This is a genomic window from Photorhabdus hainanensis (assembly GCF_018448965.1).
Classification (GTDB): Bacteria; Pseudomonadota; Gammaproteobacteria; order Enterobacterales; family Enterobacteriaceae; genus Photorhabdus; species Photorhabdus akhurstii.
In genome coordinates, this window is the sequence record NZ_RCWD01000037.1 from 1 (window position 1) to 55,336 (window position 55,336).

Annotated in this window: 46 protein-coding genes, 8 tRNA genes, 4 other RNA genes and 2 pseudogenes; 44 read left to right on the forward strand and 16 right to left on the reverse strand. The window is 42.7% G+C overall.

Annotation, left to right across the window (positions count from 1 at the left end):
* Positions 1–337 precede the first annotated feature (337 nt).
* The 14 genes and pseudogenes from EAE92_RS18650 to der form a co-directional block, all read left to right on the forward strand.
* Positions 338–545: pseudogene (locus EAE92_RS18650) on the forward strand (IS30 family transposase); the annotation flags it as partial.
* A 645-nt stretch (positions 546–1,190) separates the two neighbouring features.
* Entirely contained in the window at positions 1,191–1,994 is an 804-nt protein-coding gene (locus EAE92_RS18655; protein WP_214069171.1) for an MBL fold metallo-hydrolase, read from the forward strand.
* Positions 1,995–1,998: 4 nt separating this feature from the next.
* A complete protein-coding gene (locus EAE92_RS18660) occupies positions 1,999–2,304 on the forward strand; it encodes a hypothetical protein (protein WP_214069172.1) in 306 nt (101 codons plus the stop codon).
* Positions 2,305–2,880: 576 nt separating this feature from the next.
* Positions 2,881–7,911 carry an alpha-2-macroglobulin family protein gene (locus EAE92_RS18665; protein ID WP_214069173.1) on the forward strand — a complete coding sequence of 1,677 codons (5,031 nt, stop codon included), beginning with the start codon at positions 2,881–2,883 and terminating at the stop codon, positions 7,909–7,911.
* Positions 7,912–7,968: 57 nt separating this feature from the next.
* Positions 7,969–10,290, forward strand: coding sequence for a peptidoglycan glycosyltransferase PbpC (gene pbpC, locus EAE92_RS18670; protein WP_214069174.1), 2,322 nt, complete (start codon positions 7,969–7,971; stop codon positions 10,288–10,290).
* A 222-nt stretch (positions 10,291–10,512) separates the two neighbouring features.
* Entirely contained in the window at positions 10,513–10,938 is a 426-nt protein-coding gene (ndk, locus tag EAE92_RS18675; RefSeq protein WP_036781631.1) for a nucleoside-diphosphate kinase, read from the forward strand.
* A gap of 184 nt (positions 10,939–11,122) precedes the next feature.
* Positions 11,123–12,301 carry a dual-specificity RNA methyltransferase RlmN gene (gene rlmN / locus EAE92_RS18680; RefSeq protein ID WP_036781629.1) on the forward strand — a complete coding sequence of 393 codons (1,179 nt, stop codon included), beginning with the start codon at positions 11,123–11,125 and terminating at the stop codon, positions 12,299–12,301.
* Positions 12,302–12,419: 118 nt separating this feature from the next.
* Complete coding sequence (locus tag EAE92_RS18685; protein ID WP_040151756.1) at positions 12,420–12,833, forward strand: tetratricopeptide repeat protein; 414 nt, start codon at positions 12,420–12,422, stop codon at positions 12,831–12,833.
* Positions 12,834–12,953: 120 nt separating this feature from the next.
* Positions 12,954–13,994, forward strand: coding sequence for a cytoskeleton protein RodZ (rodZ, locus tag EAE92_RS18690; protein ID WP_214069175.1), 1,041 nt, complete (start codon positions 12,954–12,956; stop codon positions 13,992–13,994).
* A 71-nt stretch (positions 13,995–14,065) separates the two neighbouring features.
* Positions 14,066–15,187, forward strand: a complete 1,122-nt coding sequence (gene ispG, locus EAE92_RS18695; protein ID WP_036781623.1) for a flavodoxin-dependent (E)-4-hydroxy-3-methylbut-2-enyl-diphosphate synthase — start codon at positions 14,066–14,068, stop codon at positions 15,185–15,187.
* A gap of 124 nt (positions 15,188–15,311) precedes the next feature.
* Positions 15,312–16,589, forward strand: a complete 1,278-nt coding sequence (gene hisS, locus EAE92_RS18700; protein ID WP_214069176.1) for a histidine--tRNA ligase — start codon at positions 15,312–15,314, stop codon at positions 16,587–16,589.
* 11 nt (positions 16,590–16,600) lie between these two features.
* On the forward strand, positions 16,601–17,221 hold the full coding sequence (locus tag EAE92_RS18705) for a YfgM family protein (RefSeq protein ID WP_214069177.1): 621 nt from the start codon (positions 16,601–16,603) through the stop codon (positions 17,219–17,221).
* A 13-nt stretch (positions 17,222–17,234) separates the two neighbouring features.
* Entirely contained in the window at positions 17,235–18,407 is a 1,173-nt protein-coding gene (gene bamB / locus EAE92_RS18710) for an outer membrane protein assembly factor BamB (RefSeq protein ID WP_214069178.1), read from the forward strand.
* Between the two features lie 154 nt (positions 18,408–18,561).
* Positions 18,562–20,043 (forward strand): ribosome biogenesis GTPase Der, encoded by a 1,482-nt coding sequence (gene der / locus EAE92_RS18715; protein ID WP_214069179.1) that lies wholly within the window; start codon positions 18,562–18,564, stop codon positions 20,041–20,043.
* A gap of 24 nt (positions 20,044–20,067) precedes the next feature.
* Here der and EAE92_RS18720 read toward each other — a convergent pair whose 3' ends face one another.
* From EAE92_RS18720 to hemF, 3 genes are all read right to left on the reverse strand, one after another.
* Positions 20,068–20,385, reverse strand: coding sequence for a protealysin inhibitor emfourin (locus EAE92_RS18720; RefSeq protein ID WP_105399245.1), 318 nt, complete (start codon positions 20,383–20,385; stop codon positions 20,068–20,070).
* A 159-nt stretch (positions 20,386–20,544) separates the two neighbouring features.
* Positions 20,545–21,642, reverse strand: a complete 1,098-nt coding sequence (gene prtS / locus EAE92_RS18725) for a metalloprotease PrtS (RefSeq protein ID WP_214069180.1) — start codon at positions 21,640–21,642, stop codon at positions 20,545–20,547.
* Positions 21,643–21,875: 233 nt separating this feature from the next.
* Positions 21,876–22,784, reverse strand: coding sequence for an oxygen-dependent coproporphyrinogen oxidase (gene hemF / locus EAE92_RS18730; RefSeq protein ID WP_214069181.1), 909 nt, complete (start codon positions 22,782–22,784; stop codon positions 21,876–21,878).
* A 150-nt stretch (positions 22,785–22,934) separates the two neighbouring features.
* On the opposite strand from hemF, the gene EAE92_RS18735 reads away from it, so the two are divergent.
* Positions 22,935–23,366, forward strand: coding sequence for a GNAT family acetyltransferase (locus tag EAE92_RS18735; RefSeq protein WP_036781605.1), 432 nt, complete (start codon positions 22,935–22,937; stop codon positions 23,364–23,366).
* A 46-nt stretch (positions 23,367–23,412) separates the two neighbouring features.
* On the opposite strand, the gene EAE92_RS18740 is transcribed toward EAE92_RS18735, so the two are convergent.
* Positions 23,413–23,829, reverse strand: a complete 417-nt coding sequence (locus EAE92_RS18740; protein WP_036781603.1) for a YgiW/YdeI family stress tolerance OB fold protein — start codon at positions 23,827–23,829, stop codon at positions 23,413–23,415.
* Between the two features lie 174 nt (positions 23,830–24,003).
* Here EAE92_RS18740 and EAE92_RS18745 point away from each other — a divergent pair, with 174 nt between their 5' ends.
* From EAE92_RS18745 to cysM, 6 genes are all read left to right on the forward strand, one after another.
* Entirely contained in the window at positions 24,004–24,612 is a 609-nt protein-coding gene (locus tag EAE92_RS18745; protein ID WP_214069182.1) for an RpoE-regulated lipoprotein, read from the forward strand.
* A gap of 240 nt (positions 24,613–24,852) precedes the next feature.
* Entirely contained in the window at positions 24,853–25,875 is a 1,023-nt protein-coding gene (locus EAE92_RS18750) for a sulfate ABC transporter substrate-binding protein (RefSeq protein ID WP_214069183.1), read from the forward strand.
* Entirely contained in the window at positions 25,875–26,708 is an 834-nt protein-coding gene (cysT, locus tag EAE92_RS18755; RefSeq protein WP_214069184.1) for a sulfate/thiosulfate ABC transporter permease CysT, read from the forward strand. Before EAE92_RS18750 ends, cysT begins: the two co-directional genes overlap by 1 nt.
* Positions 26,708–27,553, forward strand: coding sequence for a sulfate/thiosulfate ABC transporter permease CysW (gene cysW, locus EAE92_RS18760; protein WP_214069185.1), 846 nt, complete (start codon positions 26,708–26,710; stop codon positions 27,551–27,553). Before cysT ends, cysW begins: the two co-directional genes overlap by 1 nt.
* A gap of 14 nt (positions 27,554–27,567) precedes the next feature.
* Positions 27,568–28,656, forward strand: coding sequence for a sulfate/thiosulfate ABC transporter ATP-binding protein CysA (gene cysA / locus EAE92_RS18765; protein ID WP_214069186.1), 1,089 nt, complete (start codon positions 27,568–27,570; stop codon positions 28,654–28,656).
* 138 nt (positions 28,657–28,794) lie between these two features.
* Positions 28,795–29,676: a cysteine synthase CysM gene (cysM, locus tag EAE92_RS18770; RefSeq protein WP_214069187.1), complete on the forward strand. Its 882-nt coding sequence runs from the start codon at positions 28,795–28,797 to the stop codon at positions 29,674–29,676.
* Between the two features lie 293 nt (positions 29,677–29,969).
* On the opposite strand, the gene crr is transcribed toward cysM, so the two are convergent.
* The 5 genes from crr to cysZ form a co-directional block, all read right to left on the reverse strand.
* On the reverse strand, positions 29,970–30,479 hold the full coding sequence (gene crr, locus EAE92_RS18775; RefSeq protein ID WP_214069188.1) for a PTS glucose transporter subunit IIA: 510 nt from the start codon (positions 30,477–30,479) through the stop codon (positions 29,970–29,972).
* 48 nt (positions 30,480–30,527) lie between these two features.
* Entirely contained in the window at positions 30,528–32,255 is a 1,728-nt protein-coding gene (gene ptsI / locus EAE92_RS18780) for a phosphoenolpyruvate-protein phosphotransferase PtsI (RefSeq protein ID WP_214069189.1), read from the reverse strand.
* Between the two features lie 328 nt (positions 32,256–32,583).
* A complete protein-coding gene (gene ptsH, locus EAE92_RS18785; RefSeq protein WP_021323875.1) occupies positions 32,584–32,841 on the reverse strand; it encodes a phosphocarrier protein Hpr in 258 nt (85 codons plus the stop codon).
* Between the two features lie 553 nt (positions 32,842–33,394).
* The gene (cysK, locus tag EAE92_RS18790) at positions 33,395–34,348 is read right to left on the reverse strand and encodes a cysteine synthase A (RefSeq protein ID WP_046397729.1); all 954 of its coding nucleotides are present in this window, start codon (positions 34,346–34,348) and stop codon (positions 33,395–33,397) included.
* Between the two features lie 114 nt (positions 34,349–34,462).
* Positions 34,463–35,233, reverse strand: coding sequence for a sulfate transporter CysZ (gene cysZ / locus EAE92_RS18795; RefSeq protein WP_214069190.1), 771 nt, complete (start codon positions 35,231–35,233; stop codon positions 34,463–34,465).
* 220 nt (positions 35,234–35,453) lie between these two features.
* On the opposite strand from cysZ, the gene zipA reads away from it, so the two are divergent.
* The 4 genes from zipA (at position 35,454) to EAE92_RS18815 (ending at position 40,288) form a co-directional block, all read left to right on the forward strand.
* A complete protein-coding gene (zipA, locus tag EAE92_RS18800; protein WP_214069191.1) occupies positions 35,454–36,365 on the forward strand; it encodes a cell division protein ZipA in 912 nt (303 codons plus the stop codon).
* A gap of 60 nt (positions 36,366–36,425) precedes the next feature.
* Entirely contained in the window at positions 36,426–38,444 is a 2,019-nt protein-coding gene (gene ligA / locus EAE92_RS18805; RefSeq protein WP_214069192.1) for an NAD-dependent DNA ligase LigA, read from the forward strand.
* 360 nt (positions 38,445–38,804) lie between these two features.
* A complete protein-coding gene (locus tag EAE92_RS18810; RefSeq protein WP_214069193.1) occupies positions 38,805–39,989 on the forward strand; it encodes a NupC/NupG family nucleoside CNT transporter in 1,185 nt (394 codons plus the stop codon).
* An 83-nt stretch (positions 39,990–40,072) separates the two neighbouring features.
* Positions 40,073–40,288 (forward strand): DUF3820 family protein, encoded by a 216-nt coding sequence (locus EAE92_RS18815; protein ID WP_214069194.1) that lies wholly within the window; start codon positions 40,073–40,075, stop codon positions 40,286–40,288.
* A 95-nt stretch (positions 40,289–40,383) separates the two neighbouring features.
* On the opposite strand, the gene EAE92_RS18820 is transcribed toward EAE92_RS18815, so the two are convergent.
* From EAE92_RS18820 to gltX, 3 genes are all read right to left on the reverse strand, one after another.
* Positions 40,384–40,459: transfer RNA gene (locus EAE92_RS18820), tRNA-Ala, on the reverse strand.
* 57 nt (positions 40,460–40,516) lie between these two features.
* Positions 40,517–40,592: transfer RNA gene (locus tag EAE92_RS18825), tRNA-Ala, on the reverse strand.
* 240 nt (positions 40,593–40,832) lie between these two features.
* Entirely contained in the window at positions 40,833–42,251 is a 1,419-nt protein-coding gene (gene gltX / locus EAE92_RS18830; protein WP_214069195.1) for a glutamate--tRNA ligase, read from the reverse strand.
* Between the two features lie 270 nt (positions 42,252–42,521).
* Between gltX and EAE92_RS18835 the strand changes: the two genes are divergently transcribed.
* The 10 genes from EAE92_RS18835 (at position 42,522) to EAE92_RS18880 (ending at position 43,939) form a co-directional block, all read left to right on the forward strand.
* Positions 42,522–42,597 (forward strand) — tRNA-Val (locus EAE92_RS18835).
* Between the two features lie 30 nt (positions 42,598–42,627).
* A tRNA-Val gene (locus tag EAE92_RS18840) sits at positions 42,628–42,703 on the forward strand.
* Positions 42,704–42,746: 43 nt separating this feature from the next.
* Positions 42,747–42,822 (forward strand) — tRNA-Val (locus tag EAE92_RS18845).
* Positions 42,823–42,865: 43 nt separating this feature from the next.
* A tRNA-Lys gene (locus EAE92_RS18850) sits at positions 42,866–42,941 on the forward strand.
* A 37-nt stretch (positions 42,942–42,978) separates the two neighbouring features.
* Positions 42,979–43,054: transfer RNA gene (locus EAE92_RS18855), tRNA-Lys, on the forward strand.
* Positions 43,055–43,098: 44 nt separating this feature from the next.
* Positions 43,099–43,231: non-coding RNA, RtT sRNA (locus tag EAE92_RS18860), on the forward strand.
* Positions 43,232–43,275: 44 nt separating this feature from the next.
* Positions 43,276–43,408, forward strand: a non-coding RNA gene (locus tag EAE92_RS18865) — RtT sRNA.
* 44 nt (positions 43,409–43,452) lie between these two features.
* Positions 43,453–43,585, forward strand: a non-coding RNA gene (locus EAE92_RS18870) — RtT sRNA.
* A gap of 44 nt (positions 43,586–43,629) precedes the next feature.
* Positions 43,630–43,762: non-coding RNA, RtT sRNA (locus tag EAE92_RS18875), on the forward strand.
* Positions 43,763–43,799: 37 nt separating this feature from the next.
* A tRNA-Lys gene (locus EAE92_RS18880) sits at positions 43,800–43,939 on the forward strand.
* Positions 43,940–44,014: 75 nt separating this feature from the next.
* Here EAE92_RS18880 and nadS (EAE92_RS24745) read toward each other — a convergent pair.
* The 3 genes and pseudogenes from nadS (EAE92_RS24745) to nadS (EAE92_RS18890) all read right to left on the reverse strand — a co-directional run.
* Positions 44,015–44,137, reverse strand: a pseudogene (nadS, locus tag EAE92_RS24745) (NadS family protein); the annotation flags it as partial.
* Between the two features lie 45 nt (positions 44,138–44,182).
* The gene (locus EAE92_RS18885) at positions 44,183–45,352 is read right to left on the reverse strand and encodes an RNA-guided endonuclease InsQ/TnpB family protein (protein ID WP_214069196.1); all 1,170 of its coding nucleotides are present in this window, start codon (positions 45,350–45,352) and stop codon (positions 44,183–44,185) included.
* 90 nt (positions 45,353–45,442) lie between these two features.
* Complete coding sequence (nadS, locus tag EAE92_RS18890; RefSeq protein ID WP_105395881.1) at positions 45,443–45,670, reverse strand: NadS family protein; 228 nt, start codon at positions 45,668–45,670, stop codon at positions 45,443–45,445.
* A gap of 268 nt (positions 45,671–45,938) precedes the next feature.
* On the opposite strand from nadS (EAE92_RS18890), the gene EAE92_RS18895 reads away from it, so the two are divergent.
* The 5 genes from EAE92_RS18895 (at position 45,939) to pgm (ending at position 50,838) form a co-directional block, all read left to right on the forward strand.
* Positions 45,939–46,241 (forward strand): hypothetical protein, encoded by a 303-nt coding sequence (locus tag EAE92_RS18895; RefSeq protein ID WP_214069197.1) that lies wholly within the window; start codon positions 45,939–45,941, stop codon positions 46,239–46,241.
* Positions 46,238–46,591, forward strand: a complete 354-nt coding sequence (locus EAE92_RS18900; RefSeq protein WP_065390571.1) for a hypothetical protein — start codon at positions 46,238–46,240, stop codon at positions 46,589–46,591. Before EAE92_RS18895 ends, EAE92_RS18900 begins: the two co-directional genes overlap by 4 nt.
* Before the next feature lie 135 nt (positions 46,592–46,726).
* The gene (gene glk / locus EAE92_RS18905; protein ID WP_214069198.1) at positions 46,727–47,692 is read left to right on the forward strand and encodes a glucokinase; all 966 of its coding nucleotides are present in this window, start codon (positions 46,727–46,729) and stop codon (positions 47,690–47,692) included.
* 921 nt (positions 47,693–48,613) lie between these two features.
* Positions 48,614–49,138, forward strand: a complete 525-nt coding sequence (gene seqA, locus EAE92_RS18910; protein ID WP_036782502.1) for a replication initiation negative regulator SeqA — start codon at positions 48,614–48,616, stop codon at positions 49,136–49,138.
* Between the two features lie 59 nt (positions 49,139–49,197).
* Entirely contained in the window at positions 49,198–50,838 is a 1,641-nt protein-coding gene (gene pgm, locus EAE92_RS18915) for a phosphoglucomutase (alpha-D-glucose-1,6-bisphosphate-dependent) (RefSeq protein WP_214069199.1), read from the forward strand.
* 60 nt (positions 50,839–50,898) lie between these two features.
* Here the strand turns inward: pgm and EAE92_RS18920 are convergent, their stop codons facing one another.
* Entirely contained in the window at positions 50,899–51,327 is a 429-nt protein-coding gene (locus EAE92_RS18920) for an EamA family transporter (protein WP_214069203.1), read from the reverse strand.
* Positions 51,328–51,959: 632 nt separating this feature from the next.
* Between EAE92_RS18920 and EAE92_RS18925 the strand changes: the two genes are divergently transcribed.
* The 4 genes from EAE92_RS18925 (at position 51,960) to EAE92_RS18940 (ending at position 55,230) form a co-directional block, all read left to right on the forward strand.
* A complete protein-coding gene (locus EAE92_RS18925) occupies positions 51,960–53,132 on the forward strand; it encodes an MFS transporter (RefSeq protein WP_281422791.1) in 1,173 nt (390 codons plus the stop codon).
* Positions 53,098–53,493 (forward strand): ParB N-terminal domain-containing protein, encoded by a 396-nt coding sequence (locus tag EAE92_RS18930; protein WP_214069200.1) that lies wholly within the window; start codon positions 53,098–53,100, stop codon positions 53,491–53,493. Before EAE92_RS18925 ends, EAE92_RS18930 begins: the two co-directional genes overlap by 35 nt.
* The gene (locus EAE92_RS18935; protein ID WP_214069201.1) at positions 53,486–54,682 is read left to right on the forward strand and encodes a hypothetical protein; all 1,197 of its coding nucleotides are present in this window, start codon (positions 53,486–53,488) and stop codon (positions 54,680–54,682) included. The genes EAE92_RS18930 and EAE92_RS18935 overlap by 8 nt, the downstream gene beginning before the upstream one ends.
* Positions 54,683–54,795: 113 nt before the next feature.
* Entirely contained in the window at positions 54,796–55,230 is a 435-nt protein-coding gene (locus EAE92_RS18940; RefSeq protein ID WP_214069202.1) for a phosphocholine cytidylyltransferase family protein, read from the forward strand.
* Positions 55,231–55,336 lie beyond the last annotated feature (106 nt).

Sequence of the window (55,336 nt, forward strand, 5' to 3'; positions counted from 1 at the left end):
TTATATGACAAAGCAAAAAACAGGCCAATGTGATTATTTTGTAACAGCATTGTATAAAAAATAGATTAATATTAATCATTTAATAACCAGCATTAATAATTTCAAATTAATTTTATGGTTTTATTTTTAAAGTGTGATACAAATCACATTTATAATGATTGATTTCAGCATTGAATTGCTTGAACTGTGACAGTTATTTTTAATTTGTGATAAGTAATGACCTTTTCTGACTTATGTGAGGATTTATCCATGTCAATATTGCTTTTTATCTGCCGCTCGATCTGCCAGAAGATAACTTAACCTAAATCCTTTATTATTATGTGGGATAAATAGCATGATTTATTGGCGTCATTGCTCTCCTTGGGAAGGGGAGATTAATGAAAATATCAATGGGTTAATCAGGAAATACTTTCCAAAGGGAACCGATTTTAATGAAGTCTCTGAGCAGGAAATAGATTTTGTGGTAAGCCGATTAAGTAATCGCCCTTGAAAAATTAGGGGGTGAAACACCCAATGAATTATTTAAAGGAATACGGATATGTTGACTTCCAGAGTAACGATGTTGCGCTTATTATGTGAATCCAAGCTATTTTTTTACATGAAAATAATATGTTTTTGTTATCGTATTAATAAAGATGTTAATAATGGTTGGATATAAACATATATGCTATGTTTATAATGACAAATTATATTGCTATAGAGTGACAATTATAATTATTCTATTTAAATTGTTTTTATATAATATAAGGTAAATTTATATTTGATAAATATATTATTATTTTGCCCTATAATGTAGATGAAATGAGTTCAGTCATATAAGGTTGTAATGATATAACAAATTAAGCATTGTTAACTACATCTGATATTAGTATAGTAAGTTTGATTAAATTGCTTGAATAATCTATCGTTGGGTTTTATTTTTAATAATATATTTGTCTCTGCCTTTAAAAATATGTTGTACAGTAAGGTATAATATTTGTGTGTTAATATTGCAAGATAATAAATATGATAGGGAGATAATCATTTTATGTTGAAAAATTAACGGCTAGCAGAGGAGGGGTAATTTGTGATCTGCTTATAAAAATGTGACGATATAATGGCTTTTCATTATTTTATTGATGTACGTCAATGCTATTGTTACCCGTATCGTTTAATAAAAGCATTACTTCAACAAAACTAATGGATATGCTATGTCATTAAAAATAACTGTGCTCTTGGAAAATAAAACGTCTGATTCATATTTGATAGCTAAGCCTGGTCTGAGTCTTTTACTTGAGGATGGTGAAGAGAAGATAATTTTTGATACCGGCCCAGATGGTAGCTATATTGAGAATGCAAATAGGATGGGAATATCTATTGATGATATATCCAAAATTGTTATCTCTCATGGGCATTCTGACCATATAGGTGGTGTTAACTATTTTCCTCATAATGCTAAATTAATATGTCACCCTGATGCGTTAAGCGAGAAATATTATGGTGTGATGTTCAATAAAAAGAGTGTCTTAAAATTCAAAAAAATATCGGGTAAAATTAATAAAAGAGTTAAGAAGAGAGTTTTATTTCGTTTGACGAAATCGCATATGAAAATAAGTGATAGATTTATTTTTTCAGGAGAAATAGCAAACAATCATCGTAAATCCTACGGATTAATTAGAAAGAGCTGTTGGGCTAATGATTATATATTGGATGATAGTGCGTTAATTTGGAAAAGTGATAATGGACTGGTGATTATCATTGGCTGTGGTCATTCTGGTATTTGTGAAATCATTAACCACGCCAAAATGATTACCGGTGTGGACAAAGTATTCGCAGTAATAGGAGGATTGCATTTAAGGAGAGCGTTGCCGACAGAGTTATTGAAGATCAGAGAATTTTTCATAAAAGAAAATATAAAAGAAGTCTATGGATGTCATTGTACGGGTAGCTGGGGAAGACTTTGGTTGCCAAATGTCAAACAGTTGAAAACAGGGCAGGTATTATTGGTAGAGTAACATAATGAAATTTATTGAGAAAATGGATGTTCATCAGGTTATTACCCCCTGTGCGACAGCGTTGGGGTTAGTATTTTTTTCTGTTTTAAATAATTGGGATTATAATAACGACAGGTTAATATTTTTATTGCTGAATTTATTCGCATTTTTTATTGTATTTTTTCATCATAGAGGGTTTTATTCATATTTTATAGAAAACAATTTGTATAATCGGTGTTTCATGCAAGTTATTATTGCCACTTTTGATAAAAAAGTGGCAACCTATTTACAGATTACAGATTACAGATTACAGATTACAGATTCATGGTAATTTTTGCATCAGAAGTTGAATGTGTTTTATTTATATGGCTTTTTATTTGTTATAAATATCCTATTGAGATAATGATTATTCTTAATAAATGGTTGATAATGTATTAAATGAAATGTTAAATATAAATTTATTAAAGTTATTTATTGCTTGAGATAATTAATTTATTAAACAGTGGTATATTGGAATCGAGTATGTTTAATCCGATATTGATATTTATAACCAGTACGATAATGATAATTTTCTGTTTATTCAACTTTGTTTTAATGGTCTATTTTATATTGTTTTATTTCTTGTGAATTATTGGGCAGGTGGTGCAGTAAGGGGCTATCTTCGGTTGCTAAGGGAAATGACGAAAATCTTTTTTTACTAAATATATGGAGTTCTTAGTGAAAAATTGAATCGATAAATTTAGATTTATTTATCGCCTCTGTGATGTTTAATTCGTTAAAATAACAGGCTATTATATGAACTTAATGTCTGTACGTTGCCTAATATAAATAGGCGGTATATAAAGTTATTCATTAAATCCTAAAATCCTACCATCAATTGGTTGGAGTTAAGACAGGGGTTATGGTTATGAATCAAGGTCAATTCTGGCAACAACCAGGAAAAAACAAACGTTATTTGGCGGTGATTTTGGCGTCTTTGCTGATGCTTTCTGGTTGTGACCAATCTGGTAGCTCTGATAATAATCAAGCGGCTCAATCACAGTCCACAGAAGTTCAAAGCGAGAAAGCGCCTCAGCAATCAAGTATTCCACCAAAATCCGTAAGACAGAAAGATGCGGCATCACTGGCTGAATTAGCAAAACGTTATGCCGGTAAATCAGTGAAGATTCTGGATGCTTCCGAAGTTCAGCTTGATGGCGCTAGTGCAATGGTGGTGACATTTTCTGTTCCTTTAGATCCAAATCAGGATTTTGCTCAGAATGTCCGTTTGGTCGATGTCAAAGAGGGCAAACTTGATGGCGCCTGGGAACTATCAGATAACATGATGGAGCTTCGCTTGCGCCATTTGCCGCCCTCCCGTGAGTTGCAATTGACCGTAGATAAAGGTGTTAAAGGTATCAATGATCGTCAACTCGAAACGGTTTATGAGAAAACGCTGACAACCGCGACGATTTCTCCGTCCGTCGGTTTTGCCAGCAAAGGCTCCTTGTTACCCAGTAAAGTCGCTGAAGGTTTGCCGGTATTAGCCCTGAATGTAAATCGTATTGATGTTAATTTTTTCAGGATCAAAGAGACAGCATTGCCCGCTTTTATTGCACAGTGGCAATATCGCAACAATATGAGTTCTTGGGAATCTGAAGAGATGCTCAAAGGCGCGGAACTGGTTTATACCGGCCGTTTCGATCTGAATCCAACACTGAATACCCGCGAAAAATTACTGTTGCCATTAAGTAATATCAAAGAGTTACAGAAAGATGGCGTTTATCTGGCGGTGATGCAACAAGCAGGTAAATACACTGACACTAATCCAGCAACAATGTTTACCTTAAGTGATATTGGTGTTTCTATGCACAGCTATCTGGGTAGGATGGATGTGTTTACCCAATCTTTGGCGCAAGGTAGCAGCCTGAAAGGGGTGGAAATACGGCTGTTGGATGAGAAAGGGCAATTATTGTCAAAGGCAACGACGGACGATGATGGACACGTCAGTCTGGAGAAAAATGCGAAAGCGAAACTATTGCTCGCTACTCGTGACCACCAGACCAGTATGATTGATTTGGTATCACCGGCGCTGGATCTGTCTGAGTTCGATATTTCTGGCTCACAAGGGTATAGCAAACAGTTTTTTGTTTTTGGGCCTCGTGATCTTTATCGTCCGGGTGAAACGTTGATTGTCAATGGCCTGTTGCGTGATGGCGATGGCCGCGCAGTGAAAAGTCAGCCGGTTAAAGTGGATGTACTGAAAACCGATGGTCAGGTAGTCCATAGTTTTGTCTGGCAACCTGAAAATGGATTGTATCAATATCGTTATGTGATCCCTCCCTCAGCGGCTACCGGCCTCTGGTCGCTACGTTTTGATTTGGGTGATAACAAACCTCGTTATTACAAGTTTAATGTCGAAGATTTTCTGCCGGAGCGTATGGCGCTGGAAATTAGCAGTGAGTCTCATCCGGTGATGAAAGACCACGATGTGGATTTCGTGATTAACGGCCGTTATCTATATGGTGCGCCTGCTGCATATAATCGCTTGCAAGGGCAATTATTCCTGCGTCCAGCTCGTGATGCGGTAGCAAAATTGCCCGGCTATGAGTTTGGTGCGGTTACAGAGGACAATCTTAGTCGCACATTGGATGAGTTTGATCTGGTTTTAGGGAATGATGGTAAAGCCGTAATTAATGTCAGTGCCGACAACTGGAGTTCGGTCTCTTCGCCGGTAAACGTCATTGTACAGGCAAGTTTGCTTGAATCGGGTGGCCGCCCGGTAACTCGGTGGGTTGAACAGGCCGTTTGGCCGACAGAAAAGCTGGTGGGTATCCGTCCGCTGTTCAATCAGAAAGAGATTTATGACTATCGCGTAGGTCGTTATCAAAGCCGTTACAATGTGGATGAAAATTCACTGGCGCAATTTGCGCTGGTATATGCCGATGCCAATGGAAAAAAATATGCTGCGAAAGATTTAACCGCCCGTCTGGTTTATGAACGCCGTGATTATTATTGGCGTTGGTCGGATGGGGAAGGTTGGCAATCAGGTTATGACCAGAAAGATTTGGTGATGGCGGATGAACATATCCAGATTGCTCAAGATGGCACCGCAAAGGTTAGTTTTCCGGTTGATTGGGGTTCGTACCGTATTGAAGTGGTTAATCCAGAAAATCAATTAGTGACCAGCGTTAATTTCTGGGCTGGTTACTCATGGCAGGACAATACCGGTGGCACAGGGGCTGTTCGTCCTGATCAGGTGAAATTGTCTCTGGATAAACCTGCTTATCGGGTAGGCGAGAAAATAAAATTGCATATGGCCGCGCCACAGGCCGGTAAAGGTTATCTGTTGGTGGAATCCAGCGAAGGGCCGCTTTGGTGGCAAAAAATTGATGTGCCAGAGCAAGGTTTGGATGTGGAAGTGCCGGTGAATAAAGAGTGGCGTCGTCATGACCTTTATTTAACCGCGGTGGTGGTGCGTCCAGATGATAAATCTCGTCAGGCGACGCCGAAACGGGCCATTGGCGTGTTGCACCTGCCGTTGGCTGATGAAAATCGTAAACTGGATTTAACGCTATCCGCACCGGAAAAAATGCGTCCGAATCAGAATTTGACCGTTAAAGTCAAAGCGACGCCACAGCAAGGGCGGAAATTACCTAAGCAGGTTAATGTGTTGCTTTCCGCTGTCGATACAGGGGTGTTGAATGTCACGAATTTTAAAACCCCGGACCCCTATGAAGCTTTCTTTGGTCGTAAGCGTTACAGCGTCGATCAATATGATGTCTATGGTCAGTTGATTGAAGGTGAAGGCCGTCTGGCGAATCTGCGTTTTGGCGGTGATGGTGATGATAGCGCCCTTGAACGTGGCGGTAGAAAGCCATTAACTGAAGTTAAGATTATCGCTGAACAGGCACAGCCGGTGACATTGGATGAAAACGGCGAAGGGCAGATCGTTTTGCCAATCCCTGATTTCAACGGTGAGTTGAAGCTGATGGCTCAAGCGTGGAGTGAAGATGAGTTCGGCCACGGTGAAAGTAAAGTTGTCGTTGCGGCGCCGGTGGTTGCACAGATGGCATTACCTCGCTTTATGGCCGGTGGTGATAGCGCATTATTGTCGTTGGATTTGACTAATTTAACTGAACAGACGCAAAACTTGACCTTGAGCTTTGCTGCTGATGGCCTGATTAGGCTAGAGGGGGATGTTAGCAAAGAGATAGTTTTGGAAAAAGGCAAATGCACCACCGTGGAGATCCCGGTCATAGCGCAGCGTGGTTTTGGTCAAGGAGAGGTTTCCCTGACGATTAATGGTCTGAATCTGCCGGGTGAAAATGTAAAACCGTACCAAAATAGTTGGAAGATTGGCGTGCGTCCGGCGCAGCCAGCGGAAACTGTTCTGTTCGCTAATGTTATTCATCCGGGAGAGGAGTGGCAGATGCCGTCGGATGCCTTGTCGGGTTTATCGCCAGCAGGAGCCGAGGGGCAGTTGTTACTGAGCAGCCGTCCGCCATTACAGATTTCACGCTATATTCGTGAATTGTACGCTTATCCGTATGGCTGCCTTGAGCAGACAATCAGCGGGCTTTACCCGTCACTCTATTCGAACAAAGCAGAGCTGAATAGCTTGGGCATCATGACGGAAGATGATGATAAACGCCGGGCAAGTATTGATGAGGGAATTATTCATCTGGTCAGTATGCAGCGTCATGACGGTAGCTTTGCTTTATGGGATAAAACCGGTGATGAGGAGTATTGGTTAACGGCCTATGCTGCCGATTTTCTATTCCGTGCAAGTCAACGGGGTTATAGTGTACCTAAGGAGGTGTTGACTGCTGCCAATAATCGTCTGTTACGTTATTTACAGGATAAGAGTGTTATTAACTATCCCTACAGCCAGAATCAGGAAGCGATGCGATTCTCGGTTCAGGCTTATGCCGGTCTGGTGCTTGCAAACCAACAGAAAGCGCCATTGGGTGCTTTGAGACAAGTTTATGAACGCCGTCAGCAAGCTGGCAATGGCTTGTCGCTGGTACAACTGGGCATTGCACTGAAACTGATGGGGGATAATACCCGAGCGGATGAAGCGGTTCATTTGGGGATCAGCAAAAACCGTAATGATGATTTAGATTTAGGTGATTACGGTAGCGCCATCCGCGACAACGCAATGATTGTCGCTCTGTTGACTGAAAATAATATGTTGATAAAGGAACGTGATGAGAAATTACTGGCGCTGTCTGATGAATTATCATCTCGCCATTATTTTTCAACTCAAGAAAGTAATTCACTCTATCAGGCGGGACGTTTCTTTATTGATACATCGGTGCAACCGTGGAAGGCTCTATTTAATCAGCGGAATTCACCAATAAGTAGGGACAAACCCTATAGTGAGATGCTGTATCCACAGGATATTCTGCAAGGTATGAGTATCAGTAACCTTGGTGACAGTACGCTCTATTCACGAGTGAATGTGGCGGCCTACCCACTGCGTTCTCCGAAACCTTACGCTAATGTGCTGAAAATTGAGCGTAGCTATCTGGATATGAAGGGTAATCCAGTTGCTATTGACCGTCTGAAAAGCGGTGAAATGGTGGTTGTGAAATTGGTGGTTAGTTCAGATAAACCCGTATCGGATGCTTTGGTTGTTGATTTATTGCCTGCCGGTTTGGAACTAGAGAACCAAAATTTGGCTAACAGTAGTGCTAAGTTGAGTGAGAGTGCCGCTAATCTGCAAGAGTTGATTGGCGATATGCAGCAGGCGACGATTCGCCATATGGAATATCGTGATGATCGATATGTGGCGGCAATCGCGGTTGATCCTTCTCAGCCAGTGACATTGCTCTATTTGGCACGTGCTGTAACTCCGGGTGTTTACACCATTCCTGCGCCACAGGTTGAATCTATGTATGTGCCTTACTGGCGTGCGGTCGGTTCTACACCAGAAAAACTGGAAGTTGTTCGCTAAAGTCTATCAGCCCTTACGCTTTGGCGTAGGGGCTGATTTCTCACTAGGTATCCATTGATGAAGAAAACGCATCGCCTTATATGGCTGATCGTGCTGTTGTTGTTTCTGATCCCGGCGGGTTTATGGCTGGCGGATAAAATTTGGCCTCTGCCACTGCGTGAAGTCAAAATGGCGCGTATTGTCGTGAGTGAGGATGGTACGCCGCTTTGGCGTTTTGCCGATGATGAAGGCGTTTGGCGTTATCCGGTGACGTTGGATCAAGTATCACCGGAATATATTCAGGCATTGCTGACTTATGAAGATCGCTGGTTCTATAAACACCCGGGTATTAACCCGATTTCTCTGGCGAGGGCTGCCTGGCAGGATATTCGGGCAGGTAAAATTTTATCCGGCGGCAGTACTCTGTCAATGCAGGTCGCCCGGTTGATTGATCCCCATTCACGTACTTTTGGCGGCAAGTTGAAACAGATCTGGCGTACTTTGCAGCTTGAATGGCACTATTCTAAAAACGAAATTCTTGAGATGTATCTGAACCGTGCGCCGTTTGGAGGGACGTTACAAGGCGTCGGTGCGGCGAGTTGGGCGTATTTAGCGAAACCGCCTGCTGAACTCTCTGCGGGAGAGGCGGCTTTACTGGCTGTTTTGCCACAGGCTCCCAGTCGTTTAAGGCCAGATCGCTATCCTGAACGGGCACAGGCTGCTCGTGATAAGGTGTTGCAACGGTTGGCGCGGTATAAAATCTGGCCGGAAGAGAAGGTTGCTGATATTCGCCAAGAGACGTTGTGGCTGGCTCCTCGTCAGGCGCCACAGCTTGCCCCGCTTCTTGCCAGACGAATGGCGAAAGGCTCTCGTCAGGAGATCATTAAAACAACCCTTGATGTGGGATTACAGCGCCAGCTTGAAGATATGGCGGTGAATTGGAAGTACCAGTTACCAGAAAAAACGTCGATTGGCGTGTTAGTGGTTGATCATACAGACATGGCGGTAAAAGCTTATATTGGTTCGCTGGATCTGCGGGATGATAGCCGTTTTGGTCATGTCGATATGATAAGTTCATGGCGTTCGCCGGGATCAACCCTGAAACCATTTCTGTATGCAATGGCGCTGGATGATGGGTTGATTCATGGGGAATCACTGTTACAGGATGTGCCTCGCCGCTTTGATTATTATCGCCCGGGAAATTTTGACAGTGGTTTTCATGGGCCGGTCAGTGCCAGTGAGGCGTTGATTCGTTCATTGAATTTACCCGCCGTGCAACTGCTTGAAGCCTATGGCGCTAAGCGGTTTACCGCCAATATGCGAAATGTGGGAACGGTATTGCGTTTTCCTCCCGGCAGTGAACCCAATTTATCATTGATTCTTGGTGGCACGGCAGTTCGGATGGATCAACTGGTGGCGGCTTACGCAGCGTTTGCCCGTCAAGGGAAGGTTGCCCCTTTGAGATTCACTCCTCAGCAGAAATTGCGTGATCGGCGACTTTTTTCACCCGGCGCGGCATGGATAGTGAGACGGATTATGGCTGGAGAGGCTCTGCCGCAACCTGATGATGTGTTACCGGCACAGGTGCCGCTAGCCTGGAAAACCGGTACCAGCTATGGCTACCGTGATGCTTGGGCTGTCGGTTTAAACGCGCGTTATACCATCGGTGTTTGGGTTGGCAGGCCGGACGGTACGCCGGTTGTCGGGCAGTTCGGCTACGCTACGGCGATTCCTATCATAAATCAGATCAATAACCTGTTACTCGCCAATATGCGAAATGGGGCTAAACGAGCCCCCGTTGATCCTCGTCCAGAAACTGTTAGTCAGGCCGTTATCTGTTGGCCGGGAGGGCAGAGTTTGCCGAAAGGAGATAATAATTGCCGTCAGCGTCGTCTGAGCTGGATATTGAATAATACCATTCCGCCTACGTTGCCTGCGGTAGGGCAAGAGGCCATTTCAGGTATTAATGAACAGGTATGGTTGGATAAAAACGGTTTGCGTGTTGCCCCCGATTGTCCCGATGCTCAACCTAAAAATATCGCTTTATGGCCGATTACCCTCGAATCATGGTTACCTGAGCAAGAGCGACGAGCGCAGCGTCTGCCGCCGGTTAATCCCGAATGTCCACCGTTGAAATCAGATGAAGCGCCTTTGTTGATCGTGGGTATTCATAATGGAGATGTATTGAAACGGCTCCCCGGTTTTAACAGTCTTGATTTACGTATGACAACTCAAGGCGGTAGTGGTGGGCGGCAATGGTGGTTTTTGAATGGAGAACAGGTAATGATCACAGAAAAGAATCAGGGATTTGTTCAGACCTTGACTCAGCCGGGTAAATATCAGCTTAGTGTTTTGGATTTGGGCGGGCAGATTGATTCTGTCAATTTTACTTTGAAGTAAACGATTCAGGTAAAAGTGTGATTTGTACGAAAAAATGGTAATTTTCGCTAAGGAAAATTTAATGGAATGTTATGTTTTCTGTAGGCAACTGCTATTCGTGCCCCTATAATCAACGCCGCTTTTACCTCCGCTAAGGTTGCGGAATGAGTATTAACCGATTAATTTATCGGGAATGAAAAATTAAAATTATCAGTTGCTGAACGAAGAGCCAAGAGGTTATCCATGACGGTTGAACGTACTTTTTCTATTATTAAGCCTAACGCTGTGAAGAAAAATGCCATCGGGGCTATTTACGCTCGTTTTGAAAGCGCCGGGTTTAAAATTATTGCCGCCAAAATGCTTCACCTGACCCGTGAACAGGCTGAGGGCTTCTATGCGGAGCACAAAGGCCGTCCTTTCTTTGATGGTCTGGTGGAATTTATGACTTCTGGCCCGATTATGGTTCAGGTGTTGGAAGGCGAGAATGCAGTACAGCGTCATCGTGACCTGATGGGAGCAACTAATCCTGATAATGCATTAGCAGGTACTTTGCGTGCTGATTATGCGGACAGCTTTACTGAAAACGCGGTTCACGGTTCCGATGCGGTTGAGTCTGCAAACCGTGAAATTGCCTATTTCTTCACAGAAGATGAAATTTGCCCACGTTAATTGATTTGCCGTTAACCGTAGCATCATTGCATTAAAGTTTGTACAATGCGGCGCCCCGTTGTTAATTCAACGGGGCGTTTGTTATTTGTCACTATGCTAAACTGATAGTGATATCCGAATTGAAACTTCGCGTTGAATTCATCAACGCAGAGCCGAAAGTGTCACAACGAGGCAATATACAAAAATGTCCCAACCAAATACCGCGGCACAATTTGCTGCTCCTGTCGTGTCTGAAACTCCAGAAAAGAAAGGCGGTAAAATTAACCTGCTTGATCTGAATCGTAAGCAAATGCGTCAGTTTTTCATTGATATGGGAGAAAAACCCTTCCGAGCTGATCAGGTGATGAAGTGGATGTATCACTACTGTTATGACGATTTTGAGCAGATGACAGATATTAATAAAATTCTGCGAGCAAAATTGCAACAGGTTGCAGAGATCCGTGCGCCGGAAGTCGCAGAAGAGCAACGTTCTGCCGATGGTACGATTAAGTGGGCGATCACTGTTGGCGATCAGCAAGTTGAAACGGTTTATATCCCGGAAGATGATCGAGCGACTTTGTGTGTCTCTTCTCAGGTAGGTTGTGCACTGGAATGTAAATTCTGTTCTACCGCTCAGCAAGGGTTTAACCGTAATTTACGGGTTTCTGAAATTATTGGTCAGGTTTGGCGAGCGGCAAAAATTATTGGTTCATTGAAGTCCAGTGGTCGCCGTCCGATCACCAATGTGGTGATGATGGGCATGGGAGAGCCTTTGCTTAACCTGAATAATGTGGTGCCTGCGATGGAAATCATGATGGATGATTTTGGTTTTGGTCTGTCAAAACGCCGCGTGACATTATCCACCTCCGGTGTGGTGCCGGCACTGGATAAACTTGGCGATATGATCGATGTTGCTTTGGCGATTTCCCTGCATGCGCCGACAGATGATGTGCGGGATGATATCGTTCCTATCAATCGTAAATATAATATCGAACAGTTTCTTGCCGGTGTGCGCCGCTATTTGACTAAATCCAATGCGAATCAGGGGCGTGTGACGGTGGAATATGTCATGCTGGATCATATTAATGACAGCGTGGAACAGGCGCATCAATTAGCTGAATGTTTGAAAGAGACACCGAGTAAGATCAATTTAATTCCGTGGAACCCGTTTCCGGGGGCGCCATATGGTCGTAGTTCCAACAGCCGGATTGATCGCTTTGCCAAGGTGTTGATGGAATATGGTTTCACCACTATTGTCCGCAAGACTCGCGGTGATGATATCGATGCCGCATGTGGTCAGCTTGCCGGTGATGTAATTGATCGTACCAAACGTACATTGAAAAAACGTCAGGCGGGTGAACCTATTCAGATAAGAACAGTCTGAATGGGAATGTGGGTATGTCGCTTCATGCAGTCACTGAAATGCATAAGTGAAATGCATAAGTAAAATGCATAAGTAAAATGATAGTTGCAATTGCGTATCTTTGGTCGGTGGGGATGGAATGATAAGGAAATCGTTATCGGGAATGATGGTGGTTGCTATGTTGTTGGCAGGATGTTCCAATCAACCAACAAACGGCGATCAACAGCGAAAAGTCGCAACAGAAACCCGAATTCAACTGGGAATGGCTTATCTGGCTAAAGGTAATTTGCCCGCCGCCAGATATCACTTTGATAAGGTTTTACTGGCAAAGCCGGACCATTATCAGGCTCAATTAGGTATGGCGTTGTATGAGCAATATTCTGGTCAGCCGAAAGCTGCCCGCCAACGTTACAAAATGGCGATGCAGTACGCGCCAGGAAATGATACGGTATTGTATCATTACAGCGTTTTTCTCTGTGAGCAGGGGCAGTATGAAGAAGTCAAAACTCTGTTTACCGGGAGCCATGCTAACAGGCGTGTTTGTTATCAGTGATTTGCCGCTAGTAAAATAGCAAATCTATTTCGCCGCGCAGGCTATTGTGTAATTTAAAAATTATAGCAGGAGCCGGCGCGAAGTTTTTCACAACCTGAACAGTACCGCGTCTTCTTGCTAATGAATACTGAAACGACTCCAGAACAAGCTCATTTAACCGCAGGTCAGCTCCTGCGTCAGGCTCGTGAACAGCACGGGCTAACCCAGCAGACTGTAGCTGATCGCTTGTGTTTAAAACTTTCTACTATCCGTGATATTGAAGAGGACAATATTCCAGCCACTATGGTGCCGACTTTCCTGCGTGGTTATGTTCGCTCTTATGCTAAGTTGGTACAAATTCCAGAAGCAGAAATTCTGGCAATTCTGGATAAGCATACTCCGGCAAAAACAGCGAAAGTTTCACCAATGCAGAGTTTTTCATTGGGTAAAAAACGTAAAAAACGCGAAAGTTGGTTGATGTGGATTACGTGGTTGATTATTTTAATCGTAATTAGTTTGACGGGAGCGTGGTGGTGGCAAAACCACATAGCTCAACAGAAGGAATTGATTTCGATGGCTGATCATTCGGCGGCTCAGATTGCTCAAAAAAAAGCTAAGGTGACTGAAAGTCACAAGCCGGCGACACAGTTGCCGGCCAGCGAACAGGCAACAAGCGAGCCGTCAGTATCTGCGGCTGAAAATGCAGCGGCAGCGGATACTCATAGTCCGAATACTAATAGTCCGAATACTCATAGTCATAATAGTGAGGAAGTGACTCAATCTGTGGCGTCAACTCAAAATCAAGTGGTGAAAACACCTGAAACTCAACCTGCAGGTAACGGGCCGCAAACTCAGACTGCGCCGTTGCCAGCTAATCAAGGGGCCACGCAAGTACCTAATGTGGCTGAAAATAATTCAACGGCAGTGGTTGATAGTAATAAATTGGTGATGAATTTTAAAGCATCCTGTTGGTTGCAAGTTGTGGATGCAAATGGAAAAACGCTGTTTAGTGGAACTAAACATAAGGGCGACCACCTGAGTCTTTCTGGCTCGTTGCCCTATAATTTAACTATCGGCGCTCCGGCTGTAGTGGATGTACAGTTCCGGGGGCAAGTCGTCGATTTAAGCCGCTTTGCTAAAGCAGGCCGTATCGCGCGTTTTAAAGTACCAACAGCACAATAAAATGCCTGTTGCAGTAGGGCATAGTTGTAGTTTTATCAGTAAACACATGGAAGTATGGGAGAAATACCTATATGCATAATGAATCGCCGATAAAAAGACGCAAATCTACGCGTATTTATGTAGGCAATGTGCCAGTCGGGGATGGTGCGCCTATTGCGGTGCAGTCAATGACAAACACACGTACTACGGATGTGGAAGCGACTGTTAAACAGATTAAATCGCTTGAGCGTGTTGGCGTTGATATTGTTCGCGTATCAATACCAACGATGGACGCCGCAGAAGCATTTAAGTTGATTAAGCAGCAAGCGAGTGTTCCTTTGGTCGCAGATATCCATTTTGATTACCGTATTGCGCTTAAAGTTGCAGAGTATGGTGTCGATTGTCTGCGTATTAACCCTGGCAATATCGGTAATGAAGCGCGTATCCGTGAGGTTGTGGCTTCTGCCCGTGATAAAAATATCCCAATCCGCATTGGTGTAAATGGTGGATCATTGGAAAAGGACATTCAGGAAAAATATGGTGAGCCAACGCCAGAAGCGCTGGTGGAGTCGGCTATGCGCCATGTGGATATTCTTGACAGACTTAATTTTGACCAGTTTAAAATCAGTGTAAAAGCGTCGGATGTTTTTCTGGCGGTTGGGGCTTATCGCCTGTTAGCTCAGAAGATTAATCAGCCGTTGCACCTTGGTATTACCGAGGCGGGTGGCGCACGTGCAGGCTCTGTAAAATCAGCCATTGGCTTAGGTATCCTCCTGTCAGAAGGTATCGGTGATACTTTACGTATTTCTCTGGCCGCTGATCCTGTCGAAGAAGTTAAAGTGGGTTTCGACATTCTGAAAGCATTACGTATTCGTTCCCGTGGTATAAACTTTATCGCTTGTCCAACCTGTTCCCGTCAGGAATTTGATGTTATTGGCACAGTTAATGCCTTGGAGCAGCGCTTAGAGGATTTACTCACACCGATGGATGTTTCCATTATTGGCTGTGTGGTTAACGGGCCAGGTGAAGCGGAGGTTTCTACTTTAGGCGTCACCGGCGCCAGAACGAAAAGTGGTTTTTATGAAGATGGCGTTCGGCAGAAAGAGCGCCTCGATAATACTGATATGATTGATCAGCTTGAGGCTAAAATCCGTGCTAAAGCATCAATGCTGGATGAAAATAAGCGCATTGGCATAAGTCAACTGGACAAATAATGTATCTGATACTGGCTCATCGTTATGATGAGCCAGCGTTGTTTTGTTTGTTAATTGAAGCTCGTCGGTATTCGCTTCTATAATCAATCAACATCATTTTTGAATCATTAACTAGAGATAAAACGTGGCAAAAAATATCCAAGCTATTCGAGGCATGAATGACTACTTGCCGACAGATACGGTTATCTGGCAGCGTATCGAAACTATTTTGAAACGGGTACTGGCGGGTTATGGTTATAGTGAGATCCGTACACCGATTGTAGAGCAGACCCCGTTATTTAAACGAGCTATTGGGGAAGTCACTGATGTGGTTGAAAAGGAGATGTATACCTTTGATGATCGCAATGGTGAAAGTATAACCCTGCGCCCTGAAAATACCGCAGGTTGTGTGCGTGCCGGTATTGAACATGGTCTGCTGTACAATCAGGAACAGCGCGTATGGTATTTAGGGCCAATGTTCCGTTATGAGCGACCGCAAAAAGGCCGTTACCGCCAATTTTATCAGTTAGGCGCTGAAGTTTTTGGTCTTCAAGGGCCTGATATTGATGCCGAACTTATTTTATTGACTGCCCGCTGGTGGCGTGAGCTCGGTATTTTTGAGCATGTGACGCTTGAACTGAATTCCATTGGTTCGTTGGCGGCTCGCGCCAATTACCGCGAAGCGTTGGTGGCTTTTCTTGAGCAGCACAAAGATAAGCTGGATGAAGATTGCAAACGCCGTATGTACAGCAATCCATTACGTGTTCTGGATTCAAAAAATCCAGAGGTTCAGCAACTTCTTAATGATGCGCCGGAACTGTTTGATTATCTTGATGCCGAATCAAAGGAACATTTTGATAGCCTGTGTGCGCTTCTTGATGGGGCGGGTATCAAATATCGGATTAATCAGCGTTTGGTTCGTGGTCTGGATTACTATAACCGCACGGTATTTGAATGGGTGACGACGGCACTCGGGGCTCAAGGGACGGTTTGTGCCGGCGGTCGGTACGATGGGCTGGTTGAACAACTGGGAGGCAGGCCAACGCCAGCTGTGGGTTTTGCTATGGGGATGGAACGTCTGGTTTTGCTGGTACAAGAAATTAATCCAGCATTTACTGCGGAGCGGTCAGTCGCAGATGTTTATCTTGCTTCTTTTGGTGAAGGTAGTCAGCAAGCAGCATTGATTTTGGCTGAACAGGTACGTGATACGTTGCCCCAATTGCGTTTAATGATGAACCACGGTGGTGGTAACTTTAAGAAGCAACTGGGGCGTGCGGATAAACAAGGCGCTAAAATTGCGCTGATCCTCGGTGAGGATGAAGTTCGTTCTGGTCAGGTAGCCATTAAAGATTTACGTACAGGCGAACAACAAACGTCGCTGCAAAGCGAAATTGCAGCTCGTTTGGCTGAACTGTTAGGTTAAGGAGAGACTCTGTGGAAGTCTATACCAATGAAAACGAACAAGTAGACGCGATCCGTCGCTTTTTTGCCAATAATGGTAAAGCCTTGGTTTTGGGGCTGGTGCTGGGTGCCGGGGCGCTGATTGGCTGGCGTTATTGGCAATCTCATCAGACAAATCAGTTGCAGGAAAGCGCAGAAGCTTTTGAACGGGTAGATCGAGGATTAATTGCCAGTACAAAAGAGGGTCATGCTGCTGCTGAAAAATTTGCCAGTGAAACGAATAACAGTTATGGCGTGATGACGCACATGCGTTTGGCTCAACTTGCTGTTGAAAAGAGTGAGTTAACTAAAGCAGATCAGTTCTTATCTGCGGCTGCTGGTCAGGCAAAAAATGAGGATTTGCAGGCTCTGGTGAATATTCGCTTAGCCAGAGTTCAATTGGCAGAAGATAAAACGGACGCTGCGTTGAAAACGTTGGAACTGGTCAAAGGTTCCGGTTGGGTTGCCGTCGCAGAGGATATCCGCGGTGATGCACTGTTGAAAAAAGGTGATATCGCCGGCGCCCGCGCAGCGTACACCAAAGGTTTGAGTTCAGATTCACCACAGGCGATCAAATCGATGTTAAATCTTAAATTGAATAACTTATCCAGCTAAGGGGAATTTTTCAATGCAACTGCGTAAAACACTCTTGGTTGGTTTGGTGGCTTCCGTTCTGCTAGCCGGTTGTTCAAGTGAGCAAGACATGGTAACGATGTCACCGTTGCCACAGGTCGAAAATCAATTTAACCCAAACGAGGTTTGGGATAAATCTGTAGGTGATGGTGTAGGCCGTTATTATTCTCATTTGATGCCAACCTGGCAGGGTTCCGCTGTTTATGTTGCTGATCGTCATGGCATCGTTAAGGCGTTGGACATTGATAGTGGTAAAGAGATATGGTCGGTGAATCTGGCTGAAAAAGCGGGTCTCCTCTCTTCCCGCATACCTGCGTTGCTCTCTGGTGGTCTGACTGTTGCCGGGGGTCATCTCTATGTAGGCACTGAACGTGCCAAAGTTATTGCATTGGATACCAAAGACGGCCAAGTTGCCTGGCAATCTGACGTCGCCGGTGAAGCGTTGTCGCGTCCTGTGGTGAGTGATGGTTTGGTACTGATTCATACTAGCAACGGGATGTTGCAGGCATTAAGTGAGTCTGATGGTAAAGCGCAATGGTCTGTTAATTTGGATTCTCCATCATTATCATTGCGTGGTGAATCGGCGCCTGCCGTGGCTTACGGTGCCGCCATCGTCGGTGGGGATAATGGTCGTGTCAACGCCGTCTTAATTTCTCAGGGGCAGTTGATTTGGCAACAACGTATTTCTCAGGTAACTAGCTCTACAGAAATTGGTCGTCTTAATGATGTTGATACGACACCGGTTATTTCTGAGGGCGTGATATATGCAATAGCTTATAACGGTAATCTGGTGGCGCTTGATATGCGTTCAGGCCAGATCCTCTGGAAGCGCGATTTGGGTTCAGTGAACGAGATGGTTGTTTCTGGTGATAATATCTATATTGTTGACCAAAACGATCGGGTTATGGGGCTGCGTCAAAGTGATGGCGTCACTTTGTGGACTCAGACAAAATTGCAACACCGTAATTTAACCGCGCCTGAAATGTATAATGGCTATCTGGTTGTCGGTGACAGTGAAGGTTATCTGCACTGGCTGAATATGGATGACGGTAAGTTTGTCGCCCAACATAAAGTTGATAGTTCCGGTTTAATGAGCCGTCCGGTTGTAGCCAGTGATAAATTAATGGTACAGGCGAAAGACGGTACGGTTTATCTGTTTACTCGTTGAGTATTGCTTACTGCCTGTTTACCGGAAATAAAGTAAAGCGTTAGTTATAGTCCTACGGCTCCTGACGAGAACAGGAGCCGTTTCGTCTTTTTAGTGTTCTGTTGTGATGAACAGTGGAGTACTAATTTCAAATTAAGTCATGAGGCATCAACAAATGATACCTGTCGTCGCTCTGGTAGGGCGCCCAAATGTGGGTAAGTCCACATTATTTAACCGTTTAACCCGTACAAGAGATGCGCTGGTAGCGGATTTTCCAGGTCTGACTCGCGACCGTAAATATGGTCGAGCTGAGGTTGAAGGGCAGGAGTTTATCATCATTGATACTGGTGGTATCGATGGCGCCGAAGAGGGTGTGGAAACCCATATGGCGGCTCAATCTTTGATGGCGATTGAAGAGGCCGATATTGTTCTGTTTATGGTAGATGCTCGCGCCGGACTTATGCCAGCAGACCACGCAATAGCAAAACATCTACGTAGCCGCGAAAGAGCCACTTTTTTGGTCGCGAATAAGACCGACGGTGTGGATATTGATACCGCTATTGCTGAATTTTATTCCCTCGGATTGGGGGATATCTACTCTATCGCTGCTTCTCATGGGCGTGGCGTCACCCAACTTATTGAACGAGTATTGTTACCTTTCTCAGGTAAAGGTGAAGAAGAAGAGGTTGAGCTGACTGAGGAAGAAGCCAACGCAGCTTATTGGGCAGAGCAGGAACAGAATGAAATTGAGATGGTAGAAGAGGAGGAGGATTTTGAACCGTCAACGCTGCCATTGAAATTAGCCATTGTCGGTAAGCCAAATGTGGGTAAGTCTACGCTGACTAACCGTATCTTGGGTGAAGAAAGGGTTGTGGTTTACGACATGCCTGGCACTACCCGTGACAGTATTTATATTCCAATGGAGCGCAATGGCCGTGAATATATCCTTATTGATACTGCGGGAGTACGTAAGCGCGGTAAGATCACTGAAACGGTTGAAAAATTCTCAGTCATAAAAACCCTTCAAGCGATTGAAGACGCTAACGTTGTATTGCTGGTGGTCGATGCTCGAGAAGGCATTTCCGATCAAGATTTGTCATTATTAGGTTTTATTCTTAATAGCGGGCGCTCGTTGGTCATTGCGGTCAATAAGTGGGATGGCATGTCGCAAGAAGATAAAGAGCGTGTGAAAGAGATGCTGGATTATCGTCTTGGTTTTGTTGATTTTGCCAGAGTACATTTTATCTCTGCTCTACATGGTAGTGGGGTGGGGAATCTGTTTGACTCGATTCTTGAGGCTTATGATTGCGCCACTCGCCGTGTCAATACTTCACTGCTAACCCGTATTATGCATATGGCCGAAGAAGATCATCAACCGCCGATGATCCGTGGTCGCAGGGTGAAAATGAAATATGCTCATGCCGGTGGTTATAATCCACCAATTGTTGTGATCCACGGTAATCAAGTAACCGATTTGCCTGATTCTTATAAGCGTTATCTGATGAATTATTTCCGTCGATCTCTGAAAGTGATGGGGACGCCCATTCGGATTCAGTTTAAAGAAGGGGCAAATCCCTATGCTGACAAGCGTAATACGTTGACACCAAATCAAATGCGTAAACGTAAACGTCTGATGGCGCATCTGAAAAAGCGTTAATGCTAATAGGAAAAGGGGTGGTGATTAACCACCCTTTTTGTCGGCATCCCATATCTGGGTAATGATTTCTGGTGCATCTGACTCAGGGAGGGTGAAGTGGTGTTCTTCATTTCCATTGACGATACTAAGCAGATAATAATCTTGATCAGGATATGGCGCTGATGGCATAGAATCGGAAAAGTCTTGTTCTATGGCTTGAAGAAATAACTGTTGTTGGTGTGAAGACAATGATTCTAAATTCACTGTTTTATCTTGGTTAAGGCCAGGTGTAGCGGCAAATCCTCCTTGTAGGGAAATTGTAATTTTACTATCAGTTGTGAGTTTGAGAGTTTTATTATTCATAATATACCAAATTTTTACGGTTATTTTTCAGGTCTGTTTAGTATAGCGTGAAATTCGTCTTTAACAATTTTGGCATCTTCTATTAGATATATTTTTTACAAGTCAGGTATTACAAATAATAAAATATCGCTGGCGTTAAACCAGCGATATGTTTATAGATTACTCTTCAGTTTTGTCTTTATCGCCGCCTTTATCGCCTTTATCCTCCTTCACTTTAACGCCCACTTCTGTCCAGCTATCAATCGCTGCTTTTTCAGCATCCTCATCAAATAACTCACGAGCATGTTTAATTGTTAATTTAGCGAAAGCTACGAAGTTAGCATCACGTGCAAGATCTTTATCCAACAAAGTGTTGTACCATATTTTTCCTGCTTTTTCCCAGGCATATCCACCTAATTTTATCGCCAGATTATAGAAGGCTTTATTAGGAATACCCGAGTTAATATGAACACCACCATTGTCTCTATAAATCGGCAAGTCTTTATAATCATCCATATGACCAGGCTGTGGATCTTTACCGAGAGTTTCATCATCATATGCACTACCAGGGTTTTTCAGTGAACGAATCCCTACACCTTTAATGTCTTTGCCCAGCAATTCACTTCCCATAACCCAATCTGCTTCATCAGCTTTTTGTTTCAGGTAATGTTGTTTTACCAATGAGCCAAAAACATCCGCTATTGATTCATTCAACGCGCCAGACTGGAAGAAATAGACCAAATCTGCTGTTTTTTCAATAACACCATGAGACAATTCATGGCCGATCACATCGACAGAGGTTGTGAAATCATTGAAGGTTTTACCATCTCCGTCGCCAAATACCATTTGTCCGTTGCCCCAGAATGCATTCATATATTCTTCGCCATAATGCACGGTGGCAATCAATTTCATTCCTTTATCATCTAATGAGTTGCGATTAAAAACTTCTTTATAAAAATTGTAAGTCGCTTCTAAATATCTATATGCGTTATCAACTGATTTATCTCCGTTATCTGGATCTCCTTCATCTCGTACTAATTTTCCCGGCAACTTGCGTTTATTTTCTGCATCGTGAATAGAACGATGTATAGTTGTATTAGTAACTTTATCGTCATCGCCGGAATCATCGGAAGATTCTTTAATAACATTATCCAACATTAAACTCTGAGTGTGATTTAATGTCATTAATACTTTCTTCTTTTCATTGTCATTATTATAGATATTTTGAAGAATGTACGGCGGTATTACGCCTCTGTAGTTATTGTTTTGTATTTGCATAAAATATCTCCTGGAATAAATTTTTAGTTATTAATTAGAGGTACTCTTTAGGTACGGGTTCATATTAAACACGTTTCCAGCAGATAGTCATCAGGTCCAACCTGCTTCTTTTGTGTTAAGGGGGTGTTAATAAATTGTTAGGTTTTTTTGTGCGAGGGATTCTTGCATTGGCTGTAATAAAAATATAAATAGTTAGGAATAGTTTTTTATAATATTCCTAACATGATAAAAAATTATATCCAGTCTTTTGCTGGTAGAAAGTCGATATATAAAGCGGCTTCCGCAGATCCTGATTCAGGGTGATAATCATATTCCCAGCGTACTAATGGTGGCATGGACATTAAGATAGATTCTGTTCGTCCCCCGCTTTGTAATCCGAACAAGGTTCCTCTGTCCCAAACGAGGTTAAATTCTACATAGCGACTACGGCGGTATAACTGGAATTGTCGTTCACGTTCACCCCATAATATGTTTTTCCTTTTTTCTACAATAGGTAAATAGGCAGAAAGAAAACCTTTACCTACATCTTGAGTGAAATTGAAACAATGTTCAAAGTCAGGCGTATTTAAGTCGTCATAAAATAAGCCGCCAATTCCACGGGCTTCGTCACGATGTTTAATATAAAAATAATTGTCACACCATTTTTTATATTTTGGATAAACATCTTCTCCGTAGGGTTGACATATATTTTTGGCGATGGTGTGCCAGTGAATAGCATCTTCCTTAAAACCATAATAAGGTGTTAAATCAAAACCGCCACCAAACCACCATATCGGCGCTTCACCTTCTTTTTCTGCAATAAAGAACCGAACATTAGCATGACTGGTTGGTATATAGGGATTCAAAGGGTGGATAACCAGAGAGACACCTACTGCTTGATAATGCCGACCAGCCAGTTCAGGGCGGAGAGCTGTTGCTGATGAGGGAAGTATATCTCCTGATACATGAGAAAAATTAACTCCTGCTTGTTCGAATATCGAACCTTCTTTCATAATTCGACTACGGCCACCACCGCCTTTTTCTCGTTGCCAGCATTGCTCAGTAAATTTCGCTGTGCCATCTGCCTGTTCCAGTTGTCGGCAAATTTCATCCTGTAATGAAAGGAAAAAAGATTTAATCTGATTAATGTTTGGTGTATTCATGATTCTTTCCTTATTATGATATGGTGAACGTTATATTATAGCTGTTAGTGGAAAAGAATAGTGGAAGAGAACGCATTTTCGTATTGATTCCGGTGTTAAAGCGGAGATAATGAGAAAATAGTTATTTCGATAAAAACAGGTTGGTTAGGGATGGAAATTCGGGTATTTCGACAAGATGATTTTGAAGAAGTAATCACCTTATGGGAACGCTGCGATTTACTTAATCCTGGTGTTGATCCTGAAGTGGATATTGAGCGTAAATTGACTCATGATCCTGATCTGTTTTTAGTCGCGGAAGTGGCTGGTGAAGTGGTTGGGACGATTATGGGTGGTTATGATGGTCATCGTGGTTCAGCTTATTATTTGGGAGTTCATCCTGAATTTCGCGGTAGGGGAATTGCGAATGCATTAATTGCCCGATTAGAAAAGAAATTGATTGCCCGTGGTTGTCCGAAAATAGTTCTTATTGTTCCTGAAGATAATGATGCCACTATCTATATGTGTGAAAAACTGGAATATGAAGATCGTTATCAAGAGAGCGTTATTTTCAGTAAGCGTTTGATTGGCGATCAGGAATATTGAGTTTAGAATATGGCTGAGTGAAAGAATCTCACTCAGCCACAAGGCATTAGTTCAATTTAGTGACTTTTTTCACATCAACAGTCATACCATTCCACTCTTTATCGACTTCACCTTCAAGACGGACTCTATCTTGAGGTGTTATCGTTTGGCCATTCCAATATTTATGATCAACTTCCACTTCAACAATTCCTGCATTATCGCGGAATATGAAGTGATCACTGTGGATACGGGATTCAATATGCCCTTCCAGTACGACCCAACTGTCATCTCTCATATTTTTAACTTGTTGGGTGGTGGAAACTCTTGCATTGTGATCGACAAAACCACCTTGTGGCGCTGCTTGGACGGGGGGTTGTGTTGAATCGGGACCGGAAAAACCACCAAATTGCGTCTGTGAGGTTTGAGCTATTGACGGCATACTGAACAAAGTAATCAAGGCGGTGGTTATAAATATTTTTTTCATCATATTGACCTTACTAATAGTGATGATTTTTAGGGGGAGGTAATAATACCGCTAAGTTGTATTTTATCAATAAAATATTAATCTAAAGTAATTAATTTAAATATTCTCTGAAACTAACAATCAGATGTGATGTCTCAGTGCCTATCGCTGTATTGAGCTATAAGGGAATCAGTTATGCAGAAGTATACTTTAACTAACATGTTGACAGGATTGCGTTTTATCACAATAAGTGGTGCATTGTTACTGGCCGGTTGTACGGGTTCATCGGGTTTTTCATGGTCGAATTTGTCTCCTTTTAGCTGGTTTGGCAGTTCCTTAAAAATCTCAGATCAGGGTGTAGGAGAAATAAATAGTCTGACAGCAATGAATAAAGAGGCAATAGAGAAGGGATTGGATGGAAAGTACCACTTACGTAGCGGTATGGAAACAAAAAATGGCCAATTGGTGACACTCTTTCAAGCAATGGACGGTGATCAATTGAAGATAGCGCTATTTGGTCAAGCCGATGGAAAAATCGGTCGTATTGAAGTGCTGGATGAAAATATTGAAACCGTCTGGGGAACAAAGGTTGGTATGCCATTTTCGGCACTTTATAGCAGGGCATTTGGCGCTTGCCAAAACACGGTAGGTGAATCAGAGAAAAGCGCTATTGTCTGTACATCCCCACAGAGCAGACATGTTAGTTATCTGTTTACAGGTCATTGGAATGGCCCTGAAGGTTTGATTCCTTCTGATGATGTGCTGAAAAATTGGAAAGTGGAACGTATCATTTGGAAGCGATAAGCGTTCCTAATTAAAGCATCAACTGAGCTGGTTTGGTGAATTTGATGTTCCTCTTGCGGTGCCGTAATAGGCCCGCATTTTCCATTTAAAAGCTTTACTATTCCGTCAGCTTATTGCGTTTCATGCTTTCTAATTGCAATTTAGTATATTAAACGGTGATAGTTATCTACCCTGTTATAAATAAACTGGATACATTAGTCACTGGCGCGTTATTTGATGAAATAACGGATAAGGTGAGAAATGAAAAAGTATTCAGTAAAAAATACAATACTAAACGGACTGGTAATAGTAACTTTATTAGGCAGCGGTCATGTCTTTGCTGTAGAGCTGTTAAACAGCTCTTATGATGTTGCGCGTGAGTTATTTTCTGTACTGAATCCTGAATTTGAAAAACAGTGGAATGAACAGTATCCACAAGATAAATTGATAATCAAACAATCCCACGCCGGCTCCTCCAAACAAGCACTGGCGATTCTTCAGGGATTGCGGGCTGATGTGGTGACTTACAATCAGGTAACGGATGTGCAAATTTTGCATGATCGCGGCAAGCTGATCCCGGCTGATTGGCAAAATCGCCTGCCAAATAGCAGCTCGCCTTACTATTCCACGATGGCGTTTCTTGTACGTAAAGGCAACCCCAAAAATATTCGTAATTGGGATGATTTGGTGCGTCAAGATGTCAAATTAGTTTTCCCAAACCCTAAAACCTCCGGTAATGGCCGATATACTTATTTGGCTGCTTGGGGAGCTATTCAGCAGGAAAATAGTGGAGACCAAGGAAAAACTCGTGAGTGGATGAAGCGTTTCCTGAAAAATGTCGCCGTGTTTGATACTGGTGGTCGTGGGGCGACAACTTCATTTATTGAACGTGGTTTGGGTGATGTACTGATCAGTTTCGAATCTGAAGTGAACAACATTCGCAAGCAGTATGGTGATGATAAATATGAAGTGATCATTCCACCGGTAGGTATTCTGGCAGAATTCCCAGTGGCTTGGGTTGATAATCATATTGCGAAAAACGGTACAGAGAAAGCGGCCAAAGCTTATCTAAATTATCTTTATAGCCCACAGGCACAGCAGATCATTACCAGCTTTAATTATCGTGTCAGTGATGAAAACGTGATGGCTCAGCAGAAAGCCTGTTTTCCAGAAATTAAGCTGTTTCGATTGGAAGATCAATTTGGTGGCTGGCCGCAAGTGATGAAAACTCATTTCAATACTGGCGGTATATTGGATCAATTGCTGGCCGAGGGGCATAAGTAATGTTTTCGAGATCCAGTAAGCGAGTATTGCCTGGTTTCGGGTTAAGCTTAGGCAGTAGTTTGTTCTATACCTGCTTGATCTTATTGTTGCCTCTGAGCGCATTAGTTGTGCAGCTTTCCAGTATGACCTGGGAACAATATTGGCTGGTGATTGCTAATCCCCAAGTCGTGGCGGCTTACAAAGTGACATTGTTGGCAGCAGCGGCTGCCAGCTTGTTTAACGCAGTGTTTGGTATGCTGATGGCATGGGTTTTAACTCGCTATCGTTTCCCAGGCCGTAGCTTATTAGATGGTTTGATGGACCTCCCTTTTGCGTTACCTACTGCGGTAGCGGGATTGACATTGGCGACGCTATTCTCTGTTAGTGGCTGGTATGGCTCTTTGCTTGGGCAATTTGATGTGAAAGTAGTCAATACTTGGTTGGGTATTGCGGTGGCGATGGCGTTTACAAGCTTGCCATTTGTAGTGCGAACTATTCAGCCGGTACTTGAAGAGTTAGGGCCAGAATATGAAGAAGCAGCTCAAACATTAGGCGCTAATCGTTGGCAAACTTTCTGGCGGGTTGTATTGCCGGAATTATCTCCCGCTTTAATTGCGGGCACCGCACTCTCTTTTACTCGTAGCTTGGGGGAATTTGGCGCCGTGATCTTTATTGCCGGTAACATTGCATGGCAAACAGAAGTAGTATCGCTGATGATTTTCATCCGCTTACAGGAGTTTGATTACCCCGCGGCCAGTGCTATCGCATCGGTTATATTGGCAATATCCCTGATATTACTGTTTAGCATTAATACTCTGCAAAGCCGCTTTGGTAAGCGGATTGGGGGGCATTAATGGTTGAATTATCTGAATCTTATGTAGCGCAACGACCACCTGTAAATTGGGGGAAATGGACGTTGATCATAACAGGCGTATTGTTTTCAATCTTACTGTTAGTGATCCCCATTGTCTGGATATTTATGACTGCCTTTTCTAAAGGAGCTGAGGTAGTCGCTGAGAATCTTTTAGATCCTGATATGTTGCATGCCATCTGGTTAACGATACTGATCGCATTAATTACTGTTCCGGTGAATCTAATTTTTGGCGTCATGCTCGCTTGGCTGGTGACGCGTTTTCAATTTCCGGGGCGGCAATGTTTATTGACGTTGATCGACATTCCATTCGCTGTTTCGCCGGTCGTAGCGGGTTTGCTCTACTTATTGTTTTATGGTTCGAATGGTTGGGCAGGGAGTTTGCTGGAACCCCATGATATCCAATTGATGTTTTCCTGGCCGGGGATGGTCTTGGTGACGATATTTGTGACTTGTCCGTTTGTTGTGCGAGAACTGGTGCCGATGATGCTTAGTCAGGGGAGCCAGGAGGATGAAGCTGCAATTTTATTGGGGGCGTCTGGTTGGAAAATGTTTTGGCGGGTGACATTACCTAATATTCGTTGGGCGTTGTTATATGGTGTGGTTTTGACCAATGCCCGGGCGATTGGTGAATTTGGCGCTGTTTCAGTGGTATCCGGCGCTATTCGTGGTGAAACTTACACATTGCCGTTGCAGGTTGAACTACTGCATCAAGACTACAACACCGTAGGGGCATTTACCGCGGCGGCATTGTTGGCATTGATGGCAATTATCACTTTGATAGTTAAAAGTGCTTTGCAGTGGCGGTTAAGTCGCCAACATGGTTAAGGTAGGAGCAGAATATGAGTATTGAAATTAACAATATCAGTAAATATTTTGGTCGGACTCAGGTTCTGAGCGATGTCACTCTGAATATTTTTTCTGGAGAAATGATTGCTCTGCTTGGTCCGTCAGGCTCCGGTAAAACAACCTTGTTGAGGATTATTGCTGGTCTGGAACAACAAACCGAGGGGAAACTGAGTTTCCACGGGCAAGATGTTAGCCGTATGCATGCTAAAGATCGGCAAGTTGGATTTGTATTTCAGCATTATGCACTGTTTCGGCATATGACTGTGTTTGATAACGTTGCTTTTGGATTGACAGTACTGCCACGACGTAAGCGTCCGAATATGGCGGCTATTCGCCGTAAGGTTATGGAGTTGCTGGAGATGGTGCAATTAACGCATCTTGCTGAACGCTATCCATCGCAACTTTCTGGCGGGCAGAAACAGCGGGTAGCGTTGGCAAGAGCATTAGCTGTTGAGCCACAAATTCTATTACTCGATGAGCCATTTGGCGCACTGGATGCTCAGGTAAGAATGGAATTACGCCGTTGGCTACGTCAGCTCCATGAAGAACTTAAATTTACCAGTGTCTTTGTCACTCACGATCAGGAAGAGGCGATGGAAGTGGCTGATCGGGTTGTTGTCATGAGACAAGGGAATATTGAACAGGCTGGTACGCCACAAGAGGTATGGCGTTATCCGGCAAGCCGTTTTGTGATGGAGTTCTTGGGGGAAGTCAACCATTTTAATGGTGAAATTAAAGGTTCCCAGCTATTGATTGGCGGACAACACTTGCCTCTCAATGTGACGCCAATCCATCAGGGGAGTGTCGATGTATTCTTGCGTCCGTGGGATATCATGATGAACTCGCAATCGACACTTTCCAGTCCGTTGCCGGTACAGGTGACTGAGGTCAGTCCCAGAGGGCATTTCTGGCAGCTTTCGGTTCAGCCTCTCGGCTGGCATCATGAGTCGATTGCTGTTATTTGGTTTGATGAAACTTCAGTACCCACAAGAGGAAGCCGTTATTTTATTGGTGGCACTGAAGCACGTTTATATGCGGGCGATAAACAATTGCAAACACTGAGTTTAGCCCAAACTGCCTGATAATTACTTAAGATTTGGTTGGTACCATTTTGCTCATCTCCTTACCGCCAGGGATGGGCATTTTTTATTTAAGTCTTGCGATATATTCATGAATATGGTTATTTCGCTTTTCTATTAAATAAAATTTGGGTAATAGCTGTGGCAAGCTTGGAACATTTTATAGGTAATACCCCGCTGGTAAAATTACAACGAATCACTGATAAGCCAGGGGGGGAAATATGGGTGAAACTTGAGGGTAATAATCCGGCAGGCTCAATAAAAGACAGAACAGCGCTATCAATGATTCAGCAGGCTGAATTGCGCGGTGAAATTTCTCCCGGTGACGTGTTGATTGAAGCCACTAGCGGAAATACGGGTATTGCGTTGGCAATGATTGCCGCAGTAAAAGGTTATCATCTCAAATTATTGATGCCTGATAATATGAGCCTTGAGCGTCAGGCTTCTATGCGAGCTTATGGCGCAGAACTGATTTTGGTGAGTAGAGCAATGGGCATGGAAGGCGCACGTGATTTAGCCCAGCAAATGGAGCGTAATGGCGAAGGTAAAGTTCTTGATCAATTCAATAACCCGGATAATCCTTTAGCGCATTTTACGACGACAGGGCCGGAAATTTGGCGACAGACGAAAGGGCGTATTACACATTTTGTTTCCAGTATGGGAACGACGGGAACCATTACCGGTGTTAGCCGCTATTTAAAAAGCCAGTCTAATAGTGTACAGATTATTGGCTTACAGCCGGCGGCGGATAGCCATATTCCAGGTATTCGCCGTTGGTCGCCGGCTTATTTGCCTGGCATTTTCCGCAAGGAGTTAGTTGATCAAGTGCTGGATATCACTCAGCAGGAAGCTGAAGATACCATGCGTTTATTAGCTCAGAAAGAAGGAATTTTCTGTGGGGTCAGTTCCGGCGGCGCTGTTGCTGGAGCATTAAGTGTTGCAGCACAAAATCCAGGTTCTGTCATTGTTGCCATTATCTGCGACCGTGGCGATAGATATCTTTCTACCGGAGTATTTAATTAATCTGGTTATATTATTTATACCCTATGGATTTCAAGATGCATCGCGACGGCAAGGGAGCGAATCCCCGAGAGCATAGGTAACTATGTGACCGGGGTGAGTGAGTGCAGCCAACAAAGAGGCAACTTGAAAGATAACGGGTATAGCGTGAGTAGAGTAAAAGAGGCGGCAAGCTCTGCTCACATTAGCCAATTTTCACTGGAAAATGAGGTAAATCGAAGATAAAAGATAAAAAAACAGCCGTGATTGTCGGCCGTTTTTTAAGATGAAAGTGGTATTGTAACAGTTAAGTGTCGCTACTTTTTAATCCGCATAATGGGGGTTTCACCAACAGTGACAGAACCGCTCAACTTGGATAACTCTTTAATCTCATCCATGTTGGAAATAACAACAGGCGTCAGGGTGGATTTTGCTTTTTCTTCAAGGAGTTTAAGATCGAACTCCAAAACTAAATCACCTTTTTGTACACGCTGACCTTCTTCAGCAATACGCTTAAAGCCTTCGCCTTTGAGTTCAACCGTATCAATACCAAAATGGACAAATAGCTCAATACCGCTGTCCGATTCGATAGAAAATGCATGGTTGGTTTCAAATATTTTCCCGATTGTTCCATCAACTGGCGCGACTATTTTATTGCCGGCGGGTTTTATAGCGATACCGTCGCCCACAATTTTCTCGGCGAAAACAACATCTGGAACATCTTCAATATTGACAATCTCACCAGATAAAGGTGCGATAATTTCAATAGTGCCGCTGTTTTTTTTATCATCTGAAACTAGAGATTTCAGTTTATCAAACAGACCCATGAATCTTCTCCTAATTGTTTATACTGGACCGCGTTTTAACCGATATTGTTAGCAAAGTGTTTTTTCTTTGATGAAGGTATCAACCAATTCTATCAACCCCTGAGCGGTAGACTGAGACAAGGCTTGTTCAGCTAGCGCTTTTGCATCTTCGTAACGCGTATTACGAATGATTTTCTTGATGCGGGGAATAGAAATCGCACTCATACTAAACTCATCCAGCCCCATGCCTAATAGCAACAATGTAGCACGTTCATCGCCTGCAAGCTCGCCACACATCCCCGTCCATTTACCTTCAGCGTGTGAAGCATCGATGGTTTGCTTAATCAGGCTCAATACTGCTGGTAGCATCGGGTTATAAAGATGAGAAATCAACTCGTTACCGCGGTCTACAGCAAGAGTATACTGAGTTAGATCGTTTGTCCCAATACTGAAAAAGTCAACTTCTTTTGCCAGGTGATGAGCAATAACTGCGGAAGCTGGTGTTTCTACCATCACTCCCACTTCGATCGCTTCATCGAATTTTTTACCTTCTTCGCGAAGTTGACCTTTCAGCAATTCAAGTTCTGCTTTCAGTTCCTGTACTTCTTCTACAGAAATAATCATTGGAAACATAATACGTAGCTTACCGAAAGCAGATGCACGTAAGATAGCACGTAACTGAGAATGTAAGATCTCTTTTCGATCAAGGCAAATACGAATTGCACGCCAACCAAGGAATGGATTCTCTTCTTTCGGTAGATTCATATAGGGCAGATTTTTATCACCACCGATATCCATCGTACGTATAATAACCGCCTGACTGCCCATTGCTTCGGCGACAGCTTTATAAGCTTGGAATTGTTCTTCTTCTGTTGGCAGCGAATCACGATCCATAAACAGAAATTCTGTACGGTATAAACCGACGCCTTCGGCGCCATTGCGTTCAGCGCCAATCACATCACGGACGGTACCGATATTGGCACAGACTTCAACTTGATGACCATCGAGAGTCATCGCCGGGAGATCTTTCAACTTTGCAAGTTCAGTTTTTTCCGCCAGATATTCGTTCTTGGTCTTTTTTAGCTGTTCAATTTCCGCATCAGATGGATTGATATGAATGTGATTATTTACCGCATCCAGAATTAGATAATCGCCGTTCTGGATTGTCGTCGTCGCTTGGGTGGTACCCACGATCGCTGGCAGTTCAAGAGAGCGGGCCATGATTGACGTATGGGAAGTTCGGCCACCTAAATTGGTAATAAAGCCGAGTACTTTTTCCAGATTGAGTTGTGCGGTTTCCGATGGAGTCAGGTCGTTGGCAACCAGAATGACTTCCTCTGAAATTGAGCCAAGATCAACAATGGGCATACCCAGAATGTTTTTCAATAAGCGTTTACCGATATCACGCACGTCTGTGGCACGTTCTTTCAGGTATTCATCATCCAATTCTTCAAGGGCTTGGGCCTGAGTTTCAATAACGGAATAGACTGCGGCATCCGCAGTTTTGAAATCGTTTTTGATTAACGAAATAATTTCTTGCTCAAGTTCTTCATCTTCCAATAGCATGATATGTCCTTCGAAGATTTCAGCTTTTTCTTCTCCGAGGTTTTTTGCGGCTATATTCTTGATGATTTCTAGCTGGGATGAAGCTTTTTCACGGCCTTGCTTGAAATGGAAAACTTCTTGTTCGACTTGTTCTTGACTGATTTTTTTCTGATTGACAATAATTGGGTCTTCTTTCAGTAATAGCGCTTTACCGAAAGCGATGCCTGGTGATACTAATATGCCTGAAATCATGATGTTACCTAACTACTAATAATTATTCTTTAAAGAGCCAGCCCGCAGATGGTTTGCTGTTTTAGGACATGCATTTAAACTGACATCCCCAGATAAAAGTTTATCCGGGGATGAGGAACGGCTAAGTGAATACCTGTTTATACCCGTCATCTTTCAAGTTGCCTCTTTGTTGGCTGCACTCGCTCACCCCGGTCACATAGTTTGCTATGCTCCCAGGGATTCACTCCCTGGCCGTCGCGATGCATCTTGAAATCCATAGGGTATATTCACAATCTCTGGATCTTGACTGGCTTAGTGGTCAACGGAAAATTAAGTGGTCAACGGAAAATTATTCCAGTTCCGCCATCAACTTAACCAGATGCTCGATTGCTTTTTGCTCATCTTCGCCTTCAGCAGAAATGGTCACTACCGTGCCTTGAGTGAGTCCCAAAGTTTGTAGCTTAAACAGGCTTTTGGCACTGGCGGTTTTACCACCGGAAGTCAGTGTAATGTCGGAGGAGAAACTTTTGGCTTCTTTAACAAACTGTGCCGCGGGACGGGTGTGTAGGCCATTTGGCGCAGTAATAGTGACTTCTTGCTGGAACATAACGTTTCCTCAATAACTTAGATTTTTGCTATGTAAGTTAAGAACTTGTAATGGACAAATTTTAACTTGAGTGTTTATTCATTGCCTATCCCATGTAAGACGATTTTATTTACCTAAAGAGCGAACTGAGTAATGTTCTGGCAAAAGCGCTAAATGGCCCCTGAACGCTCTTTAGTACGACCCATAACTTCCGGGCCATATTGTGCTGTCTGTATTTACTTTTACTGGTAAGAATAAACAGCACTAACGACGTCTACTGAGATAGACTCTCAGGTTGATAATGTAATAAAAATTTTTATTCATTATCAAAAAAATTGTTCTTTCCGATGCTTCTGATTGATAGTTTGAAGTAAAGATAGATCGTGGAACTACTTAACTGAAACTACTACTCCTGTTAATTAATTTCGAGCATCGAAATAATTATTATTGGTTAAATACTAGACCCATTGTAAGAAATCATCTGGCAAAGTGAAAAAGTTTGATCTACCACACAGAAAAAGCACCATTTAGGTGCTTTTTTATCAATAAATCTAAGTAACTTACTTAAAAACTTTTATTCATCAGATAAGTCAGTAAACAGTGGACTGCTTAAATAGCGTTCACCTGATGAAGCCAGAATGACGACAATATTTTTGTCTTTATACTCCGGTTCTTGAGAAAGTTTTACCGCTGCCGCAACGGCGGCACCAGAGGAAATACCTACCAGAATGCCCTCTTTCACCATGATTTCACGTGCGGTTTTAATCGCTTCCTCGCTACTGATTTTGAAAACGCGATCAACCAGTTTCAAATCAAGGTTATCTGGAATAAAACCCGCGCCAATACCTTGAATCTTATGGGGACCCGGTTTCACTTCTTCACCGGCCAGAGTCTGGCTGATGACGGGTGATTCTTCGGGTTCTACGGCAACCGCGGTGACATTTTTACCTTTGGTATTTTTCAGGTAACGGGTAACGCCTGTTAGTGTACCGCCGGTCCCTACACCGGAAACAAATGCATCCACTTCACCGTCTGTATCTTCCCAGATTTCCGGGCCTGTAGTTTTTTCATGGATTTCCGGGTTGGCCGGATTACTGAACTGTTGCAGGATAATGTAGCGGTCAGGATCGCTAGCTTTAATCTCGTTAGCTTTCTCAATGGCGCCTTTCATACCTTTAGCGCCTTCCGTCAGTATCAACTGAGCACCCAATGCTTTCAAGAGCTTGCGGCGTTCAATACTCATGGTTTCTGGCATTGTCAGCGTTAATTTATAGTCCCGAGCGGCGGCGACATACGCAAGCGCTATTCCAGTGTTGCCACTGGTGGGTTCTATTAATTCTTGTCCCGGTTTTAGGATACCGCGTTTTTCTGCATCCCAAATCATGTTGGAACCAATGCGACATTTTACACTAAAACTTGGGTTACGGGATTCTACTTTTGCCAGAATACGCCCATTGCCAAAGTGTTTTAGGCGAATTAACGGGGTACGACCAATAGTCAAAGAATTATCTTCGTAAATTTTACTCATACTCGTCTTTCAACTCCCTTTAGTGATATCCGGTCAACAATACGCCAACAACCGGTTAATGGAAATATAACTTAAATATATTTTTATTGTCTAAAAGAATAACTTAAATGAATATCATGGCATAATACGAAGGGCATGTTGATCTCGGTGGCGATCAACCCACATTGCCGTCGCCGCGCATACGGCAATAGGCATAATCACCAAATTGACAATGGGTATCATGGTTAAAATACTCACTGTTGCGCCAAATTGCAGATTAATTATTTTGTTTTGGCGAAGAGCGCTACGCATTGTTGGAAAACTGACTTTGTGGTTATCAAAGGGATAATCACAATACTGAATCGATAGCATCCAGGCACTGAAAATAAACCAGAGCACGGGTGCGACAGTCTGCCCGATAACAGGAATAAAATAGAGTAACAATAAGACCAGAGCGCGTGGAATATAGTAGCACAGCTTGGTTAATTCCCGTTTTAGGATACGTGGAACATCTTTGAAGAGTGTTAAAACGCCGGTATCCGGTGCGGGGATTCCTGTTAAATCCGCTTCCAGTTTCTCTGCTAGCAGACCATTGAATGGCGCTGCGATAAAATTCGCTATTGTGCTGAAGAAGTAAGTAAAAATCAGCAAAACAGAGAGCACGGCCATCGGCCATAAAATATAACTGAGCCATTGCATCCAATCCGGTACTTTGCTCACTATCCAAGGGATCCAGTTCTCCAGTTTCTGATAGAGCCACCAAAATGAACCGCCGAGAAACAAAATATTTGCCAACAAAGGCAATAGGACAAATCTTTTAATGCCTGGGCGAGTAATTAATTTGCAACCTTGCACCAAATACTGAAAGCCGCTCAAATTTTTTGGCGATTTTGTCAAATTCAGCATACTTCCTATTCTCTCCTGTGTGATTGAAACGTTATCATATAGGCAGGATTTTCGACTGACTAGTATTGTTCTGTATAAAAAGAACGCAAAAGGGGCTTATTAGGCATCTTTCTGATAAGAAAAGTGTGTATAAGCTTGCACTTGTGTTATTTGACAAATACAGTTAATACAGAAAATATTCCGCCGTGGTGGCATACTTAATTAAACAACAGAGATAGCAATGATGCAGGATTTGCGTCTGATATTAATCATTGTTGGTGCGATAGCAATAATAGCTTTGCTGTTACATGGGTTGTGGACCAGCCGTAAAGAGCGTTCTTCGCTTTTTCGTGATCGCCCAGTCAAACGTCATAAACATGATCGTCAGAACAGTTTCGTCGATGACAGTGACGATGAAGCGTTCGGCAATCAGCGAAAGCCTTATGCCCATAAACAGGTGAAATCTCATCAGGAGTATAAAGCTGAGCCAGCTATCGAGCGCCGTCAGCAAAAGTTGACTGAAATTGATGCTGCAACGCTTGAAGAAAGCGATGATCCGTTGCTGACGGGTCATCAGCCTGAGACGACAGCGAGAAAAGCAGTCATAGAAGAGCAGGAACCCCAACTCGGTCTGTTTGAATTCGAAGAGCGGAACGAGCCTGAAAAAAACAGATCTGCGATTGAAGAAAAGTCTCAGGAGGCGGTTGGCGAACAAGAAACTCAGACCAAAGTGAAAGAAATTGTTTTGGTTCTTCACGTGGCGGCACACCACGGCCAGGAATTGAATGGTGAACCCTTGTTGCAAAGTATTCTGCAATCTGGCTTCCAGTTTGGGGAAATGCAGATTTTTCACCGTCACGTGAACCCATCAGGTAGTGGCCCGGTACTGTTTAGTTTGGCGAATATGGTGAAACCGGGTTCATTTAATCCTGAAACAATGGCTGATTTTACAACTCCGGGGATTTCCATGTTTATGGTAGTCCCTTCTTACGGAGAATCTAATCAGAATTTTAAACTGATGTTACAGGCAGCTCAGCGTATTGCCTCTGATGTTGGGGGCGTGGTGCTTGATGATGAGCGAAAAATGCTGACACCGCAAAAAATCGAATTGTATAAAGCGCGTATTCGCAGCACACTTGGTGTTCAGGTATAATCAATTATCGAATGTTCAAGCCTCCGCTAGCCGGGGGCTTTTTATCGCTGGTTATAAATCATGAAATCAACGGCTCAACAAATAGAAAAGCTCAGAACAACACTGCGTCATCATGAATATCTGTATCACGTCATGGATGCGCCAGAGATCCCTGATGCGGAATATGATCGGTTAATGCAGGAATTGAAGGATCTTGAAGAACAATACCCTGAGTTGGTTACATCGGATTCACCAACACAGCGGGTTGGGGCTGCTCCTCTGACGGCTTTTGAACAAGTTCGCCATGAAATTCCGATGTTGTCACTGGATAACGTATTTGATGAAGAGAGTTATCTGGCGTTTGATAAGCGGGTGCGTGACCGCCTGAAAGAGACTCAGGATTTAGTTGTGTGCTGTGAGCTGAAACTGGATGGTTTAGCGGTCAGCCTGTTGTATGAACATGGTGAGTTGGTACGGGCTGCAACCCGCGGTGATGGTACAACCGGGGAAAATATTACATCAAATATACGGACTATCTGTGCAATTCCCCTGCGTCTATTCGGCGAAAATATTCCAGCGCGTATTGAAATTCGCGGTGAAGTTTTCATGCCGCAAAAAGGGTTTGAGAAACTGAATGAGGAGGCGCGTCGCACGGGGGCAAAAGTATTTGCTAACCCACGTAATGCGGCGGCTGGCTCGTTGCGTCAGCTCGATCCCCGTATTACGGCTAAACGCCCATTGGCTTTCTTCTGTTATGGTGTTGGCGTATTGGAGGGGGGAGAATTACCAGCTAGTCACTACGAGCGATTGATACAGTTTAAGAAATGGGGATTGCCGGTCAGCGATAAAGTTAAAGTTTGTACCGATAGTCAACAGGTTATTGATTTTTATCATGATATCGTAAACCAGCGTTCCGCATTGGGGTTTGATATCGATGGTGTCGTTGTCAAAGTTAATTCGCTGGAATTACAGGAAACATTAGGCTTTGTCGCTCGTGCGCCACGTTGGGCAACGGCGTTCAAGTTTCCCGCTCAAGAGCAAATGACAATTGTTCGTGATGTTGAGTTTCAGGTTGGTCGTACTGGTGCGATCACACCGGTAGCACGTCTGGAGCCAGTATTGGTCTCTGGTGTGACTGTCAGTAATGCAACATTGCACAATGCGGATGAGATTGAACGTTTAGGTTTGCGGATTGGCGATACGGTTATTATCCGTCGTGCTGGTGATGTAATTCCACAAGTTGTCGGTGTTTTGGAAGTGAGAAGGCCGCAGGACAGTAATGAAGTTATTTTCCCTGAACATTGCCCGGTATGTGGGGCAGATATTGAAAGGATTGAAGGGGAGGCTGTAGCGCGTTGTACCGGGGGATTGGTGTGTGGCGCTCAGCGTAAAGAGGCGCTTAGGCATTTTGTTTCCCGTCGAGCTATGGATGTTGACGGCATGGGAGAAAAGATTATCGATCAGCTAGTGGATAAAGAGTATGTCGAAACTCCGGCTGATCTTTTCAGACTGACGGCAGGCAAGTTGACTGGGCTTGATCGTATGGGGCCGAAATCTGCCCAGAATGTGGTGGACGCGTTGGAAAAAGCGAAAAAAACCACCTTTGCCCGTTTCCTTTATGCGTTGGGTATCCGTGAAGTTGGGGAAGCGACCGCTGCTAATTTGGCTGCCCACTTTGGCGAACTGGATAAGTTACGTTCCGCTGATGAGGAAGCATTGAAAGAGGTTCAAGATGTTGGCGAAGTGGTGGCAAAACATGTTGTTAACTTCTTCAATGAACCCCATAACCAAACAGTCATTAACGATCTGATTGATAATATCGGTATCAACTGGGAACCGGTCGTTGTAACGAAAGCTGAGAAAACTGACAGCCCATTTTCGGGTAAAACAGTTGTGCTTACAGGGTCATTGCATCAGTTATCCAGGGATGAAGCCAAAACTAAACTTGTTGCACTTGGGGCAAAAGTGACGGGCAGCGTTTCTAAGAAAACAGATTTGGTGATTGCGGGTGAAGCTGCCGGTTCAAAATTAGCTAAAGCTAATGAGTTGAATATTCCGGTTATTGATGAAGAAGAAATGATCCGTTTATTGGGTGAATAACTTTTTGTTTACATACTGATTATTGAGAGTTTTTCTCAATAATCAGTCATACGCGATAAGATGTTTTTAAAGCTTATCTTATACGATTCAGCTAAAAATGTGATCAGACACATTAAGTAAAGATTTACAGTAAGAATTATTTCAGTCTAATGTAATGTCTATACCCTATGGATTTCAAGTTGCATCGCGACGGCAAGGGAGTGAATCCCCGGGAGCATGGATAACTATGTGACCGGGGTGAGCGAATGCAGCCAACAAAGAGGCGACTTGAAAGATAACGGGTATATCCTTATTTGATCGCCTTTTATTGCATAGAATGCGTTGATAAAAACTCGCTTTCTATCGTGTTTGGAGTGTGATATGTCTCAGATCCTGCATTTCTTTTTAGCTTTGATTGCCATTGGCGGCCTCGCTATTTTGGCGAGTAGCGACCGTAAAAGTATTCGTCCTCGCTATGTTATTCAATTGCTTGTTATTGAGCTTATCTTGGCTTGGTTTTTCCTGAATTCTGGTGTTGGTCAGGAATTTGTCATGAGATTTGCCGGCTTGTTTGAGCATTTACTGAAATATGCGGGTGAAGGGACTGAATTCATTTTTGGCGGCATGATGGATGCAAAACTGGCATTCTTCTTTTTGAATGTATTATGTCCGATTATCTTTATTTCTGCGCTGATTGGTATTTTGCAGCATATCAAACTATTGCCAATCATCATCCAGGTTATTGGTACTCTACTGTCTAAAGTCAACGGTATGGGTAAACTGGAATCATTTAATGCGGTCAGTTCGCTGATACTTGGGCAGTCTGAAAACTTTATTGCTTATAAAGACGTACTGGGAAAAATGTCTGAGCGTCGCATGTACACGATGGCTGCGACTGCAATGTCAACGGTTTCTATGTCGATCGTTGGGGCTTACATGCAAATTTTAGCGCCTAAATATGTTGTAGCGGCATTGGTGCTTAATATGTTCAGTACCTTTATCATTCTATCGCTGATTAATCCATATGCTGTTGACAGTGAAGAAGATATTCAAATGAGCAACCTTCATGAAGGTCAAAGTTTTTTCGAAATGCTAGGTGAATATATTTTGGCGGGTTTCAAAGTGGCCCTCATTGTTGCTGCTATGTTGATTGGTTTCATTGCCCTGATTGCGGCTATTAATGCTTTGTTCAGTATGGTGTTTGAGAAGAGTTTTCAGGAAATACTCGGCTACGTGTTTTATCCATTTGCTTGGGTGATTGGAATTCCCACAGATGAAGCATTACGGGTTGGTAGTGTTATGGCAACCAAATTGGTTGCTAACGAATTTGTGGCAATGCACAGCTTACAATCCATTGCGACAGAGCTTTCTCCTCGTTCACAGGGTATTTTGTCGGTATTCTTGGTTTCTTTTGCTAACTTCTCTTCTATTGGGATTGTGGCCGGTGCGATTAAAGGTTTGAATGAGAAACAGGGTAATGTCGTTTCTCGATTTGGTTTGAAACTACTATTTGGTTCAACGCTTGTCAGCTTCTTATCTGCGGCTATTGCAGGTTTGGTACTGTAAAAAATGATGTTTTATCGTGGAATATTGCATCATGGATGATGCAGATTCCCTTTTGCATATTCCTCCTTATAGACGTGCAAATTATGGAAAAAGAGAACCTGATAGAAATTGCTAATACTGCAATGCCGTTCGGTAAATACAAAGGGCGTATGCTCATTGACTTACCGGAAGAGTATTTATTGTGGTTTGCCCGGAAAGGGGGATTCCCACAAGGTAAATTGGGGGCGCTGATGGAGATGACTTTAGCAATAAAACTAGAGGGACTAGATTCGTTGGTGAAACCATTGAAAAAAGGCTAGCCAAAGTTGACGTTTGTTTTTTAATCGATGATGGTGGTTAGATATGGTAACAACCAAAAGGCACTGAAAGCATGGCTTTCAGTGCCTGATAATTTTGGTGGAGCTAAGCGGGATCGAACCGCTGACCTCTTGCATGCCATGCAAGCGCTCTCCCAGCTGAGCTATAGCCCCACGAGCGTGGTATTTCCTAATTTTAGTACCAAATACCTTATCTCAATATAAAGGATTTGGTGGAGCTAAGCGGGATCGAACCGCTGACCTCTTGCATGCCATGCAAGCGCTCTCCCAGCTGAGCTATAGCCCCAATCAAAATTAATGGAACGGGGCGCATAATATGAAACCCTGCAAATACTGTCAACGGCTAACTTATCATTCTCACAACAAGCGTTGAAAAAGCCATCAATTTTATGATCACAAAGACTGAGCAATGGGTTGAAGAGAAATAGAAGGTGTTTGGGAAAGTGGTAAAAAGGCAGCAATTAAATGAGATTTTTTGAAAACAGAAAGGCATCACCTGCGATAAGTGATGCCTTTGATGCATTAATTAAGATTGAGTTTCGCGTTGAGTAATGAACTCCAGCGCTTGATTAATACGGGATAAAGTGCGGGTTTGCCCGATAGCATGAATAGTGACATCCACACCTGGGGATTGACCTGCACCGGTAGCCGCAACCCGCAATGGCATACCGATTTTACCCATACCGACTTCCAGCTCATCAGCGGTGGATTGAATGGCATGATGAACATTTTCTGGCGTCCAGTCAGTAATTGAAGCCAGCTTCGCACGGACAACTTCAAGAGGTTGACGGGCGACTGGGCGTAAATGTTTCTTCGCTGCATCGGCATCAAATTCAGCAAAATCTTCATAGAAGTAGCGGCAAGATTCGGCCATCTCTTTCAGCGTCTTACAACGTTCGCCCAGTAATTTAATCAGATCAACCAACTGTGGACCATTACGGGTATCAATACCTTGTTGCTCCATGTGCCATGCCAGATAAACGGCAACTTTCTCTGGAGGCAGGGTATTAATATAGTGATGGTTCAGCCATTGCAATTTTTCTGTATTGAAAGCGCTGGCGGATTTATTGATAGCATCCAGGCTGAATAGCTCAGTCATTTCTTCAATGCTAAAAATTTCTTGATCACCATGCGACCAACCCAAACGAACCAAATAATTCAGTAAAGCTTCTGGCAGATAACCATCATCGCGGTATTGCATCACGCTCACTGCACCGTGACGTTTGGACAGCTTTTTACCGTCATCACCGAGGATCATCGAAACGTGCGCATATTCTGGCACGGGAGCGCCGAGTGCTTTCAGAATATTAATTTGACGAGGTGTATTATTGATATGGTCTTCACCGCGGATGACATGAGTGATCTCCATATCCCAGTCATCGATAACAACGCAGAAATTATACGTTGGTGAGCCATCGGTACGGCGGATAATCAGATCATCAAGTTCCTGATTGTTGAACTCAATGGGGCCGCGGATACGATCATTAAAAACAACAGAACCTTCCTGTGGATTGCGGAAACGGACAACATGGGGCTGATCTGGGTTATGTTGACATGAATTATCACGGCAACGGCCGTCATAACGAGGTTTCTCGCCATTTGCCATTTGAGTTTCGCGCAATGCTTCCAGATGCTCTTTAGAACAATAGCAGCGATAGGCGCTTCCTTGCTCCAGCATTTGATCGATCGCCTGATTATAGCGATCAAAACGTTTCGTCTGATAATAAGGGCCTTCATCCCAATTCAGATTTAACCAGTTCATACCGTCCATAATGGCATTAATAGCTTCCTGAGTTGAGCGTTCAAGGTCAGTATCTTCGATACGCAATACAAATTCGCCTTTGTTATGGCGGCTATATAACCAGGAATACAGTGCGGTACGAGCACCGCCAACATGGAGATAGCCGGTTGGGCTTGGTGCGAAACGGGTTTTGATTTTACTCATTGGGGATTGCCTTAATTACGTTTCACTTTTCAATGAACGTTATCGGTGATTTAAGTAATAAAAGAGGGGGGCTATTTTATCACTGCACCTTAATTCCTCAATGCTGTTAACGGGGAGTTGTTGAGAAAAGTCAGTGTATTTGTCTAAACTGTACCCTATAGTGACGATAATTATCTCACCCTTGTTTAATTTTGAGACGAACGATATTTTTCTCTAGAAAAAGCGTTGACTCATTCTGAACTATCCCTATAATGCGACCCCATCACGACGGGGCGATTAGCTCAGTTGGTAGAGCATCTCCCTTACAAGGAGGGGGTCATCAGTTCGAATCTGGTATCGCCCACCATCTCGTTGTGATAAAAAAGATTTTATGATTGGGCGATTAGCTCAGTTGGTAGAGCATCTCCCTTACAAGGAGGGGGTCATCAGTTCGAATCTGGTATCGCCCACCAATCATAAATTCAGTGGTATAGAAGCAGCAATAGTTATTGAAGTGGGCGATTAGCTCAGTTGGTAGAGCATCTCCCTTACAAGGAGGGGGTCATCAGTTCGAATCTGGTATCGCCCACCACTTCATTAAGATTATTTCAGGCGATATCACATCTATTTGGTATGGGTCGTTAGCTCAGTCGGTAGAGCAGTTGACTTTTAATCAATTGGTCGCAGGTTCGAATCCTGCACGACCCACCATTCCAAAAGACGCAATTAGAGTAGTTTTCCTATAGATGGGTCGTTAGCTCAGTCGGTAGAGCAGTTGACTTTTAATCAATTGGTCGCAGGTTCGAATCCTGCACGACCCACCATCTCAAAAGACGCAATTAGAATAGTTTTCCTACAGTCAGGTTGTTAGCTCAGTCGGTAGAGCAGTTGACTTTTAATCAATTGGTCACAGGTTCGAGCCGAGCGAAGCGAGACAACAGCGCGTGAGCGCTGGCCCGAAGGGCGAGGCCGCAGGCCGAGTCATCCTGTACGACCCACCATCTCAAAAGACACAATCAGAATAGTTTTCCTACAGTCAGGTTGTTAGCTCAGTCGGTAGAGCAGTTGACTTTTAATCAATGGGTCGCAGGTTCGAGCCGAGCGAAGCGAGACAACAGCGCGTGAGCGCTGGCCCGAAGGGCGAGGCCGCAGGCCGAGTCATCCTGCACGACCCACCATCTCAAAAGACGCAATTAGAATAATTTTCCTACAGTCAGGTTGTTAGCTCAGTCGGTAGAACAGTTGACTTTTAATCAATGGGTCGCAGGTTCGAGCCGAGCGAAGCGAGACAACAGCGCGTGAGCGCTGGCCCGCAGGGCGAGGCCGTAGGCCGAGTCATCCTGCACGACCCACCATCTCAAAAGACACAATCAGAATAGTTTTCCTACAGTCAGGTTGTTAGCTCAGTCGGTAGAGCCGTTGACTTTTAATCAATGGGTCGCAGGTTCGAGCCGAGCGAAGCGAGACAACAGCGCTTAAGCGCTGGCCCGAAGGGCGAGGCCGTAGGCCGAGTCATCCTGCACGACCCACCATTCCAAAAGACGCAATTAGAGTAGTTTTCCTACAGATGGGTCGTTAGCTCAGTAGGTAGAGCAGTTGACTTTTAATCAATGGGTCACAGGTTCGAGCCGAGCGAAGCGAGACAACAGCGCGTGAGCGCAGGCCCGAAGGGCGAGGCAGTAGGCCGAGTCATCCTGCACGACCCACCATCTCAAAAGACGCAATTAGAATAATTTTCCTACAGTCAGGTTGTTAGTTCAGTCGGTAGAGCAGTTGACTTTTAATCAATGCGTCTCCAGGGCCTTATAGAAATTAGGGTTTTCTTGGATGATAGCTAACACCTTTGCCGCTAGTCCTGTCGGATTTCGACGCTTCTGCTCCCAGCTTTTAATTGTATCAAGGCTGGTGCGTGACTGCTCCCCGCCGTAAAAAACGGCGAGGCTTCCCACTTCTCAGGCCGCCACCGTCTTTATGACGGATTGACGCTGGCCTCCGTGGGCAGAAACGACGAGTCCCGCCGCCTGTAATTCTGTTATGCCCTTGCGCTGGATGTTGATCGCCGCATTGATATCGCGGTCATGTTCGACTCGGCAGAAAGGGCATTGCCAGATCCGCTTATTTAGCGGCATTTCCGGCATTTTGTGACCGCAGCAATGGCAGGTTTTCGAGCTGGCGAACCACTGATCCAGTTTGACCAGATGAACGCCCGCCGCTGCGGCTTTGTATTCCAGTTTCTTGATGAAGCCATGCCAGCCCGCATCCCCGATAGCGCGGGCAAGGTGGTGATTCTTCATCATGTTAGCCGATTTCAGCGTCTCAACAATGACCGCTTGGTTTTTGTCAACCATTGTTCGAGAGAGTTTGTGTTGAAAATCAGCGCGGGCATGGGCTACCCGTTCGTGGACTGCCGCCAGACGTAAGCGGGCCTTGCCGCGGTTAGCGCTGCCCTGTTGTTTGCGGGAGAACGATTTCTGCTTACGACGCAGGTTACGGGCGGCGTTGATAAGGTGACGCGGGTTATTGACCTTCTCCCCGGTCGACTCGATAAGATAGTGGGACAAACCCATATCACACCCGGTCACGCGGGTGATAACGCCCGGCTTTTCTGGTGCCTCCCCGCCATCGTCACACAGGATAGCGGCGAAATATTTTCCCGTGGTGGTGCGAGAGAGCGTAATGCTCTTCACTTTCCCGTCAATTTTTCTGTGTATACGGGCCTTTATCGGTGACAATTTCGGGATCTTCACTGCGCCCTCCAGCATTTTCACTCCAACACAGTGATAGCTGGATTGTCTGCCCTGTTTGCGTTTGAACGTGGGAAATTGGGTGCGCAACTTCGGATTGAAAAAATTATCAAACGCAGTATGCAGATTGATCACCGCCTGCTGTAACGCGATAGAATCATATGCCCTGAGCCAGGCATACTTGCGGGATTGCTTCGCGACCGCCAGTAACGGTTTGAGGTCTTTGCGTGGATTTAAATTCACGCCGTGACGTTTGTAGGCATGCTTTTTGATGTGCAGCGCCTTGTTGTACGCAAAACGGACCGCCCCGAACTGGCCGTTAAGATACTCTGCCTGTTCGGGTGTGGGGTAGAGGCGGACTTTGGTCGCTCTTAACATATTCAGCGCTCATTGAAAAAAAGTGCATTCATTTTAGCCTGTTTTACCGGCAGATATCCATTCAGTCAGGAGACGTCGGAGTCGCCAGCCCTAAAGCCCTCTGGGCTTTTCGCCTGATATCTCCGCCCGCACTGGGCAAGGGTTTACGGCGGTTTTTGCTAAAGCCTCCTCCATCTCTGCCTGTGAAATGTTAAGTTGAGCACGGATAGCTTTAACGTCGGCAACTTCGTATCGGGTTACACGCGCTGCGGCTTTATTACCTTGTTTAATTTCAACTGCTTCTTCTAGGGATGCTTTCAATTCGTCAAGAAAACTCATGTTACACCTCATCTTTTAGTAATTTTATTACCACAGCTAGATTCTCGTGTACTGTATTTGTGCTGTGAAATTGCAGAATAGCATCAATATTCTTAGCATGAGCTTCATCATTATGTGTATATACAAATCTCACGTTCAAATAATATATCTTATCTATTAGTGATACAAAATCCATTGATATTTTGTGAGTCATTTTGAGTTGTTTAGATCTGTCTAGCGGAGTATTCTGTATATACAGATTAACCATGAGTTAAAAACGCCGAAGCACATGAAGCTCTTGATATCATCAAACATCAGATTGAAATTAACAGGTAAAAACCCGCCTGTTAATGAAGAGGATATACTCCAGTGTTTTTCTAATCGGGTTGGGCGTTTTCTTGAGGATACAAGGGAAGATAACAGAACTGATCCTCCTACTAAATGGTTTATATCCGAAACTGATTATGGTGTTAAGTTAAAGATAGTCTTTATCTATTACCCTGAAAAAGGGGTTGCTATAAGGACAGCTTATGCACCTAACGAAGATGAATTGAGAATTTACCGAAAATACGGCGTAGGAACAGAGAAATGAGTAAGCAAACTGATAAGCGAGCAAATAACCTGATAGCTTCCACTGATGAAGCATGGGAGAACGGCGAGCTTGGTTGTAGTGAAGCTCACGTTAAAGTATCTGATGATGTAACAGAAGATCTGATTAACGAAGCGCTGGAGTTACAGCCCATTTCAATCAGATTAAATCGGTCTCTGATTGAAGACTTGAAAATGATAGCAGACCTTAATGGCTTGGGTTATCAGCCATTAATTAGACAAGTTTTAAATCGTTTTGCCAATAGTGAGAAAAAACGGGTACTTGCCGAAGCTCACAGCAAAGCAATGAAAAGTGAAAAAAGAAAATCCAATAAACGTCATAAGGTTGCTTAACCATATAGTCTTAGCAGCATAGTATATAAATGCAAAAAACCAACTGGTGAGGTTGGTTTAACGATCTATACCAATAATGCCAGATGGGATAAGCTTTACCTAATTGTTGTACTGGCAAATTATTAGGATATAAAAATGAATCTCTACGGACTTGTTGCTGATATTGGCGGTACTAATGCCAGATTAGCACTTTGCAATTTGGAAAATGGTGCTATTGAGCGGATCGAAACGTATAGCGCAAAACAACACATCGGATTAGAGTCTATTATCAATCACTATTTGGCGGAGCAAAAAACAGTAGTGACTTATGCATGTATCGCTATTGCTTGCCCGATAAATGGTGATTGGGTAGAAATGACCAATCACCAATGGGCATTTTCGATTAGTGAGCTGAAACAGACGCTTGGGCTAGAAAAATTAGATGTGATCAATGACTTCACGGCTGTATCTATGGCTATTCCAATGCTGACAGAAGAACATAAGGTTCAATTAGGCGGAGGAGAAGCGGTTAAAGACAAACCGATAGCGGTTTACGGGGCGGGAACTGGCCTTGGTGTGGCTCATTTGATCAAGGTAGACAAGCAATGGGTAAGTTTGCCTGGTGAAGGTGGTCATGTAGATTTTGCTGCGAATAGTGAAGAACAAGATGCAATATTGGCTGTTTTACGGCGTAAATTTGGGCACGTTTCGGTAGAAAGAATCTTGTCCGGTAGTGGGTTGGTAAACCTTTATCAGGCCATTGCCATTTTGGATCATTGTCAGCCGGAAGATTTAGAACCAGAAACCGTAACGCAACGAGCATTGGATGAAAGTTGTCAATATTGCCATCGTGCCTTGACACTATTTTGTGAAATTATGGGGCGATTTGGCGGAAATTTGGCGTTAAATATGGGGACTTTTGGTGGTGTGTATATCGCCGGGGGTATAGTGCCGCGATTCCTTGCGTTCTTTAAGCAATCGAACTTTCTTCATGGATTTGAAGATAAAGGTCGCTTTAAACCGTTAATACAACAGATTCCTGTTTATTTGATTACTCATCCACAACCAGGATTATTAGGCTCAGGTACCTATTTACGGCAACAACTTTCACTTATTGACTAAATTATAAGGTCAGATATATATTCAAAAATTAATGATTTTATATATCTGACTGGAATTTTTTAAAATATCAACATTGCAACTTAATATTAATATTGAAAGCTATGCGAATCTATTTTTATGACTTTATTTATATGAAATATTGGTTTGATAATATTGTTATTGGTTTATAGGAATAAATTTAAATAATATTTACTATGATTTGTGTAATTAATGTTTAAAATTATCCTATCTATAATTCACATTGAAAACAGGATATGGAATTTTAGTTTAAAATCTTAATCCTATAAAATTGAATAATAATGACATTGCCAATTTTTTCATATAATTTATATGGTTAGGTAGATTCACATAATAAGTGGTAAATATTATATGTAAATAAAAATCGTGTAATTTACTAAAATGTATTTCATGTCAAGATTTAATGGCGATAGACATACATCTTCATGAATTCAAACTGTTTTACCGTCTATAATCAATTTTCCCCTTCGCTGCTTAATTTCTCTTGATTAAATTTATTGTCAGCAATGTTGCAACCAGGTTTTATCATTGTCTGGGTGTAATATCAGAATAAATTATCATATGATTATCAACGTTTAAATAGGCGGTATTAAAAGATTGATATGACACTTCACAATGAATAAATAGCTCTTGTGACATTTTTTACTATCATCATAAAAACTTTTTGCAATATAGCGACAATTTATTCTCCTGCTTGTGGGAAGTCTTTAACATGATAATGAGATTTATATTCACAATATTTATGTAACTGATTGATTTATTTTAAATGAAAAGTGGATATTTTATTATGCTGTTTTTCATGTTTAAATACTTTTAAGTTATTGAAATTTTAATTGTTTTGTTTTCTCTTTTTATACTTTATAATCTGTCGAAATTTTTTATTTAGAACAGTACTGGATAGAAATGAAAACGATAGAAGTTGATGAAGACCTTTACCGCTATATTGCCAGCCACACACAACATATTGGTGAAAGTGCATCTGATATTTTACGGCGAATGTTGAAATTTAACGCCGAACAGCCAGTACAAAATGCACAGCCTATCAGTGCCGTGGAGAAAGCGCCGGTAGCCCGCCAGCGTGATTCTGTCCGTGTGATGCGTGAATTGTTACTTTCAGATGACTATTCTGATAAGAAAAAATCTGTTGAGCGTTTTATGTTGATCTTATCTACATTATATAGCTTGAACAGCGAAAGTTTTTCCCAGACGACTGATGCTATGCATGGTCGTACCCGTGTTTATTTTGCTGGTGATCAACAGACATTACTCGCCAGTGGTAAACAAACTAAACCTCGTCACATTCCGGGTACACCTTTTTGGGTGATTACTAACACCAATACTGACCGTAAGCGTAATATGGTTGAGCAAATTATGCAGGATATGAAATTCTCAGCCAATTTTATCGATAAGGTATGTGGCACGATTTAACTGATTAAGGCTGTGCTGACGCAAAGTGCAGCGCAGCTCTTGTCCAGGGGAGATTTAAAGTGGTAAATCATCCGCGTGCGGGACAGATTGCCCGCCAAAGTGATCTGATAAATGTAGCGCAGCTTACATCACAGTATTACACCTTACATCCTCAGCCGGAGAACTCTGAGCATAAGGTTAAATTTGGTACATCCGGTCATCGTGGCAGTTCTCAGCGTCACAGTTTTAATGAGGCGCATATTCTGGCAATTACTCAGGCTATTGCAGAAGTTCGCAAGCAACGGGGAATCAATGGCCCTTGTTATGTGGGTAAAGATACCCATGCTTTATCAGAATCGGCATTTATTTCCGTATTGGAAGTCTTGACGGCTAACCGCGTCAATGTGATTGTGCAGGAAAACAATGGATTTACGCCAACACCTGCGATTTCTCATGCCATCCTCTGTTATAACCGGTTGGGGAAAGCGTTGGCTGACGGGATTGTGATTACTCCTTCCCATAATCCGCCAGAAGACGGAGGGATTAAATATAATCCACCTGATGGCGGCCCGGCAGATGCGGATTTGACAGCAATTATAGAACGTCGTGCTAATGAGTTGCTTGCAGAAGGCCTGAAAGGCATTAAACGCTTGCCATTTGTTCAGGTATTAAACAGCGAATATTTGCATCAGCAGGATTTAGTTGAGCCGTATGTTAGCGCGTTGGGCGATGTGGTTGATATGGCTGCTATCCAACAGGCCGGGCTGAAAATCGGTATTGATCCTTTGGGAGGTTCTGGCATTGCGTTTTGGCAGCGTATTGGTGAGCGCTACAATTTAGATTTGACATTGGTTAACGATCAAGTCGATCAGACATTCCGTTTTATGCACTTGGATCATGATGGCGTCATTCGTATGGATTGCTCGTCCCCTTGGGCAATGACGGGTTTGTTAGCCATGCGCGATAAGTTTGACTTGGCCTTTGCAAACGATCCTGATTATGACCGCCACGGTATTGTCACTCCCGCCGGTTTGATGAATCCGAACCACTATTTGGCAACCGCGATAAATTACCTGTTCCGCCATCGTCCGCAATGGTCAGAAAGTGTTGCGATAGGTAAGACATTGGTATCCAGCGCAATGATTGATCGGGTTGTCGCTGATCTTGGTCGTAAATTGGTGGAAGTACCCGTAGGTTTTAAATGGTTTGTTGACGGTCTATATAAAGGTGAGTTGGGCTTTGGCGGAGAGGAGAGCGCAGGGGCTTCTTTCCTGCGTTTTGATGGTACGCCGTGGTCTACAGATAAAGATGGGATTATCTTGTGTTTACTGGCGGCGGAGATGACCGCGGTAACGGGGGAAAATCCGCAGCAGCATTACAATAAGTTGGCAGCCCGTTTCGGTACGCCAAGTTATAGCCGTATTCAGGCGCCGGCAACTTATCAGCAGAAGGCATTATTAGCCAAGTTATCGCCAGAAATGGTGAAAGCGGATAAGCTTGCTGGTGATCCAATCACAGCCCGGTTGACAAAAGCTTCTGGTAACGGAGCGTCAATAGGCGGCTTAAAAGTGATAACAGAAAACGGCTGGTTTGCCGCTCGCCCATCGGGAACAGAAGAAGCCTACAAAATTTATTGTGAAAGTCTCCTTGGCCCTGAGCACCGGCAGAAAATTGAGCAGGAAGCTCTGGATATTGTTAACCAGGTTTTTGCCGCCGGTTGATTTTTGTCCGATTAAAAAGAATCCGCAATGGTGAAATGGCTTTTGCGGATTTTTTATTTTTCAGCCCAAGGCAACCATTAATGCACCGGCAGTGATCAGTGCAACACCACCTGCGGCCATAAATGATATCTTTTCACCAAATAAGATAACGGCCAAGATAACAGCAAACACGACACTGAGTTTATCAATCGGGGCAACCTGAGAAACATTGCCGTTTCTGATTGCCAGAAAGTAGAACAGCCATGACAATGCCCCCGCCACACCGCTTAAAACGATAAAAAGCAACGCCTTGCGATTTGCCAGTACTTCACTGACCAGATTTAATTTTCCCTGCACCACAACGACGCCGACAAGAAACAGCGCCATAATGACTGCGCGTATTGCTGTTGCTGTATTGGCATCAAGATTTTGCAAACCGATTTTCCCGAAGATAGCGACCAAAGCGGCAGTAAGCGCTGATAATAAGGCATAGATAAGCCAGGTGCCCATCGCGAGTAATCCTTCATAGTTAGTATCAAATGAGTTGAGATGATAAGACAGTTCTCTTGGTTTGAATATACCATTACTCTCATTAAGGAAATTAAAGAATAAACTCATTACTAATCCCAATTTTAGTTATTGAATATTTTGGGCCTGTGAAATAGTTTCCAGTTTTAATCTCAGATGGCTTCATATAAATCTATAAATAATAATTATCCCCACCAGAGTTTAGCTATTAAACTAAAATACAATTTTATTTATCTATTTCACTTTGAATATAATATTACAGTTTATTTTAGGGTTAGATTAAGCTGAGTTTTTCAGTTAATTGATTACTATTTGAATAGATAAAGATTGAACTGAAAGGTATCTATCTGAGATTAAAGGCCCTTTTTACCTGCGTTTTTGCCTGTTAAAGTGCAAAGTACTTATGTCATTATGTTGCTTACTAACATCACCAGCATTTGATCTACGTTTAACATGTAACAAAAGTGTCATATTTCGTTTGCAATTAACATCTGTTTTGATAATATATTAATAATAAATCATATATCATTGGATTTGCTTTATCGTACAGATCATCCTAGTACTTTTCTCTACATAATTATACATCCATACCGGCATGTATATGGGGTCTATTTCTGGGGACTTTTGTAACAAGATCAACATCAATGATGGTATGGCCTTTTATATCCATCATATTATATACAAAGTTTCATTTTACTGCATCGATGATTGGATTAGTTCTCTCTTTATCCATTGCGATTTCATCAATATTAAGTTTTTATGCAGGTTACTTCTCTGATAAAGTCGGCCGGGCTAAGATAATTATCATTGGATGTCTTATATCTTCATTGGCATATTTAATATTATGGTTGTCTGAACATCAGTCTGGTTTTATTATTGGCACTTTATTAGCGAATATTTCTTGGGCGCTGGTGAATAATCCTATAAAAGCCGTTATCGGTGATATTATTGAGGAAAAGCAGGTAAGAGAGAATGCCATGTACTTAAGGTATTTATTTCTAAATGCGGGAGCGGTAGTCGGGCCTTATTTAGGAATAAAATTAAGCCTGGATATTAATTCTATTTCTTTTTTGATTGTTTCGGTATCCTATGTGATTTTTATGATCCCTGTTTATCTATTTGGCAAGAAAATAAAAATCAACTTAACAAATAATGAAGACTTTAAAGGAACGATCAAGGTTTTATTGAATGACCGTGTGTTTTTAATGTTGGTTATCAATAATATTCTCATGATGTTTATTTTTGGCCATTTTGATTCAACTTTGCCACAGTTAATTACCTCATTAGGGTTTAATGGGTATGCTGAGTTTATTGCTTCGCTTATTATGTTACATGCGATAACTATTGTCGTTATGCAGTTACCGTTTTCCATGTTAACGCAAAAAATGGCGTTGGAAATGAAAATAAATATAGGGTCTGTATTACTCATTTTATCTGAATTTATGTTCTTTATTTCATTCAAGTATTATGATGTTTATTTATTGTGGTATATGGCTGCTTTTACCATGAGTATCAGTCAAACTATTTTGTTTCCATGTGTGAATGTTTTTATCGATCGTTTGGCGCCAAATGATTTACGTGGCGCATATTTTGGTGCAGCGTCACTTTATAGTATTGGTTTTTCTATATCGCCGTTGGTTGGTGGTGCTATTATTCAATTATTTGATGGTGGAGTGTTATTTCAATTATTAGCGATATTAAGTGTGTTGATGTTGGTAGTTTTCTATCGGATGTTTAAACTAAGGGATAAACATGAAATTAATATTAGAAGAAGTCTCAAATCTTAGACCAACTGAATTACATTGCCCTGATCGTGTCGAGCAGTTAATCGAAAAAGTTAAATTTGAAGGTTTTTGGACTCAACCAATCTGGATTGATGAAGCAACGAATGTGGTTATTGATGGTCATCATCGGCTTGAATTAGCTAAAACACTAAAATTAAGTTGCATTCCTTGTCTGGCATTTGATTATGAGAAGGAACTATTGGTTTATTCCCGCAATGAGAATAAGACAATTAATCATAGTGATGTTATTAAGGCGGGTTTGGATGGGCAACCGCTTGGTTATAAACAGACTCGTCATGAGTTTGCCGGAAATGTTATTGAAACACAAATTTCGTTAAAAATGTTAGGGTTTGTCAATGAATAAGCAGTTTTATGATGTGGTAATGTGTGGTGCGGGGCCTGCAAATATTTCATTAATCCCGGATTTATTAAAAGATGAAGCCATAAAAAATTGTCTGATTTTAGAAAAAACAGAGATGGTGGGTTCTGGTTCATTAAAGAAATATAAAATTACCGCGAACTCTTTAGGTAGTGTATTTTTAGAGAAATTTGATGGTTGTGATGATGAACTTAGTCAATATATAAGATCAACACCAGAATGGGAACATTTTAGTGCCAATAGAGATAAGCCAGTTGAATTGAGGTTTGTCGGTCAATATTTGGAGAGAATTGCACGTTTTATTCAGGAAAATAAATATGGTGATCGGTTTGATATTCTGACTGATGCGGAAGTGAAAAAGATTAAGCAGAATGAAGATGGTCACTATGATATAACTTATCATAAAAATAATGAAGATTATATTGTATCAGCGAGAAAAGTACTGTTTAATATAGGTGGGAATTCAAACGAATCCAGGTTATTGCATAATAACAACAATATTACCTCAGGTGATTTCATTAAAGGTTTTTATGATGAGGTTATAAATAAAGGTGATGTAAAAAGTATATCAATATTAGGTTCGTCACATAGTTCTGTTTCTTGTTTAATTCGGCTGATAGAGCAATTAAAATTTACCGGTAAGATAAATGTTCTGGTTAATAAAGATTTTAAATTGTTCTTTGATTCACCTGCAAGTGCAGAATCTTACGGTTATGCTTTCACTCAGGAAGATATCTGTCCTTTAAGTGGGCGGGTTAACCGATATTCAGGTTTGAGATATGATTCTTTTGTATTTGCTCAAGAACTTAAAGAAAGAAGACATAAAAATATTTCTATTTTAAATATCTCAGAAATATCGAGTGACGAAGTTATGAAACGTATTAATTGTGATGATTTATTGATTCACTGTACGGGATATCACTCAAAACTTGTTGAAATTATTGATAAAAATAATATTACCCTTGAATTTAAAAGTGATAAATATGGTTTGTTGATCAACGAAAAATTAAATCCTGTATTAACGTCAGGTGAAACGCTCAATAATTTTCATACATTTGGTCTGGGGTCTGGCGTAAAGACGGGTGGTGAAAATGGTGGTGAGGCAAGTTTCCACGGAAGAATTGATGGGGTTTGGGTATATCAGCATGTTATATATGACCTCGTATTTAATTAATATTTAATTCAATATCAATTTTATATCATTATTAACGGACTATATTTTAGGTTAATTATTATTTAAGAATAAAATAACCTTTTAACATCAATTTAAAATAATTTATTAAGACTATGAATAAAAAAACAGCAATCCTTCTCTGTGCCGGAAGAGGCAGCCGGTTATCTACCAGAACATCAAATAAACCAAAACCTTTGGTAGAAACAAATCAAACATCATTTATCGATAATGCGCTGAAAAATATCGAAGCTGTCGGTATTAAGAAAGTGATTATTGTGGTGGGTTATAAGAGCGATGTTTTAATGTCTCATATTAAACAAAAGACATATAATCTGGATATTGAATTTGTTAATAGTGAAAAGTGGGAATCAACCAATAATATCTATTCTTTATATCTTGCTAGGAATTGGATTAAGCAAGATACGCTGATCCTTGAAGGGGATATCTTCTTCACAAAGAAATGTTTGGAAACAGTGATGTTAAAAGAGGGAGATCTCAATGTCCTTGTTTCTCCTCTTAGTGGTAATAGAGGGTGTCGCAAAAGTTAACCCTTATCAGCTAATATCAGTTAAGCTCTGGGTTAATATTCCAAACGAGACCTTCTATGACTCAATTCCTACGGCAACTGACACCTTCCGTTCATACCGGGCGTCA

What these genes read in the sequence shown, in the direction of transcription:
- EAE92_RS18655 (WP_214069171.1), top strand. Translation starts at nt 1,191, where the DNA reads ATGTCATTAAAAATAACTGTGCTCTTGGAAAATAAAACGTCTGATTCA.
- EAE92_RS18660 (WP_214069172.1), top strand. Translation starts at nt 1,999, where the DNA reads ATGAAATTTATTGAGAAAATGGATGTTCATCAGGTTATTACCCCCTGT.
- EAE92_RS18665 (WP_214069173.1), top strand. Translation starts at nt 2,881, where the DNA reads ATGAATCAAGGTCAATTCTGGCAACAACCAGGAAAAAACAAACGTTAT.
- pbpC (WP_214069174.1), top strand. Translation starts at nt 7,969, where the DNA reads ATGAAGAAAACGCATCGCCTTATATGGCTGATCGTGCTGTTGTTGTTT.
- ndk (WP_036781631.1), top strand. Translation starts at nt 10,513, where the DNA reads ATGACGGTTGAACGTACTTTTTCTATTATTAAGCCTAACGCTGTGAAG.
- rlmN (WP_036781629.1), top strand. Translation starts at nt 11,123, where the DNA reads ATGTCCCAACCAAATACCGCGGCACAATTTGCTGCTCCTGTCGTGTCT.
- EAE92_RS18685 (WP_040151756.1), top strand. Translation starts at nt 12,420, where the DNA reads ATGATAAGGAAATCGTTATCGGGAATGATGGTGGTTGCTATGTTGTTG.
- rodZ (WP_214069175.1), top strand. Translation starts at nt 12,954, where the DNA reads ATGAATACTGAAACGACTCCAGAACAAGCTCATTTAACCGCAGGTCAG.
- ispG (WP_036781623.1), top strand. Translation starts at nt 14,066, where the DNA reads ATGCATAATGAATCGCCGATAAAAAGACGCAAATCTACGCGTATTTAT.
- bamB (WP_214069178.1), top strand. Translation starts at nt 17,235, where the DNA reads ATGCAACTGCGTAAAACACTCTTGGTTGGTTTGGTGGCTTCCGTTCTG.
- der (WP_214069179.1), top strand. Translation starts at nt 18,562, where the DNA reads ATGATACCTGTCGTCGCTCTGGTAGGGCGCCCAAATGTGGGTAAGTCC.
- EAE92_RS18720 (WP_105399245.1), bottom strand. Translation starts at nt 20,385, where the DNA reads ATGAATAATAAAACTCTCAAACTCACAACTGATAGTAAAATTACAATT.
- prtS (WP_214069180.1), bottom strand. Translation starts at nt 21,642, where the DNA reads ATGCAAATACAAAACAATAACTACAGAGGCGTAATACCGCCGTACATT.
- hemF (WP_214069181.1), bottom strand. Translation starts at nt 22,784, where the DNA reads ATGAATACACCAAACATTAATCAGATTAAATCTTTTTTCCTTTCATTA.
- EAE92_RS18735 (WP_036781605.1), top strand. Translation starts at nt 22,935, where the DNA reads ATGGAAATTCGGGTATTTCGACAAGATGATTTTGAAGAAGTAATCACC.
- EAE92_RS18740 (WP_036781603.1), bottom strand. Translation starts at nt 23,829, where the DNA reads ATGAAAAAAATATTTATAACCACCGCCTTGATTACTTTGTTCAGTATG.
- EAE92_RS18745 (WP_214069182.1), top strand. Translation starts at nt 24,004, where the DNA reads ATGCAGAAGTATACTTTAACTAACATGTTGACAGGATTGCGTTTTATC.
- EAE92_RS18750 (WP_214069183.1), top strand. Translation starts at nt 24,853, where the DNA reads ATGAAAAAGTATTCAGTAAAAAATACAATACTAAACGGACTGGTAATA.
- cysT (WP_214069184.1), top strand. Translation starts at nt 25,875, where the DNA reads ATGTTTTCGAGATCCAGTAAGCGAGTATTGCCTGGTTTCGGGTTAAGC.
- cysW (WP_214069185.1), top strand. Translation starts at nt 26,708, where the DNA reads ATGGTTGAATTATCTGAATCTTATGTAGCGCAACGACCACCTGTAAAT.
- cysA (WP_214069186.1), top strand. Translation starts at nt 27,568, where the DNA reads ATGAGTATTGAAATTAACAATATCAGTAAATATTTTGGTCGGACTCAG.
- crr (WP_214069188.1), bottom strand. Translation starts at nt 30,479, where the DNA reads ATGGGTCTGTTTGATAAACTGAAATCTCTAGTTTCAGATGATAAAAAA.
- ptsI (WP_214069189.1), bottom strand. Translation starts at nt 32,255, where the DNA reads ATGATTTCAGGCATATTAGTATCACCAGGCATCGCTTTCGGTAAAGCG.
- ptsH (WP_021323875.1), bottom strand. Translation starts at nt 32,841, where the DNA reads ATGTTCCAGCAAGAAGTCACTATTACTGCGCCAAATGGCCTACACACC.
- cysK (WP_046397729.1), bottom strand. Translation starts at nt 34,348, where the DNA reads ATGAGTAAAATTTACGAAGATAATTCTTTGACTATTGGTCGTACCCCG.
- cysZ (WP_214069190.1), bottom strand. Translation starts at nt 35,233, where the DNA reads ATGCTGAATTTGACAAAATCGCCAAAAAATTTGAGCGGCTTTCAGTAT.
- zipA (WP_214069191.1), top strand. Translation starts at nt 35,454, where the DNA reads ATGATGCAGGATTTGCGTCTGATATTAATCATTGTTGGTGCGATAGCA.
- ligA (WP_214069192.1), top strand. Translation starts at nt 36,426, where the DNA reads ATGAAATCAACGGCTCAACAAATAGAAAAGCTCAGAACAACACTGCGT.
- EAE92_RS18810 (WP_214069193.1), top strand. Translation starts at nt 38,805, where the DNA reads ATGTCTCAGATCCTGCATTTCTTTTTAGCTTTGATTGCCATTGGCGGC.
- EAE92_RS18815 (WP_214069194.1), top strand. Translation starts at nt 40,073, where the DNA reads ATGGAAAAAGAGAACCTGATAGAAATTGCTAATACTGCAATGCCGTTC.
- gltX (WP_214069195.1), bottom strand. Translation starts at nt 42,251, where the DNA reads ATGAGTAAAATCAAAACCCGTTTCGCACCAAGCCCAACCGGCTATCTC.
- EAE92_RS18885 (WP_214069196.1), bottom strand. Translation starts at nt 45,352, where the DNA reads ATGTTAAGAGCGACCAAAGTCCGCCTCTACCCCACACCCGAACAGGCA.
- nadS (WP_105395881.1), bottom strand. Translation starts at nt 45,670, where the DNA reads ATGAGTTTTCTTGACGAATTGAAAGCATCCCTAGAAGAAGCAGTTGAA.
- EAE92_RS18895 (WP_214069197.1), top strand. Translation starts at nt 45,939, where the DNA reads ATGAAGCTCTTGATATCATCAAACATCAGATTGAAATTAACAGGTAAA.
- EAE92_RS18900 (WP_065390571.1), top strand. Translation starts at nt 46,238, where the DNA reads ATGAGTAAGCAAACTGATAAGCGAGCAAATAACCTGATAGCTTCCACT.
- glk (WP_214069198.1), top strand. Translation starts at nt 46,727, where the DNA reads ATGAATCTCTACGGACTTGTTGCTGATATTGGCGGTACTAATGCCAGA.
- seqA (WP_036782502.1), top strand. Translation starts at nt 48,614, where the DNA reads ATGAAAACGATAGAAGTTGATGAAGACCTTTACCGCTATATTGCCAGC.
- EAE92_RS18920 (WP_214069203.1), bottom strand. Translation starts at nt 51,327, where the DNA reads ATGGGCACCTGGCTTATCTATGCCTTATTATCAGCGCTTACTGCCGCT.
- EAE92_RS18930 (WP_214069200.1), top strand. Translation starts at nt 53,098, where the DNA reads ATGAAATTAATATTAGAAGAAGTCTCAAATCTTAGACCAACTGAATTA.
- EAE92_RS18935 (WP_214069201.1), top strand. Translation starts at nt 53,486, where the DNA reads ATGAATAAGCAGTTTTATGATGTGGTAATGTGTGGTGCGGGGCCTGCA.
- EAE92_RS18940 (WP_214069202.1), top strand. Translation starts at nt 54,796, where the DNA reads ATGAATAAAAAAACAGCAATCCTTCTCTGTGCCGGAAGAGGCAGCCGG.